Annotated in this window: 60 protein-coding genes, 1 tRNA gene and 3 pseudogenes (1 of these 64 cut by a window edge); 51 read left to right on the forward strand and 13 right to left on the reverse strand. The window is 31.9% G+C overall.

What is annotated here, in order from left to right; all coding sequences use genetic code 11:
- The coding region (locus BZ25_RS02420; RefSeq protein WP_147429935.1) for an Rpn family recombination-promoting nuclease/putative transposase at positions 1-470 on the reverse strand (470 nt) is incomplete at its 3' end.
- Positions 471-766: 296 nt separating this feature from the next.
- Positions 767-1,342, reverse strand: a complete 576-nt coding sequence (locus BZ25_RS02425; RefSeq protein WP_121515102.1) for a hypothetical protein — start codon at positions 1,340-1,342, stop codon at positions 767-769.
- 505 nt (positions 1,343-1,847) lie between these two features.
- On the opposite strand from BZ25_RS02425, the gene BZ25_RS02435 reads away from it, so the two are divergent.
- Entirely contained in the window at positions 1,848-2,990 is a 1,143-nt protein-coding gene (locus BZ25_RS02435) for an RNA-binding domain-containing protein (RefSeq protein WP_233552344.1), read from the forward strand.
- A 62-nt stretch (positions 2,991-3,052) separates the two neighbouring features.
- A complete protein-coding gene (locus tag BZ25_RS10440; protein ID WP_233552356.1) occupies positions 3,053-3,256 on the forward strand; it encodes a hypothetical protein in 204 nt (67 codons plus the stop codon).
- 182 nt (positions 3,257-3,438) lie between these two features.
- On the opposite strand, the gene BZ25_RS02440 is transcribed toward BZ25_RS10440, so the two are convergent.
- The 3 genes from BZ25_RS02440 to BZ25_RS02455 all read right to left on the reverse strand — a co-directional run bounded on the left by BZ25_RS02440 (position 3,439) and on the right by BZ25_RS02455 (position 5,557).
- The gene (locus BZ25_RS02440) at positions 3,439-4,434 is read right to left on the reverse strand and encodes an Rpn family recombination-promoting nuclease/putative transposase (RefSeq protein WP_121567261.1); all 996 of its coding nucleotides are present in this window, start codon (positions 4,432-4,434) and stop codon (positions 3,439-3,441) included.
- A gap of 499 nt (positions 4,435-4,933) precedes the next feature.
- Positions 4,934-5,176, reverse strand: coding sequence for a hypothetical protein (locus BZ25_RS10355; RefSeq protein ID WP_233552345.1), 243 nt, complete (start codon positions 5,174-5,176; stop codon positions 4,934-4,936).
- A 304-nt stretch (positions 5,177-5,480) separates the two neighbouring features.
- A tRNA-Ile gene (locus BZ25_RS02455) sits at positions 5,481-5,557 on the reverse strand.
- Between the two features lie 124 nt (positions 5,558-5,681).
- On the opposite strand from BZ25_RS02455, the gene BZ25_RS10215 reads away from it, so the two are divergent.
- The gene (locus BZ25_RS10215) at positions 5,682-5,852 is read left to right on the forward strand and encodes a hypothetical protein (RefSeq protein WP_155811074.1); all 171 of its coding nucleotides are present in this window, start codon (positions 5,682-5,684) and stop codon (positions 5,850-5,852) included.
- 44 nt (positions 5,853-5,896) lie between these two features.
- Here the strand turns inward: BZ25_RS10215 and BZ25_RS02460 are convergent.
- From BZ25_RS02460 to BZ25_RS10185, 4 genes and pseudogenes are all read right to left on the reverse strand, one after another.
- A pseudogene (locus tag BZ25_RS02460) lies at positions 5,897-6,916 on the reverse strand (alkaline phosphatase); the annotation flags it as partial.
- A 132-nt stretch (positions 6,917-7,048) separates the two neighbouring features.
- The gene (locus BZ25_RS02465) at positions 7,049-8,185 is read right to left on the reverse strand and encodes an RNA-guided endonuclease TnpB family protein (RefSeq protein WP_121515107.1); all 1,137 of its coding nucleotides are present in this window, start codon (positions 8,183-8,185) and stop codon (positions 7,049-7,051) included.
- A gap of 281 nt (positions 8,186-8,466) precedes the next feature.
- A pseudogene (gene ltrA, locus BZ25_RS02470) lies at positions 8,467-9,886 on the reverse strand (group II intron reverse transcriptase/maturase).
- A gap of 75 nt (positions 9,887-9,961) precedes the next feature.
- Positions 9,962-10,105, reverse strand: coding sequence for an arginase (locus tag BZ25_RS10185; protein ID WP_147429927.1), 144 nt, complete (start codon positions 10,103-10,105; stop codon positions 9,962-9,964).
- Positions 10,106-10,546: 441 nt separating this feature from the next.
- On the opposite strand from BZ25_RS10185, the gene BZ25_RS02480 reads away from it, so the two are divergent.
- The 3 genes from BZ25_RS02480 to BZ25_RS02490 are packed head-to-tail and all read left to right on the forward strand — an operon-like array spanning position 10,547 to position 11,936.
- On the forward strand, positions 10,547-10,945 hold the full coding sequence (locus tag BZ25_RS02480; protein WP_012209082.1) for a type II toxin-antitoxin system RelE/ParE family toxin: 399 nt from the start codon (positions 10,547-10,549) through the stop codon (positions 10,943-10,945).
- 12 nt (positions 10,946-10,957) lie between these two features.
- Positions 10,958-11,527: a hypothetical protein gene (locus tag BZ25_RS02485; protein ID WP_121567264.1), complete on the forward strand. Its 570-nt coding sequence runs from the start codon at positions 10,958-10,960 to the stop codon at positions 11,525-11,527.
- Entirely contained in the window at positions 11,496-11,936 is a 441-nt protein-coding gene (locus BZ25_RS02490) for a hypothetical protein (RefSeq protein ID WP_121567265.1), read from the forward strand. The genes BZ25_RS02485 and BZ25_RS02490 overlap by 32 nt, the downstream gene beginning before the upstream one ends.
- 93 nt (positions 11,937-12,029) lie before the next feature.
- On the opposite strand, the gene BZ25_RS02495 is transcribed toward BZ25_RS02490, so the two are convergent.
- The 3 genes from BZ25_RS02495 to BZ25_RS02505 are packed head-to-tail and all read right to left on the reverse strand — an operon-like array spanning position 12,030 to position 16,609.
- Positions 12,030-15,431 (reverse strand): N-6 DNA methylase, encoded by a 3,402-nt coding sequence (locus tag BZ25_RS02495; protein WP_121567266.1) that lies wholly within the window; start codon positions 15,429-15,431, stop codon positions 12,030-12,032.
- Positions 15,415-16,107, reverse strand: coding sequence for a hypothetical protein (locus BZ25_RS02500; protein WP_233552347.1), 693 nt, complete (start codon positions 16,105-16,107; stop codon positions 15,415-15,417). The genes BZ25_RS02495 and BZ25_RS02500 overlap by 17 nt, the downstream gene beginning before the upstream one ends.
- Complete coding sequence (locus tag BZ25_RS02505) at positions 16,091-16,609, reverse strand: GntR family transcriptional regulator (RefSeq protein ID WP_121567268.1); 519 nt, start codon at positions 16,607-16,609, stop codon at positions 16,091-16,093. Before BZ25_RS02505 ends, BZ25_RS02500 begins: the two co-directional genes overlap by 17 nt.
- Before the next feature lie 517 nt (positions 16,610-17,126).
- On the opposite strand from BZ25_RS02505, the gene BZ25_RS02510 reads away from it, so the two are divergent.
- The 42 genes and pseudogenes from BZ25_RS02510 to BZ25_RS02705 all read left to right on the forward strand — a co-directional run bounded on the left by BZ25_RS02510 (position 17,127) and on the right by BZ25_RS02705 (position 54,457).
- A complete protein-coding gene (locus BZ25_RS02510) occupies positions 17,127-17,333 on the forward strand; it encodes a hypothetical protein (protein WP_103066948.1) in 207 nt (68 codons plus the stop codon).
- Positions 17,334-17,427: 94 nt separating this feature from the next.
- Positions 17,428-17,628 carry a hypothetical protein gene (locus BZ25_RS02515; protein ID WP_121567269.1) on the forward strand — a complete coding sequence of 67 codons (201 nt, stop codon included), beginning with the start codon at positions 17,428-17,430 and terminating at the stop codon, positions 17,626-17,628.
- A gap of 17 nt (positions 17,629-17,645) precedes the next feature.
- Positions 17,646-17,855: a DUF2922 domain-containing protein gene (locus BZ25_RS02520; RefSeq protein WP_121567270.1), complete on the forward strand. Its 210-nt coding sequence runs from the start codon at positions 17,646-17,648 to the stop codon at positions 17,853-17,855.
- 722 nt (positions 17,856-18,577) lie between these two features.
- The gene (locus BZ25_RS10220) at positions 18,578-18,724 is read left to right on the forward strand and encodes a hypothetical protein (protein WP_158584824.1); all 147 of its coding nucleotides are present in this window, start codon (positions 18,578-18,580) and stop codon (positions 18,722-18,724) included.
- Between the two features lie 206 nt (positions 18,725-18,930).
- Positions 18,931-19,581 (forward strand): CpsB/CapC family capsule biosynthesis tyrosine phosphatase, encoded by a 651-nt coding sequence (locus BZ25_RS02525; protein WP_121567271.1) that lies wholly within the window; start codon positions 18,931-18,933, stop codon positions 19,579-19,581.
- A gap of 89 nt (positions 19,582-19,670) precedes the next feature.
- The gene (locus BZ25_RS02530) at positions 19,671-20,951 is read left to right on the forward strand and encodes an exopolysaccharide biosynthesis polyprenyl glycosylphosphotransferase (RefSeq protein ID WP_121567272.1); all 1,281 of its coding nucleotides are present in this window, start codon (positions 19,671-19,673) and stop codon (positions 20,949-20,951) included.
- On the forward strand, positions 20,948-21,814 hold the full coding sequence (locus BZ25_RS02535; RefSeq protein WP_121567273.1) for a polysaccharide deacetylase family protein: 867 nt from the start codon (positions 20,948-20,950) through the stop codon (positions 21,812-21,814). Before BZ25_RS02530 ends, BZ25_RS02535 begins: the two co-directional genes overlap by 4 nt.
- 1 nt (position 21,815) lies before the next feature.
- Entirely contained in the window at positions 21,816-22,787 is a 972-nt protein-coding gene (locus BZ25_RS02540; RefSeq protein ID WP_158584825.1) for a GNAT family N-acetyltransferase, read from the forward strand.
- Positions 22,777-24,000 (forward strand): glycosyltransferase family 4 protein, encoded by a 1,224-nt coding sequence (locus BZ25_RS02545; protein WP_121567275.1) that lies wholly within the window; start codon positions 22,777-22,779, stop codon positions 23,998-24,000. Before BZ25_RS02540 ends, BZ25_RS02545 begins: the two co-directional genes overlap by 11 nt.
- A 24-nt stretch (positions 24,001-24,024) precedes the next feature.
- Positions 24,025-25,077 carry a polysaccharide biosynthesis protein gene (locus BZ25_RS02550; RefSeq protein ID WP_121567276.1) on the forward strand — a complete coding sequence of 351 codons (1,053 nt, stop codon included), beginning with the start codon at positions 24,025-24,027 and terminating at the stop codon, positions 25,075-25,077.
- A 72-nt stretch (positions 25,078-25,149) separates the two neighbouring features.
- Complete coding sequence (locus BZ25_RS02555) at positions 25,150-26,094, forward strand: hypothetical protein (protein WP_121567277.1); 945 nt, start codon at positions 25,150-25,152, stop codon at positions 26,092-26,094.
- A gap of 6 nt (positions 26,095-26,100) precedes the next feature.
- Positions 26,101-26,283 carry a hypothetical protein gene (locus BZ25_RS02560; protein ID WP_233552348.1) on the forward strand — a complete coding sequence of 61 codons (183 nt, stop codon included), beginning with the start codon at positions 26,101-26,103 and terminating at the stop codon, positions 26,281-26,283.
- Positions 26,284-26,306: 23 nt separating this feature from the next.
- Positions 26,307-27,416, forward strand: a complete 1,110-nt coding sequence (locus BZ25_RS02565) for a capsular polysaccharide biosynthesis protein CapF (protein ID WP_121567278.1) — start codon at positions 26,307-26,309, stop codon at positions 27,414-27,416.
- A gap of 2 nt (positions 27,417-27,418) precedes the next feature.
- Positions 27,419-28,543, forward strand: a complete 1,125-nt coding sequence (gene wecB / locus BZ25_RS02570; protein ID WP_121567279.1) for a non-hydrolyzing UDP-N-acetylglucosamine 2-epimerase — start codon at positions 27,419-27,421, stop codon at positions 28,541-28,543.
- Between the two features lies 1 nt (position 28,544).
- On the forward strand, positions 28,545-29,795 hold the full coding sequence (locus BZ25_RS02575; RefSeq protein WP_121567280.1) for a glycosyltransferase: 1,251 nt from the start codon (positions 28,545-28,547) through the stop codon (positions 29,793-29,795).
- Between the two features lie 5 nt (positions 29,796-29,800).
- Positions 29,801-31,006: a hypothetical protein gene (locus BZ25_RS02580; protein ID WP_121567281.1), complete on the forward strand. Its 1,206-nt coding sequence runs from the start codon at positions 29,801-29,803 to the stop codon at positions 31,004-31,006.
- Positions 31,007-31,177: 171 nt separating this feature from the next.
- Positions 31,178-32,395, forward strand: a complete 1,218-nt coding sequence (locus tag BZ25_RS10225; protein ID WP_158584827.1) for a glycosyltransferase — start codon at positions 31,178-31,180, stop codon at positions 32,393-32,395.
- Between the two features lie 151 nt (positions 32,396-32,546).
- Positions 32,547-33,668, forward strand: coding sequence for a GDP-mannose 4,6-dehydratase (gene gmd, locus BZ25_RS02590; RefSeq protein WP_121567282.1), 1,122 nt, complete (start codon positions 32,547-32,549; stop codon positions 33,666-33,668).
- Between the two features lie 26 nt (positions 33,669-33,694).
- Positions 33,695-34,624 carry a GDP-L-fucose synthase gene (locus BZ25_RS02595; RefSeq protein WP_121567283.1) on the forward strand — a complete coding sequence of 310 codons (930 nt, stop codon included), beginning with the start codon at positions 33,695-33,697 and terminating at the stop codon, positions 34,622-34,624.
- Positions 34,625-35,072: 448 nt separating this feature from the next.
- Positions 35,073-35,780 carry a CatB-related O-acetyltransferase gene (locus BZ25_RS02600; RefSeq protein ID WP_121567284.1) on the forward strand — a complete coding sequence of 236 codons (708 nt, stop codon included), beginning with the start codon at positions 35,073-35,075 and terminating at the stop codon, positions 35,778-35,780.
- Positions 35,777-37,015 carry a polysialyltransferase family glycosyltransferase gene (locus BZ25_RS02605; RefSeq protein WP_121567285.1) on the forward strand — a complete coding sequence of 413 codons (1,239 nt, stop codon included), beginning with the start codon at positions 35,777-35,779 and terminating at the stop codon, positions 37,013-37,015. Before BZ25_RS02600 ends, BZ25_RS02605 begins: the two co-directional genes overlap by 4 nt.
- Before the next feature lie 115 nt (positions 37,016-37,130).
- Positions 37,131-37,691, forward strand: coding sequence for a helix-turn-helix domain-containing protein (locus tag BZ25_RS02610; RefSeq protein ID WP_121567286.1), 561 nt, complete (start codon positions 37,131-37,133; stop codon positions 37,689-37,691).
- Between the two features lie 68 nt (positions 37,692-37,759).
- On the forward strand, positions 37,760-38,275 hold the full coding sequence (locus tag BZ25_RS02615; RefSeq protein WP_121567287.1) for a DapH/DapD/GlmU-related protein: 516 nt from the start codon (positions 37,760-37,762) through the stop codon (positions 38,273-38,275).
- Positions 38,276-38,596: 321 nt separating this feature from the next.
- The gene (locus BZ25_RS02620; RefSeq protein ID WP_121567288.1) at positions 38,597-38,800 is read left to right on the forward strand and encodes a hypothetical protein; all 204 of its coding nucleotides are present in this window, start codon (positions 38,597-38,599) and stop codon (positions 38,798-38,800) included.
- A 21-nt stretch (positions 38,801-38,821) separates the two neighbouring features.
- A pseudogene (locus BZ25_RS02625) lies at positions 38,822-39,049 on the forward strand (transposase); the annotation flags it as partial.
- Positions 39,033-39,194, forward strand: a complete 162-nt coding sequence (locus BZ25_RS10230) for a hypothetical protein (protein ID WP_158584828.1) — start codon at positions 39,033-39,035, stop codon at positions 39,192-39,194. The pseudogene BZ25_RS02625 and the gene BZ25_RS10230, both read left to right, overlap by 17 nt.
- An 87-nt stretch (positions 39,195-39,281) precedes the next feature.
- On the forward strand, positions 39,282-39,806 hold the full coding sequence (locus tag BZ25_RS02630) for a winged helix-turn-helix transcriptional regulator (RefSeq protein WP_121567290.1): 525 nt from the start codon (positions 39,282-39,284) through the stop codon (positions 39,804-39,806).
- 22 nt (positions 39,807-39,828) lie between these two features.
- A complete protein-coding gene (locus tag BZ25_RS02635) occupies positions 39,829-40,707 on the forward strand; it encodes a hypothetical protein (RefSeq protein ID WP_121567291.1) in 879 nt (292 codons plus the stop codon).
- A gap of 4 nt (positions 40,708-40,711) precedes the next feature.
- Positions 40,712-41,683, forward strand: a complete 972-nt coding sequence (locus BZ25_RS02640; protein WP_121567292.1) for an NAD-dependent 4,6-dehydratase LegB — start codon at positions 40,712-40,714, stop codon at positions 41,681-41,683.
- Positions 41,622-42,716 (forward strand): LegC family aminotransferase, encoded by a 1,095-nt coding sequence (locus BZ25_RS02645; RefSeq protein ID WP_121567293.1) that lies wholly within the window; start codon positions 41,622-41,624, stop codon positions 42,714-42,716. The genes BZ25_RS02640 and BZ25_RS02645 overlap by 62 nt, the downstream gene beginning before the upstream one ends.
- Positions 42,709-43,353, forward strand: coding sequence for an acetyltransferase (locus BZ25_RS02650; RefSeq protein WP_121567294.1), 645 nt, complete (start codon positions 42,709-42,711; stop codon positions 43,351-43,353). Before BZ25_RS02645 ends, BZ25_RS02650 begins: the two co-directional genes overlap by 8 nt.
- Before the next feature lie 77 nt (positions 43,354-43,430).
- Complete coding sequence (locus tag BZ25_RS02655; protein ID WP_158584829.1) at positions 43,431-44,393, forward strand: NAD(P)-dependent oxidoreductase; 963 nt, start codon at positions 43,431-43,433, stop codon at positions 44,391-44,393.
- Between the two features lie 24 nt (positions 44,394-44,417).
- Positions 44,418-45,473, forward strand: a complete 1,056-nt coding sequence (locus BZ25_RS02660; RefSeq protein WP_121567296.1) for an Ldh family oxidoreductase — start codon at positions 44,418-44,420, stop codon at positions 45,471-45,473.
- A gap of 205 nt (positions 45,474-45,678) precedes the next feature.
- The gene (locus BZ25_RS02665; protein WP_233552350.1) at positions 45,679-47,115 is read left to right on the forward strand and encodes an HAD family hydrolase; all 1,437 of its coding nucleotides are present in this window, start codon (positions 45,679-45,681) and stop codon (positions 47,113-47,115) included.
- 155 nt (positions 47,116-47,270) lie between these two features.
- Positions 47,271-47,474, forward strand: a complete 204-nt coding sequence (locus tag BZ25_RS10640; RefSeq protein ID WP_370038172.1) for a VOC family protein — start codon at positions 47,271-47,273, stop codon at positions 47,472-47,474.
- A 172-nt stretch (positions 47,475-47,646) separates the two neighbouring features.
- A complete protein-coding gene (locus BZ25_RS02675; RefSeq protein ID WP_233552351.1) occupies positions 47,647-47,811 on the forward strand; it encodes a hypothetical protein in 165 nt (54 codons plus the stop codon).
- A gap of 5 nt (positions 47,812-47,816) precedes the next feature.
- The gene (neuC, locus tag BZ25_RS02680; protein ID WP_121567299.1) at positions 47,817-48,983 is read left to right on the forward strand and encodes a UDP-N-acetylglucosamine 2-epimerase; all 1,167 of its coding nucleotides are present in this window, start codon (positions 47,817-47,819) and stop codon (positions 48,981-48,983) included.
- A 13-nt stretch (positions 48,984-48,996) separates the two neighbouring features.
- Positions 48,997-50,025, forward strand: coding sequence for an N-acetylneuraminate synthase (gene neuB, locus BZ25_RS02685; protein WP_121567300.1), 1,029 nt, complete (start codon positions 48,997-48,999; stop codon positions 50,023-50,025).
- The gene (locus tag BZ25_RS02690; RefSeq protein ID WP_158584831.1) at positions 50,022-50,834 is read left to right on the forward strand and encodes a cytidylyltransferase domain-containing protein; all 813 of its coding nucleotides are present in this window, start codon (positions 50,022-50,024) and stop codon (positions 50,832-50,834) included. The genes neuB and BZ25_RS02690 overlap by 4 nt, the downstream gene beginning before the upstream one ends.
- Position 50,835: 1 nt before the next feature.
- Positions 50,836-51,891 carry an N-acetylneuraminate synthase family protein gene (locus BZ25_RS02695; protein ID WP_158584832.1) on the forward strand — a complete coding sequence of 352 codons (1,056 nt, stop codon included), beginning with the start codon at positions 50,836-50,838 and terminating at the stop codon, positions 51,889-51,891.
- Positions 51,884-52,906 (forward strand): sugar phosphate nucleotidyltransferase, encoded by a 1,023-nt coding sequence (locus BZ25_RS02700; protein WP_121567303.1) that lies wholly within the window; start codon positions 51,884-51,886, stop codon positions 52,904-52,906. Before BZ25_RS02695 ends, BZ25_RS02700 begins: the two co-directional genes overlap by 8 nt.
- Positions 52,907-53,050: 144 nt before the next feature.
- Positions 53,051-54,457, forward strand: a complete 1,407-nt coding sequence (locus BZ25_RS02705; protein WP_121567304.1) for a lipopolysaccharide biosynthesis protein — start codon at positions 53,051-53,053, stop codon at positions 54,455-54,457.
- 158 nt (positions 54,458-54,615) lie between these two features.
- Here the strand turns inward: BZ25_RS02705 and BZ25_RS10235 are convergent, their stop codons facing one another.
- The gene (locus tag BZ25_RS10235; protein ID WP_370038174.1) at positions 54,616-54,966 is read right to left on the reverse strand and encodes a transposase; all 351 of its coding nucleotides are present in this window, start codon (positions 54,964-54,966) and stop codon (positions 54,616-54,618) included.
- On the opposite strand from BZ25_RS10235, the gene BZ25_RS10545 reads away from it, so the two are divergent.
- The 3 genes from BZ25_RS10545 to BZ25_RS02730 form a co-directional block, all read left to right on the forward strand.
- Entirely contained in the window at positions 54,913-55,035 is a 123-nt protein-coding gene (locus BZ25_RS10545; protein ID WP_255415873.1) for a hypothetical protein, read from the forward strand. The two genes, BZ25_RS10235 and BZ25_RS10545, sit on opposite strands and share 54 nt — an antisense overlap.
- A gap of 934 nt (positions 55,036-55,969) precedes the next feature.
- On the forward strand, positions 55,970-57,292 hold the full coding sequence (locus tag BZ25_RS02725) for a hypothetical protein (RefSeq protein WP_147429928.1): 1,323 nt from the start codon (positions 55,970-55,972) through the stop codon (positions 57,290-57,292).
- 120 nt (positions 57,293-57,412) lie between these two features.
- Positions 57,413-57,671 carry the beginning of a serine protease gene (locus BZ25_RS02730; protein WP_121567308.1) on the forward strand. The gene runs 584 nt beyond the window's last position, so the window shows 259 of its 843 coding nt (coding positions 1-259); it begins with the start codon at positions 57,413-57,415; the stop codon falls past the right edge of the window.

The raw sequence follows: 57,671 nt of genomic DNA on the forward strand, positions 1-57,671 counted from the left end.
ATGTTTTTTATCTCTGTTATCTTCTCTTTTACATCCATTGGTGATGTCCACTTCGCTTTTCCATCGTAAAAGACCATCCCTATTATGACTGGTAGTTTGAATCCTTTTTGTTCTGATTCTTTTTTGTGACTATTCACATATCGTTCCCATATTCTTACCTTATATGCCAACATCCTGAATGCCATAAGTTGGTCAACTTTACTTTGATGCTCTAACAATAAGTATATGTATATATCTTGACCGTTTCCTTGAACCCCCTTCGGGGCGTTTCCTTTTTCTATCTTGTATAGTATGTCCGATCTTTTGATGGAGAAGTCTTTGCCTATTAGTTCAGTCTGTTCACGTTTTAAATCTGTCTCTTTAATTTGTTTTGTTATCTCTTTTGGTAGAAAGGCTTTTAGGAAGTCATAGAATACGGTTCTGTCTTCAAATAATTCTTTGAATATCGAATCTTTTATTGGATTAAACATAAGCTTCTCCTTTTGGTTTATTTTTTGTTTGTTTTTAGCGCCCTTCCCCCGCTCCCCGCCCACAAGGAAAAGATTCTTTTGTCCTTCACCCCGCTGACAGCCTATAAAATTGGTGAAGTGTTTTCTTTGTCAATTTAATTATACCATATGTTTTTGAAGGTGTAACCCACCCTTCTAAAGAAGTAGGAAAAGGGCTTCACCTAAAACAGCCCGCACATTTAAGGAAGAGACCTGCAGCTCCTTAGATCTCACTTCCTTACTATTAAGGAAGAGGGGAGGGTTTCGTCTACTTACAACTACTTCAATAACTCTTTTAGTTCTTCTATAGTTATTTCAAATATATTGTCGATTATTTGGTTTACTCTTCCTTCTTCAGCTTCTTTTATCTTTTCTTTCATCTCTTTTGTAAAATCTTTTTCAAATCGTTTACTTAATAACTTTATAGCCATTTCTTTTCTTTCTTCAAGTTTTCCTTTTTTAATACCTTTTCTTTCGCCTTCGATTATTCCTTGTTTAAAACCTTCTCGTAAACCATCTAATTTAGCTATTCCACTGTCCATTATAACCATTTTTTCTAATATTTCAAATACATTGGAGATCTTAATTTTTTCTACATCCTCTATTGTCATTTTTAATAAATTATCTTCTATGTAGTTTATCGTTTCTTCATCCACTTTTCTTATCTCATCTTTTAACTCTTCGGTTAATTGGTTATTTTTTAATTCTTCGGTTAAATGGTTATCTAATGTTTTTTTTAGGCTTTTCATAATGAATTCAATAAATCTTTTTCTTTCTTCAAGTATCCCTTTTCTTTCACCTTCCAATCTAGCTTCTTCTCTTTCCCTTTTTGCTATCTCTTCTAATGTGTCCATCTTGGCACCCCATTTCTTCTAACTCAAGTATAATAAGTTTTATAGCGCCCCTTTGCCACGCTCCCCACCCTTCTAAGGAAGAAACCTCCTGTCCATTTAACCCAGCAGCTCGTCCATAAGGACATACTTATATACAGATATTATAACTCAAAAAACTTTCCTTAACTAAATCTACCGTCCTTTCAATTGTTGCAGTTTGTCAACATTTTTCTCAAGCCATCCTTGGCAGCGTTAGACTGAATAGGTACCAATAATGTTGTTGCATATAAAGAAATTAATAAAAATTTAACAAAGTTATGATATTTTATTTATGTTACTTTTTTGCATTTTTGAGAAAGTTAAGCAGACACTTTTTGGTAGAGAATCGCATAAATTATTCTATTAAATTTAATGCCAGCGAACTTAATAACTTATCATGTGGTTAACACTTCTTATTCTATTCCTAGAACTTGACAAGGAATTAGAGAACACGTTTGCGAAATATTAAAAGGTGGGAAAGAAGCCTTTGAAAAAAGAGAAAAGAAATATGGATTTAGAATTAGTTGAATCTCATACAACCGAATTCAAGTCCTCATGGCGGGACGAATATATAAAATCGATTTGTGCCTTTGCAAACACCGACGGTGGAAGATTGCTCATCGGAGTTGATGATAATGGTAAGCCTGTTGGCGTTAAAGACTCTAAGAAATTACTTGAGGATTTACCTAATAAATTAAGGGATATCCTTGGCATTATACCAAGTGTCCGATTAGAAAAGAAAAACGGTAAGGAAATAATTGTAATAGAAGTTGAGCATTCCTATGCACCAATTTCTTATAATGGGAGATTTTATGTTAGAAGCGGAAGCACAATTCAGGAACTAAAAGGCAAGGACCTGACCAGGTTTCTAATATCCAATTCAGGTAAGCACTGGGAAGAGTATACTGAGGGAAACGCTTCTATTGAGGATATAAATTATGAAACAATTGAAAAATTCAAACAAATCGCGATAAAAAGAATTCCATTTGTAAAAGATGAAAATGAGCCAATAAAGGTACTTGAAAAATTAAATTTGATTAAAAATGGTAAATTAACAAGGGCTGCCCTTTTGTTATTCGGTAAAAATCCAAAAAAAATCTGGACAAGCTCCTACATAAAAGTGGGTAAATTCTTGACGGATACAGATATTATAAGTTCTGATGATATTGAAGGAAATCTCTTTGAGCAGGTAGAAAAAACAATGGAGTTGTTGCGAACAAAATATCTTATATCTGAAATAAGATTTGAAGGAATTTATCGTAAAGAAGAACTTGAATATCCAGAAGAAGCATTGAGAGAAGCCATAATTAATTCGGTTATACATAGAGATTATATTGGTCCACATACTCAGTTAAAAATTTATCCTGATAAAATAATTCTCTGGAATGTTGGTACACTTCCAAAAGAAATTAACGTTGAGGAATTAAAGAAAAACCATTCATCTTATCCAAGAAATGAGTTATTGGCAGATGTGTTTTTCAAAGCTGGATTAATAGAGGCCTGGGGTAGAGGAACCATAAAAATTATTGATGAATGTAAAAAGCAGGATTACCTGAACCAGAATTTAAAGAGGAGTTTGGCGGTTTTGCAGTTTATTTCTATAAAGACATTTATACAGAAGATAATTTAAGAAAAATTGGGTTAAATGAAAGGCAAATCAAGGCAGTAAAGTATGTAAAAGAAAAGGGAAAGATTACTAATAAGGAATATCAGGAGTTAAATAAAACATCAAAACCAACAGCGACAAGGGATCTTCGCAATCTTGTTGATAAAGGAATAGTTATAATGCAAGGGGAAGCTAAAAGAGAAATATATTATCAATTGAGCCAAAAAAGAGCCAAAAAAGAGCCAATAATGAGCCAATTGAGCCAAAAAAGAGCCAATAGGCAAATTTAACAGTTACAAAAACGTAAGAATTCTAAAACAGGCATGAATAAATGTTCTGTTCCGGCAATCAACGACAGGACATAAAAAAATATCACTCCTCATTGAAACAATCACAACTAAGGAGTGATATTTTTTAAAAGCAGAATTATATCTCAAATTCTTGAGATTGGTATAGAATTACCTTTCTACGACTACTTTACTAAATCTTTTAGTTCTTCTATGGTTATCTCTAACAAGTTATCTCCTATATAATCTATCGTTTTTTCGTCTGCTTCTCTTATCCTATCTTTTATTTCTTCAGTTAGTTGGTTACCAAATCTTTTGCTTAATATTCTAATTGCGAACTCTCTTTCTCCTTCAAGTTTTCCTTTCCTTTCACCTTCAATTTTCCCTTTTTCCATTCCTTCGTTTCTCAACTTTTCAGCTATCGTCATAACTATTTCACCCCTTCCAGGCATTATTTCTTTTTGTACTTTTAATATCTCCTCTATCGTTACATCTTCCCTTACGTTTAGTAAGTAGATCATACACTCTTCAAACCATTCATGTACCTCTTCTTCTGGTAGTTGTTTTATGTATTCAAATACCCTTCTTAATCTTTCTTTAAATTCTTCTTTGGTCATTGCCGTTCCTGCTCTCATTGCTTCTATTGCAACTTTCATCGCTGTTAATCCTATTATCCTTTTTTTCCTTTTGATCGAGAAATCACATATTTCATATCGGTATGTAGGTAAGTATGTTTTTAGTTCATTTGGTAAATCTTCTATCCCTTGCACCATATTTAATAAATTCGTTTCTACGTTCCAGATTTCTCTTCCATGGTATATTACCATCGGTATTATTATTGGTACCTTTTTTGTTTTGGGATCGTATTTTTCTTCCCAGATGCTCGTAATATATCTCAACAGTTGAAAGATTACTTTCCCTTCAATGTAGCTTTTGTGTTCCATCAGAATGTATATATAGCCATCTTGTCCTTTTATCTTTGTTTTATACAACATATCCGAGAGGCTTTCTCTTAGGTTTTCATCAACATGACTGTTGTTTTCAGGAATTAAATAATCCAGGTCTACTATTTCTACAGCTTCTTGAGGGAGATAGTTCCATAAGAAATCTCGAGCTATCCTTATGTCACTGAAAATTAGTTTGAAGAATCGATCGTGAGGATTGTGCACTAATTCATTCATGTCTGGCCTCTCTTTTTTGTTAGATTTTGTTTGTCAATTTAATTATACCATATCTTTTTGAAGGTGTGTTATCTCAACATATAACTCTTGTATAATGAATTTTATAGCGTCCCTTTGCCTCGCAGTCCGTCCGCGTCCGTATCAAGAGTTAAATAAAACATCAAAACCAACAGCGACAAGAGCTCTTCGCAATCTTGTTGATAAAGGAATAGTTATAATGCAGCGGGAAGCTAAAAGACAAATATATTATCAATTGAGCCAAAAAAGAGCCAATAATGAGTCAATTGAGCCAAAAAAGAGCCGATAGGCAAATTTGACAGTTACAAAAACGTAAGAATTCTAAAACAGGCATGAATAAATGTTCTGTCATAACAGCCAATGTCAGGAGGCAAAAAAATATCACTCCTCATTGAAACAATCACAACAAAGGAGTGATATTTTTTAAAAGCAGAATTATATCTCAAATTCTTGAGATTGGTATAGAATTACCTTTCTACGACTACTTTACTAAATCTTTTAGTTCTTCTATGGTTATTTCTAATAAATTGTCTCCTATGTAATCTATCGTTTTTTCATCCGTTTTTCTTATCTTATCTTTTATCTCTTCGGTTAATTGGTCACCAAATCTTTTGCTTAGGTTTTTTATGATGAATTCTATAAATCTTTCCCTTTCTTCAAGTTTTCCTTCCAATTTAGCTTTTTCTCTTTCTCTTTTTGCTATCTCTTCTAATGTGTTAAACATTTTTTGGCACCTCCATTTCTTTTAGCTCAAGTATAATGAATTTTATAGCGCCCTTCCCCCGCTGCCCGCCCACAAGGAAGAGGGACCTGCGGTCCTTTCCCAGCTTTTCAACCATAAGGAAAAGATTTTTTTGTCCTTTACCCCTGCAGCTAGCCTATAAGATTGGTGAAGAGTTTTCTCTGTTAATCTAATTATACCATTTCTTTTGGAAGATAAGTTTGTGAAAAAAGTTGACAAAAGCTGTTAAAAATAGTAAAATTGAAGTGTATAAAAAAATAAAAGCCAAGGAACCCTTGGCTTTTATTGGTGGGCTCGGGTGGATTCGAACCACCGACCACCCGGTTATGAGCCGGAAGCTCTAACCAACTGAGCTACGAGCCCATTTACGTAGATTATTATAGCATTTAAAAAAACATTTGTCAATACTTTTTCTAACAAAGACAATTTTCATCTGTTATTGTGGTTTTTGGAGGGATAAATACTTCTTAAAGGAGCAATTTATGAAATGAGCAACAACGTTGAAAGCCTAAAAAACCAAGATGACCCTGTTAAAACGCTAATACAAAAATACCCAAGAATTATAGTACTAAAGGCGGTCTTCAATCTCTTAGACAACGAAGAAAATATAGATCTCGAAAGTTTAGAAAACGAAGTCATCAAGCTATTAAAAAATTAAAGGGCTGATCATATCAGCCCTTTAATTTTAATTATTAGGCACGTTTAATTATTTGGTACATTCTCTACAGGGTAAGAAAGTTCAACCCCCAACAAACAAGCTATTTTTCGAGGAAGGTCTGTGTTATCCATAACACCAACGAACTCCTCAGCACCAGGTCCATAAGCTAATACAGGTACCAACGCACCAGTATGATCATGTGTTGTCCAGCCAATACTTGCTCTTGCGCTTGTAATCTCTCCTAAAGCATCCACTTTGTTTTTAGCGGATTCCAAATAAGCGACTTCTTCTTCTGACAAATCAAATCCATAATACTCTTTCACGTTGGATTTTAGTTCTTCCATATCTTGAGAATTAGCTACAACCCAATCCGTAGTTTTTTGATAATCTCTAACCATTTCCAAATCCATCGTGTATCCACCTGATGACAAACCCAAACCTCCGGTTTCGTGGTCAGCAGTGACAATTACCAAGGTATCAGGATTTTCTTTGGCAAAATCTAGAGCAACCTTCACTGCTTCATCAAATTCAACCGTTTCTTTCCAAATTCCAAAAACATCGTTATCGTGAGCTTCCCAATCGATTTGAGAACCTTCAATCATCACAAAGAAAGGAGCATCATCTTTTGATAAAATCTCTAAGGCTTTGGCGGTCATCTCGGGTAACAATGGCTCAGCAGGTGTTCTTTCTGTAACGCTATTCATATGACTTGAAGAGAATAATCCCAAAACTTTATCTCCAGAGTATGCCATCAATTCTTGCTTAGTTGTAATATAATCGAACCCATTTTCCTTTGCAACAGAGATAAGATCTTTTCCATCGGCTCTTTGTGTAGGATCAAAATATCTCCAACCGCCTCCTAAAGCAACGGTGAGGTTACTATTAACCAACTGTTCAGCTAATACTTGTTCGGCATCTCTATCGTTCGTATGTCCATAATAAGCTGCTGGTGTGGCGTGAGTTATTCTTGAAGTTGCAATTACGCCCGTTTTGTAGCCTTGCTCAGATAAAACTTCAGCTATTGTTGGTACTATTTCACCTTCTGGAAGCATTCCGATAAACCCGTTGTCCGTTTTGTGAACTACTCACCGCTAAAGAGGTAAGCTTCCTAATTCATAGACCATTGCAGCAACGAATGCCCGTCTTACACAGTCTCCAAAGGCTTTACTTCCCCCAGTTCCTGGGGTAGAGTCAGTTTATACAGCGACTAGCTGTTTTATCCCACACTGCCTAATATTAACGGCAGCATTTACATCTCTATCATGTTTAGTTCCACATTCAGGACATACCCATTCCCTATCAGAGAGTTTTAAACCTTCATTCTTATACCCACATACACTACAAACCTTAGACGAAGGTTCGAACATTCCTATCTCAATTACTTTCTTACCTAGTCTCTCTGCTTTGTATTTTAGGAACGTTTTGAATTGATACCATCCTGAATCTGAGATACTTTTAGCTAAGTGGTGATTCTTTAACATGCCTCTTATATTGAGAGTTTCTACAACAAAGAGATCAGCTTGGTTCTCGCTGATTTCTTTCGTTAGTTTATGTAAAAAACCCTCTCGTGTATTCTTAATTTTCTCATGTACTTTAGCAACTTCTAATTTTGCCTTGTCCCAATTCTTAGAACCTTGTTCTTTGCTTGAAAACTTTTTATATGCGTGTTTTAATTTCCTTTCGTACTTAGACAAAACTTTAGGAGCTGGATACTTTGTTCCATCGGATAATACAACAGAATCTTTCAATCCCATATCCATACCAATTGAGTTCTCATAGTCTATATATCTTTCGGGGTAAGATCCTTCTACTTCAAATGTTATAGACACAAAGTATTTGCCTGTTGGAGTTTTAATGAAAATACAATTTTTTATCTTTGCATTTGGATCTATTTTCCGATGAACTCTTACTTTGATACCTTCTTTAAACTTTGGTACGAATAGAATACTATATTTATCGTTATTTTCATTTTCATATAGTTGTATATGTTGAGGGACTCTAAAAGATTGTCTACTTGATTTCTTTTTAAATTTAGGATGCTTAGCTTGTTTCTTGAAGAAACGTTTATAACTAGTCTCCAAATCCTTTATGGACTGTTGTAATGATTGAGAGTTAGCATCGTTTAACCAATGATATTTTTCAGATCTTTTAAGAACTGTCAATATTTTACACCATGTGTTGTAGTTAACCATAGACGTTTTAGTATTTTTATATGCATTACTGGAGAATTCTAGGAATAAATTGTATATAAATCGAGTATGTCCGAAATGTTGGCTAAATTTCTCAACTTGTTCGTTTGTTAGATATAACCTAAACTTGTATGTTTTTAACATCCTAAATTCTCCTTTGTTAGATAATTGTATACTATAATTATATCACACAACGAATTAATATAGTCTCTATGTATATAATTTTTGCACATCGAATTCATCTCGTGTTTGAAAACACAAAATTTTGGGTTTGTTCCTCCAATATATCTTCCTATGTTGAACATTAATGAGCTAGTAGAAAAAGAATTAGAAAAAGCTAAAATAACTAATCGGGTAGGAGGTAGATAATTAATTTATCTACCGTCCTCCCACACCACCGTACGTACCTTTCGGAATACGGCGGTTCAACAGAATTGATGTTTTAGGTTATACGTTTCCAGGATCGAAGTTAACCCTATTTCCTTAAGGTGTTTATTAGTTAGTGTCATTGAAAGTATCGGGCTGTTGGAGATCCTCCAATAGCCTTTTCTTGTGTTTGCATATTCCCATGCTTTGTATGTGTTTAGTCCTAATTTGACTAAGTTTTTATACCTTGTTTTGATTTTCTTCCATTCCTTCCAGATACACATCCTAATTCTCCTTCTAAGCCATCCATCAAGACTTTCCGCTGCCGATTTCATGTTTGCTATTCCATAGTAGTTTATCCATCCTGTTATTATTTGTTTTATCTTTGACAGCCTGTATGTCATGCTCCTTCCACTGCTTCTTTTCGTTTCTTCTTTTAACTTCTTTTTAAATTCTTTGATGGATTTCTCATGCACTCTGATTTCGTATTGCTCTTCTTTCACGTAGAAGGAGAACCCTAAGTATTTGAGGTCCAAAGGCTTGACTACTTTGCTTTTCTTCCTGTTCACTTTTAACTTTAATTTCTTCTCTATGTATTTTGTTATACTTTCCATCACCCTATATGCGGATTTCTCGCTTTTCACGTATATGTTGCAATCGTCTGCATACCTGCAAAACTTGTGTCCCCTTTTAGTTAGTTCTACGTCAAGTTCGTGGAGCATTATGTTGCTTAGTAATGGGGATAGCGGTCCCCCTTGCGGAGTCCCTTCTTCTGTTTCTATTACTACCCCATTTACCATTACCCCACTCTTGAGGTATTTCCTTATCAGGGATATCACTCTGCCATCTTTTACGTCTTTTGATATTATCCTCATCAGTTTGTCATGGTTGACTGTGTCAAAGTAGCGTTCTAAGTCTATGTCCACTATCCATGTGTGCCCTTCGTTTAGGTATTCTTTGCTTTTCCGTATGGCTTGTTTTGCATCTCGTAATGGCCTGAATCCATAGCTGTTATCTACAAATTTCTTTTCATAAATCGGTATCAGTTCCTGCGCTATGGATTGCTGGATTACTCTGTCTATTGCCGTTGGTATGCCTAGTAGTCTTTTCCCTCCATCCGGTTTCGGTATCTCTTTCCTCCTTACTGGGTTCGGGGTGTACCTTCCTTCAAGGAGCTCTTGCCTTAATTCTTCTCCCATGTTGTCTGAGATATCCAAAGAGTTCTTCTACTTTCATCCCATCTATTCCGGGGGCTCCTTTGTTGGACTTTACCTTCTTGTATGCTTTATTCATATTATCCTTGGATAATATCTTTTCAAGCATCCCTTCACTGCATCCTTTATCATCGTTTCTTCCTCTTTCAGACGTAGAAGTTATACTCGACGCTTCTACATTATTTTCAGGCTCTCCCCTATCTTCATGTAGGAAACCTTCTAATCGAAGTTGTATGCTTTTTCCGTGTCCCTTCGCATCTTTCATGATTCAAAACCTCCTGTTGTTCAGTCCTTCCCCATCTTTCAATGAGTACTATGACCTCTGCTGACTTCTCAAGATTCAGCCATACATTGCTGCATGGGTTTCCTTATCAGCATGTTCTTGAGATCTCCCCAGGTAAGTGCAATAACTTTCATCCCATCTATCCGCCAGATTTACTCTGTGAAGTTCTGGATAGCTGTTGGACTTCGTTTTGTAATGCAAACTCGTCCACTCCACTTAGCCTTGTATCTGGTTCTTGTTCATCGGACCGAGACTTTGCCTTGGGCTTCCTTCAGATTCCACCTCACGATGGACACCCTTGCCTTCGACTAGTGGTTCCCGCTACCTGGCCCACAACGGGCTTTCACCGCTTAGCTATTGCCCATGCTGGGCGCACCAAATAAAAGCTGTTGAAAAACAGCTTTTTTTAAAAGATTTTCAAAAATAAGATTTCGATTTTAAAAGGGTAAAAGGCGCTTAAAATATATAAAGAATTACTAAAAAATTTCTCTATTTTTCAATACCCTAAGAAACTAAAAAACCACTTTGCATCTATTATATGGTAAAATAGACTGTAAGGATAGGTATAATAACGACAAAAAACGACAAGTTGTAAAAATTAATAGAATTTTAATAATAAAATGATATAATGAGGTGTAGAGAATGGGAGAAAGAGAAGAAAATTTGCAAGAATTATCCCCAAAACAGCTAAAGGAGGAAATAATAAAAGCTCTTGAAAATCAACCCTTCCCAATCTTCAAACGCTCATTGAAAAACATAAACAATAGGAACCTTCTATTAAAAATATTGGAATCAGTCTTGGAAATAAATTATGATTACACAATAGGTGAAATGAAAACAGGAAATTTAAGAGGAATCAGGGCGTACAAATTCATACATGATAGCGTATCTTACCGGTTATCGTATTACGTAGTAAATGATGGGAAAATAATAATAACTTATATAGATATAATGAAAAGAGAAGATAGTTATGATAATTTAAAAAAATACTTTCAATCAAGAAAATCTGTATTAAAACAAATAAATGAAAAAGGGATATAAGGAGGGAAAACAATGCTTAAAATACATGAATTATTAAATATTTTCTCTGATTTAAAGCCAAAAAATAAAGAAGTTTTGTATAATTTCTTAGCAAATCCTAAAACATATGAAGACAAAGAAGAAATTGAAGAGTTTATACAGATATTGAAAGAAATGAAAGAAGACTTGTTATATTATGATGAAGAATTTGACGACATTGAAGAAAAAGAACAAAAATTATATTTCACACAAAAAGATTTAGCAACAATGACAGGACAATCAATAAGAAATATCCAAAGAATTATCACAGAAAACAATATAAGCCCAATTAATCCTGGAAGAAAACCATTATATTATGACCTAAAAGAATTTAATAACTATTATTTTATACAAAAAAAACTAACCCCCTCTTTGAAAAATCAAGAAATCAATACAATAAGAATATTTGGAGATAAAAGAGAAGTAAAAGAAGAAATAGCCATGCAACGAAATTTATACCAATTTTTAGAATCGATGCCACACAGGAATCAAAGCATAACCTTATCATTGCCTAACAAAGGATGTGAAAAAGATGAAAATGAGCAATATTCAAATGTGCTATGACATAATTAAAAAATTAAATTATGAATTAAAAGACGAAAGTCTAAACAACAAAAAACTAACACCAAATATAGACATTTCGGTTACACAAAATTTCCAACCAAAAGAAAAAGAATACTTTGGGACATTAGGATTAAAAATAAAATTTCATTTGAAAGAATCAAAAAAAATAGTATTAAAATTAGAACTTGAAACAGAAGCAGGATTTTATGGCAACCCCAAAATAAAGGAAAACGAATTCAAAGAACTAGTAATAAAATCTGGAATAATGAGCTTATTGCAGATATCAAGAGCAAAAATAATATCAATATCCGCAAATTTTGGGTTTGTTCCTCCAATATATCTTCCGATGTTGAACATTAACGAACTAGTAGAAAAAGAATTAGAAAAAGCTAAAATAACAAACCAATAAAAGCTGTTGAAAAACAGCTTTTTTTAAAAGATTTTCAAAAATAAGATTTCGATTTTAAAAGGGTTAAAGGTGCATAAGAATTATAAAGAATTACTAAAAAATTTCTCTATTTTTCAATACTCCATCGTCTATATTCACCTCAAAATTCTTCGACTCTATCATCTTCATTAAATCCCTGAAACTTTTGTTCTCATTCCTCATTTGCCGTGAGGCTGTTTCTCTTATCCTCTTTCTCAAATATCCCAAGATATTATTCTTCGTTTTTTCGTTCAAGTTATGATAATGAACTAAAAAGCCTCTATCTCTATTTCCCAACTTCCAAACGATAGGCCTATCTTTATAAAACTTCTCATGAAGTTTTAGGTAATCTTTAAAGACATAATCTCTCAAATCTTTCTTCACAATACTCTCTAATTCAGAACGCTCCTTATTTGCCGTGAGGCTGTTTTCTTCGAATATTGAGGATAACAGTTTATTTTCTTCTTCAACTGAAAACCCAAAGGGGATAAAACCATCTTCGCAATTCAAAAGATACCTTTGGATCCCATTATCTATTCTTACAAAAGCTAATTTTGCTAAAATCTGATCTTGGTTACTCATACTGTTGTAGACGGAAATAGGACTTTGAAAACTTTCTTCTGCTTTTCTTTCCACATAGTTATCGTATGGCTCTCTTCGATGATAGTTGGTTACACCTTCATCAAAAGGCATAATGGAAATTAAAGACCTGATTTTATTATTATAAGCCTCTTTAATAAAATTTTCTATTTTGGTAAGTTGAGCTTCATTCAAACCAAATTCGTAAAGATACTGGCTTTTCAACAGTTCTTTCAATGGGGGCAAACCCTTTACACCTTTACCGTTAGAAAAAGGGAAAAAGGCAGTAGGAATCCCCACTGTTTTATAAATCTCCTCAAAATTTCTTTCTTTCAAACTGTACAACTCCATTATGAGCACATCTATCAAACCTTCAGAAAGAAGCATATACGTATCAAGAGCGTTTTTACGCTCTATGAAACCATAAAACTTAGAAACACCATCGATACTCTCCTCGTTGAAATGCAGTTCGTTTGGATATATCTCGGTATTCTGCTTTTTAATCGCCACGTTCAATCTAGCAAGCGTTTCTAACGCCTGAGTCTCAGAAGAACCCTCAAACAAACCTTGTGGAACGGGAAGCTTTTTCAAATCCCCAACCTCCAAATCCACACTTCCTGCAATAAAACTCTCCAAATAAGAAAACAAACTACTATTGAGCAAGCCTAAAAACCTAAAGATATCTTCATCTTTTGAAAAGAACAAACTACTACCTTTACAATCGAACAAGAAACCTGAAGGAAGGTACCTAAAAGTTGCCCCTTTCGATGTTGTCATCGTGTAAGTTATACCCTTTTTGAAATAGTACTTTCTATTTGGAAGATAATTCCCCATTTTCGACAGTAGATTGTAATTCTGTTCATCGAAGGCTATAACCCACCACAAATTGCCATACCATTTATTGTAAGGTCCACCTTTGGCATATGGGACCCATTTCTTTCCATCTTTAATATCCTCTCTTCTAACTTCCCAAAAGTACCTCAAAAACCTTTTGTTATCTCCCGTAGCTATCCCCTGTCGTGCATCGGCGAACTTTTCTAAGGGTTCGTTTTCAAAGGTACGAACAACGTCTGAATCCACCCAATAGATGAAAGGAAACCTCGGAACCTTTTTAAAAAGCCTTTTATCAACCCTAAAAACATACTTAGAAAGATAATCCTCTCTCTTCTCTTCCTTACCTGCCGTGAGGCTGTCTTCCCAAATAGAAAATAAAGCCCTCTTCTTAGCATCTTTCCCATTAAAAGAGGTCAAGTTTATGTATTCACCCAAACTCCCCTCATCATCTGCCGTGAGGCTGTCTTTCCTTGAACCCCCTTCGGGGTGCTTGAGGCTGTCTTCACTTCTCCTCAAAACAAACATCGCTGTGTCCACTAAAGCGTTATCAAACACCCCTCCAAGGCCAAAGTGAACCAAACTTTCTATCTGAAAGTTATCTAATATGAACCTTCTTGTCTTCTCATAACTCCCAATGAACATAAAGGTTTGAGGAGTAATCATACCAATAAATCCATCTGTTTTCACTAATTCGTAACTCTTTTTAATAAAGCAGGCGTAAAGATTCTTCTTAAACTCACTATAATCCTCGTTTATATATCTCTTCAACTCAAAATCATAATCAGAGGAATCTAAATAAGGAGGGTTGGTTAAAACAATATCGTATTTCAAAGAAAGAATATCTAAAGCTTTCTTCAATCGTTCATCGTTTATACTTGACTCCTTTAAACTTAAAACATCCTCTCTTCTCATTAAGCTTCCTATCTTTTCAAACTTCTTCAAATACTCATTCTGCCCTTCCTCATTTGCCGTGAGGCTGTCTTTCCTTGAACCCCCTTCGGGGCGCTTGAGGCTGCTCTCCTCATTTGCTGCGAGGCTGTTCTCTTTCGGAACAGCTACTATATTTGTTTCAAACTTCTCATATGCTCCATCTTCTAAAGCCTTCAATCTCAACAACAAATTCGTAATTTCAACAGCGTTCTCATCGATATCTATACCGTATAAATTCTTAGTAATTATAAGTTTTGGAATCAAAGCATCATCGTAACTCCTATTTTGATACATCTCTCTCAACTTATCGTAAACCCCTATAACAAAGTTTCCACATCCACAAGCCGGGTCTATAACCTTAACATCCTCAAGGTCTACTCCCTTCTCATCACCTGCCGTGAGGCTGTCTTTCCTTGAACCCCCTTCGGGGCGTTTGAGGCTGTCTTCCTCATTTGCCGTGAGGCTGTCTTCCTTGTGTGCCGTGAGGCCGTTTTCTCCGTAATATTTCCCCAACGTATTTTCCACCAAATAATCCACTATCCATTTTGGTGTATAAAACTGTGAAATGACACCATTTTTACCCTTTAAATCCTTACTCGCCGTGAGGCTGTCTTTCCTTGAACCCCCTTCGGGGCGCTTGAGGCTGGCTTCATTGAAGTACTCGTAAGACCAAGAAATAATCTCCTCTTTCTTCCAATCTTCATCTTTCACACTCTGAAACAAATCTCTGATCTTTTCTATCGTTTGGTGAGTAATTCTGCTTTTAATATCATCGACTAAATAACAACAATCAAAATTTCTATTCAGAAATTGCACCCCAGAAAGATAATCACCTAAAAGATTCGAATCTGAACCACTCTTTCCAAAAAGTTGTAAATCTCCCTCCATATTTGCCGTAAGGCTGTCTTTCCTTGAACCCCCTTCGGGGCGTTTGAGGCTGTTTCTCTTTGCTTGTAATACTCTTAGAATAATAAAACTCAAAAAAACATCCAACAAAACTCTCTCCTCACCTGCCGTGAGGCTGTCTTTCCTTGAACCCCTTTCGGGGTGCTTGAGGCTGTCTTCCTCATTTATGACCTCTCTTTGCAGGATACGCTTAAGCCCCAAAGCCATTTTCTTAACGGATCTGTTCAAAATAAGCCACCTTCTCTTCTCTCTTTTTCACCCTAAAATCCTCTTCGCCCAAATAAATCAAACCTTCTTTTGGAACGATCTCTATCAACCTTGAAACGGTTCTATCATCCAAAAAATTAACCAGCTCTTTTGGATTCAAGTTCGTAGAAATTATAACGCTTTTTTGGTTTCTATTCACCTCGTCTATAACGATTCTTATCTTCTGACCTATCCAATCATAACTCTTGGCACCAAGATCGTCTATAAAAATCAAATCAGATTCAAACGCTCTCTCAATAGCGGCATCGGCACCTTCAAAATTCTCAAAATCCCTCAATATATCCAAGACACCAATAGTACAACCCATAACAGCGGCCTCTTTCAACACAGTAAAACCTAACCTACTCTTCCCCGTACCGTACCCTCCGTACAGTATCAAACCAACGCCCTTTTCCCACAACTTCTCCTCAACAAAGTAACGGCATTTTAGCAAACCCTTCTTCAAATGCTCATTCAGTGCAAGAAAATTATCAAACGATGCATCAAGATAAATCTTTGGAGAAATATCCCTGTAATTTCTACTCCCATTCAAATAATTCATAAAAATCGAACACATATATTTATTATCTAAAATGCCGCGACTCGGGCAATTTTCAGGATCCTTACAAAAACAACGCTTCTCAGAAGAATTTGGCATACTTGCTACCTCCCTTATCATAAACCTCTTTTTTCTCCTCCCTCATTTGCTGTGAGGCAGTCTTTCCTTGAACCCCTTTCGGGGCGCTTGAGGCTGGCTTCCTTAATTGCACTTCAGGAAACCAAAAAGTACTAGAAAAAGCCTCTTTGCCCTCCACATTTGCCGTAAGGCTGTCTCTCTTGTTCCCCGTGATGCCGTCTTTCCTTGAACCCCTTTCGGGGCGCTTGAGGCTGTCTTCCTCTTTTGCCATGAGGCCGTTTCCCTTTCGCGGATAGCACGTAATCAATCCCCTATCCTCAAGCTCACTCAAAGACTTAGACACCGTATTCTTGCTAAAAGAAAGAAGTGAAGAAAGCTTTCGCTCAGAAAACATCAAAGGTCCCTCCCAATAACTCTTATTAGCCTCATAAATCAAAAAGAAATAAAGCTTTGTGGCAGAAGAAGAAACCTTCTCCCTCTCATTTTCCCTGAAAAAAACGTTCAAAAGGCTAAAAACATTCACAAAATCACCTCAGCATTCCAAAAATTTTTTCTTCCCAATAGTAATATCTGCAAAAAAAATAAAAAAATAATTTTTTAAAAAATAAAAGAAATCCTTAAGGGGTGGGGGGCGGGAATAGATAATAAAAAATCGACTCACCTTTGTTTTCTCCCTACAAAATGAGAAAAAAATATATTATATATTTTTAAATATATTTATATTAATAACATAAAACCTTATAGGCTGTCCCAAAAATTGACCCACAACTGGGTCAAAATTTGACCCAAAACTGTCCCATTTTTTGACCCAGGTGGATCAAAAATTTATCCTCTGAGGGTGGTGGGTGGGAATAGATAATAAATCTTAAAGTCAAAGCCTTTAAAAAAGAGATCATAAGGGACTCCTTAGCCTTTAAACAGGGATCGTAAGGGGCGAAGCCCCTTCCACAAGGGGCGGTGGGCGGGAATAGATAAAACAGTAAACAATTATTTACCACAATTTAAGTATTCTTACGGATACTATTAGTGGAGGTGAGAAAATGAAAGAAATAGTAGGACTAATCCCTGACCTTGTAAAAATGGTGGAAGTACCTGGTAACGGCAAAAAGAAAAAAGAAATCGTTCTAAACGCGGTGAGAGAATTCCTAAAATCCATAGGCAAATACTCACCGATTATGGATCTAATAATCTCCATACTCATCGACGGAGTAGTAGCGATACTATTCCCAAAACCTGAAAAAGCATAAAAATGATTTCTCCCCGGGGAAGTAAAGCAAGGCAAACCAGGAAACACCCCAGAAGGGGTCTAAGGAAACAAAAACACTCAGGAGGTGGTAACACATGGCAATGAACTTAGAATCAAGAAAGGGAAAGATCGTCTGGATAAGCATAGTAGACGGAAAAGAAGAAAAAAAGTATAAAACCTATGATTTATTCACCGACGTAGAAGCAGACATAAAAACCGCCTTACAAGGATTAGTCTCACTCTGTGAAAACACCAACGCGGTTTATTACTTCGACGAAAGCTACGAAATAATCTAAAAAGGAGGAAATAGCGAATGAGAAGATTAAGAATGAAATTCTATGACTCAGCAGAAGGAAAAAGCAAAACCCTATCAGTAGACGGAGTATTAGAAACACTAACCCAAGCAGAAATAGAACCAATAATGCAAAGCTTGGTAGGGGTATTAGTACCAACAACTGCACAAGTAGACGAAGCACAAATCGTTGAAACAACGACAAATGAAGTATTTAACCTCATTCAATAAAGAAACACACTCATGCCTCTTGACGGGGCATGAGTTTTTTTGATATATTAGTATACGCACGTATAATATACTTAAAAAATGCCACACAACTACCCATCCTCAAGGTCTTCGTTAGCCTTCAAACAGGGATCATAAGGGGCGAAACCCCTTAATCCTCTGAGGGTGGTGGGTGGGAAAAGATTAATAAAAAAATATGAAAAAACTTCCAACTTTTAATATTACTGAAGATTTTAGAATAAAAGCTTCCTTAGCTTTTAAAAAAGGATCTCAAAAAGCATATCTATTCATAGCCCTCTAACAGGGGTTACAAAGAGTGCAGTCCCTTATTCCTCAATCTTTAAACAAGTTCCCTAAGAGAGACATAGCTCCTTAACCCGCAAAGGCCTCTCAGGACTTTAAACAGGGATCATAAGGGGCGAAGCCCCTTTATCCTCTGAGGGTGGAGGGCGGGAATAGATAATCAATTAAAAAAGGGGGAAACCACCATAAAACATCAAAACTACACCAAACTAACGGACCACGAACTAATAGCACTCTCCAAAAAGGGCGACAAAAAATCAAAAGAAACCCTATTCACCAAATACAAAGGCTTCCTTGTCAACGAAGCAAACAAACTCACCAAAAGTTGCGGCATAGACTTTGAAGACAGCTTTGGAAGTTTAACTTACCTCTTCCTATGTGCGATTGACAATTTCAATCTCAAAGGAAACTTCACAGGATACATGAAAAAATTCATACTAATAAAAATTAAAAGCGACATTGGAAAAAGAAAAGCAAAAATGCCCTACGTACCAAAAGAATACCCCTTTTACCTAAGAAACTTAGAAGAAGTAATGATTGTGGAAGAAGACTTAGCCCACTACGAATAAATTTCCCTAAAAAGTTCACAGGGCGGAGCCCTTTCTAAGAAGGGTGGGCAGCAGGGCTAAGAGGGCTATATATAATAATAACATCCTCAATCAAAATGTAATCAAAATATAATAAAATATTTGACTTTTTAAAAAATTATGTTATAATAATAACAATGAAAACGTTTTTTCATTTAAACAAAATGTCTCAGGGGAGGGGTTTCCCTATGTATATCGACATCAATACCCATCTTCTACCCAATGTTGATAACGGCTCACAAACTCTTGAAGAAACATTACGAGAATTAAATAATTACAAACAATACGATATAACTCATGTTATCTTCACCCCACACATAAACCATCCAACCATAAAAACAGATATAACAAAAATAAAGGAAAAATACGCCGAAGTTAAAAAGACAATAGAATACAACACCGGTGTAAAAACCTATTTAGCATCTGAATTATACCTATCACCACAATATAACGAATTCATTCCATTCAACGATCACTTTGTTTTTATAACCCTACCAACAGAAGCTTTCCCAATATTTCTCCTTGACTCAATCTTTCAATTACAGTTGGATGGATACGATATCGTACTACTACAAGTTGAAAAATACGATTGGCTACTCGAAATGAAAGACGTCCTTCACAGACTAAAAGAAATGGACGTTTATTTTTGTTTGAGCTTTAATGGCTTAAACTCAAAAGCAGCAAAATTTTATCGAGACAAACATTGTTTAGATTTTTTGGCAACGAACAACAAAGCCAACAACAACGAAAAAGAAATCGACTTGAGTCTGTTCAAAAAATACTCACCAATAACTGAAAAAGCCTTTGACATATTGAACATAAGCAATGTACCAGAATAAAACAATTTTTAATATTCGTTTAATATTTAAACATTAAGATAATGTTATAATAAATCTCGAAAAACAAATTGGGGGGGTTAGACTCGAAGATGCGAAAAGCAGCGGTTCACTTATTAGACATAGCGCTCATATTCATTATGAACGCCTTCTTAATGAACCTACCAATAACAATCTCAATAATCTCATCTCTAATAATATACCTCGGGATATACTCCTTCAGAACATACGACACAGAAACAATGAAAAGTTACACAGAATCTCTAATTAAAACCACCGTTGGAACTCTTGTGAGTTTCATCGTCATACTAATTATCTACTTCTTCCTAAGTAAGTACTTCAACAGATACTTTTTCCTTACCAACCTATTGTACACAATAGCCCTCTTGCCAATAATACACAAAATAGAATACAATATCTACGAAAAACACATGCCTGTAAAAAATTACCTCGTAATAGGCAGAAAAGAAGAAATAGGCAACATAATGAAAGAAATCTCAGAAAAATCGCTCAACAAAATAAAGTTCACCCAATACATAAACCCAAACCCAGTAACACTTGATGAAATAATAAAACAAAACACACAAAAAACATTAACCCAAACAATACACGGCATAGTAATAACAGACCCAGAACTAGAAGAAAGGGTAAAACCACAAATACAAAACTACAAAGCAGAAGGTTTAGAGATTGAATACTTACCGAACATGGTAGAAAAATACCTAAAACGCATACCAATAGAAGTCGCTCAAAAATTCAAAGAATATTACGAAGTGGTGTTTCAAAACGTTCAACCATCTCCATCACAAAAGATAATAGACAAGTTCTTTGGAACTTTACTTTTAATACTATTCTCCCCGTTTATGTTGATAATAAGCCTAGCTATACTGATCGAAGACGGCAAACCCATTATTTACAAACAAAAAAGAATGGGAAAAGACGAACAAATATTTATTATAAACAAATTTAGATCTTTGAAAGAAGCGGAAATAGACCCAAACGACCCAAACAAAGATATAGAAAAACGTGTTTTAAAAAGTGGGAAAATAATAAGAAAGTTAAGGCTTGACGAACTACCCCAATTTTGGAATATAATAAAAGGGAGTATGTCTATTGTAGGTCCCAGGCCAGAAATGCTGGAGTTTCATAACATGATGTCAAACCAAATTCCTTTCTACAATTACAGACTTAAACTAAACCCAGGAATAACAGGCTGGGCACAGATACACTACAAACACACATCAACCCTTGAAGACTATATGAAAAAAACAGAATACGATCTGTATTACATAAAAAACAGAAACATATTTCTGGACATTAAAATAATGCTCAAAACACTTGAAACAATGGTAGGAATGAGGGGCACAAGGTGAATCAAATAAATTATATAGATATTCCCTATACATTTATAACGGTAGATGTGGAAGACTGGTTCCACATATTGAATACCAACATTCCCCCGTACGATCAATGGGATGATTTACCATCAATAGTCGAGAAAGGCACCCACAAAATTTTAGATTTATTAGATGAAAATAATAGCAAAGCTACTTTTTTTGTCCTTGGTTGGATTGCTGAAAAGCATCCTTCGCTCATAAAAGAAATTGACAGAAGGGGACATGAAATAGGGTGTCACGGATATTATCATAAAGAATTAAACAAGTTAAATGACGAAGAAATATCCCACGACATACTCAAAAGTAAAACTCTTCTAGAACAAATAATAGGCAAAGAAGTAATCGGTTATAGGGCGCCTGGATTTTCATCTCATGATTATTTACATTTAATAGATATTTTATCCGAAATAGGTTTTAACTATGATGCAAGTGTTTTCCCCGCAAAAAGAGAAACAGGAGGTAATTCTCAATTCACTTCGTGCCCTTTTAGCATAGAATCTAAAAACAAAAAGTTTTATGAGTTTCCTATCTCTGTATACAAAAACAGATTTTTTCGAATACCAATAGGCGGGGGATTTTCAAGAATTATCCCATTATTTGTACAAAAACATCTAATAAATCAAACGAAAAAGAAAAACAATAATTACTTCATGTTTTATTTCCATCCAAGAGAAGTGATAGGGGATCATCCAAGATTGCATAATTTGAAGGTTAATAAGTATATAAAAACATACATAGGCGTAAGAAATTTTCATAAAAAGGTTCGTAAAATTGTTAAAATTGATAAAAGCAGAACAATATCCGAAGTAATATATAATTACGAAGGAAGGTCCATTTAAATTGGTCATAAGAGAATATACTGAACAAGATATTGATCAAATAATATATTTAAATCAGACTGTCTTTTCACAACAAGAACACTTTGCTCTAAATAGAGATAGAAATTGGTTTGAATGGAAAAATTTAAAAAATCCTTTTGGAAAATCCATAATAACTGTAGCTGAAAATGAAGACAAAGAAATAGTTGGTTCAAGAATTTTTTGGGCATGGAAGTTCAAAATTAGAATGAATGAATTTTTAGCTTATCAACCAATAGATACGGTTGTTAATCCAAAATACCAAGGAAAAGGATTATTCTATAAAATGACAAAAGAGGCTCTCAATATTGCTATTCAAAAAAATGCTTCCTTTATTTTCAATTTTCCCAACCAAAATAGTATAAGAGGTTATTTAAATCTGGGATGGAATTACGTTAGTCAATTGATATGGTATGTGAAATTAAGAAAAGTGGGATATTTTTTTCATCGAAATGAAAAGGCTGAAAATCTGTATGAACTGGAAGATTACGAAATAACTGAAGAAAAAATTAAGAATATAAAATTTACAGAAAATTATGATGGTTATATAAAAGCTATAAAATCACATGACTTTTTAAAATGGAGATATATAGAACATCCTTTTTTTAAGTACGGAATAATGTACTATGAAAACAATAAAAAACAAATTTGGGGCATTTTTTCTATAAACAACATTGGTAAGCATAGAGAAATGTTTGTGGTTGATATTATAGGAGCCTATAGCTTAATAGGTGGTTTATTAAAAGAGATAAAAAAGGCTTCTAAAGAATTCGATGTTTCAATTATTTACATATTAAGTAATCCTTATATTGAAAATTCACGGATGTTCAAAAATGGCTATCTTAAACTTAAAAACAAGAATCTTGTTTGCCTGCCATTAAATCTTCAAATTGAAGAAAAATTGCTAAATTATAATAATTGGGAAATGTTTGGAGGATTGCACGATGCGTTATGAAGAAGAATATGACTTGGTTTTATTTCCGCAAACTTTTTATCCTGATGCTGATGCAACAGCAAAACTAATGACAGACTTAGCTGAATTTATGGTAAAAAAAGGTAAAAAAGTTCTGATTGTTACACCTAACAGGTCTTATGAACGACCTAACATAAAATATCCAGAATTCGAGATAATAGAAAATATACATGTACATAGAATAAAGATTCCTAAACTCAACAAAAATAATTCACTTCAAAAAGTTTTACTTTATTACTTTTTTTCTACGAAAGCAAAGAAAACATTGAAAAAATTAAATTACAAAGTTGCAATGGCTATTTTACCTCCTTTTTTCGTAGCATATAATACATTAAAAGTTACCAAGAAAAAAGGAAAGAAATTTATTTTCTTACTTCACGATCTACATCCGGATACACTGGTAAGGCGGAAACAGGTTTCGCCTAACAATCCATTAGTAATATTATTGAAAAAACACAATAAATACATCTTTCAAAATTCAGATAAAACAATTTTTCTGGGTAGAGATCAGATAGAATATGTAAAAGAAAACTATGGCATCAGCAATGATAAAATTGAATTTATACCTAATTGGGCAAAAGATTTAAAAGAAAATTTTATAAAAAAAGATTCTATACAAGAAAAATATTATAAACCAGGTTTCAATGTTCTTTATGCAGGGAACATGGGAGAAGCACAAGTAAAAAGCTTAGAAAAAGTTATTAAATTGATGAAAAATGAAAGATTATTCGCGAATTCTGTTAATTTAATACTTGTAGGACATGGAAGAAGAAAGGATTATTTAATGAATATTGCAAAAGACACAAATAATGTATATTTTTTTGATTATGTACACGATTTTGCTGATTATCAAAATTTAATATATTTTGCAGATTCTTATCTTGTAACAATGAGAAACGAGTCTAAAGGGATGTCTGTTCCAAGCAAAACTTATTATTATTTAAGTGGAGGGAAACCGATTTTAGCTGATGTCCCAGTAAATTCAGAAGTTGATATTTTGCTACGAGAAAGCAATGCTGGAATTAATTTAAACAAATTAAATCAGGAAGAGGCGATTGAAAACATATTAATGCTAAAAAATAATAAAGAATATTACGAAGAATTATCCAAAAATGCCCGAAAAGCTTTTGAAGATAAATATTCAAAAGAAGTAGCTTTAGAAAGTTATTTACGAGTTGTTGAAACTTTACTTTGATTAGTTATAGAAAGGGGCTTTAAAATGTTCAAAGATAAAACTTTATTAGTTACAGGAGGAACAGGCACTTTTGGTAACGCAGTAGTTAGAAGGTTTTTGAACACAGATATTAAAGAAATACGTATATTTTCTCGCGATGAAAAAAAGCAAGATGATATGAGAAGGTTCTATAAAAACGATAAATTAAAGTTTTTCATAGGCGATGTACGTGACATTCAAAGCGTTCGAAACGCCATGTATGGGGTAGATTACGTCTTTCAAGCTGCTGCACTGAAACAAGTACCCTCATGTGAGTTCTTCCCATTGGAAGCTGTTAAAACGAATATCTTAGGAACAGAAAATGTTCTCTCAGCTGCCATTGAATTTGGCGTTAAAAAAGTCGTTTGTTTATCAACGGATAAAGCGGTTTATCCTATAAACGCAATGGGGATGTCGAAAGCTTTAATGGAGAAGATATTCGTTGCAAAGTCTCGAACTGTCGAACCAGAGAAAACGTTGATTTGTGGCACAAGATACGGTAATGTAATGGCTTCTAGAGGTTCAGTTATCCCGTTGTTTGTGCAACAAATTAAAAATGGCAAACCCCTTACAGTAACGAATCCTGACATGACGAGATTTTTAATGAGCATTGAAGAAGCTGTTGATTTGGTTTTATACGCTTTTCAAAATGGTAATCAAGGAGATAGATTTGTTAAAAAATCACCTTCTGCAAAAATTGGAGACTTAGCCCAAGCGATGAAAGAAATCTTTGAAGTGGAAAACGAAATAAAAATAATTGGCACACGGCATGGAGAAAAGATGCATGAAACACTTCTTACAAAAGAAGAGCATCTTGTTTCTGAAGATTTAGGAGATTTCTACAGAATTCCAGCTGACACAAGAGATTTAAATTACGAAAAATACTTTGAAGAAGGAACATATGACTTATCAAAGTATGTTGATTATAGGTCTGATAACACAACTATTTTAAGCGTTGAACAAACTAAAGAGAAGCTCCTTTCATTAGATTATGTACAAAAAGAACTTGAGGACTACAAAAACGGTGGGACTAAGCCAATAGTGAGCGAAGGGTTTTAAAATTCAAGATGTCTTTTAATTCATAATAATCATAAGAACGAAGAACTATTGCTTTTTATGGAGGTAAATATTTTGAAAGTATATTATCAAATGTACTATAACCATTATCTATATGCAAGTAAGGGTAATAAAATTTTACGTAAAACTATAAATGGAAATAACTGGGAATTATACATGAAAATAGATGATTTAAACATTTTAAACTATATTGAACTATATAAGCGTGCTTTGAGAGAAGGAATACATAATTTCTATAAAATTAACGATGAAATTGATGCTGTAGTTTTAAAAGGAGAAATACTTTTTTTCAGAAATAAGAAATTACTAAATAGATTAATTATCGAAAAAGGTTCAAAACCTTTAAGGAATGAGATTATTTTTAAAGATGATAAAATAATATATAGTGAATACTTTGGGAATAAAGATCGAGAGCCCGTTTATGTATATGAATACGATTTTTTTAATAACAAAAGGAATATACTTTATACTTTTAATAAAATCAGACATATCCATTTTATTCAACAGGATAGTAAAAATAACGATATTGCGTACATAGGCACAGGAGATTTGGATGACGAATGTGGGATTTTTCGATTTAATATAAGTACAAAGACAATTGAAAAAATTGGTGGCAATTCTCAATTATGGCGGGCAGTTTCCATGCTGCAAAAAGATAATTATTTAATTTGGGGTATGGATTCTCCTGAAATACAGCCTTATATAGTAAGATATAATTTAAAAGATAAAAATGTGGAAAAGTTAAAAAAAATAGGAGGTCCTGCTTATTACTCTACCATCAATAAAGAAGGTAATATGTATATTGCTACAACAGTAGAAAACAGAAAAAAGCATAAAGCTGTAGTATATAAATCCATTGATGGTACAATATGGAAGGAATATAAAGAATATAAAAAGGATGTTTTTCATTTAAAATATTTCGGCTTTGGTAAAATAGAATTTATGAACAACCAAGACAAAGTTAAAGAATTATATATCAATCTCAAAGGATTGAAATAAAAATAATTGGTACACGGTGAAGAAGGAACTTCCGTTTTATCAAAGTATGTTGATTATAGGTCAGATAACACAACTATTTTAAGCGTTGAACAAACTAAAGAGAAGCTCCTTTCATTAGATTATATACAAAAAGAACTTGAGGACTACAAAAACGGTGGGACTAAGCCAATAGTGAGCGAAGGGTTTTAAAAAAGTGAAAGGTTGGTTGTCACATGAAAATATTAGTTACAGGTTCAAAAGGATTTGTAGGGAAGAACTTAGTTTTAGAACTTAAAAACTCTGGATATGAAGAAATTTATGAATACGATATAGATACACCCAAAGAAAAATTAGATGAATATACCAAAAATTGTGAATTCATCTTTCATTTGGCAGGAGTGAACAGACCTAAAGACCCTAATGATTTTATGAAAGGCAATTATGGTTTCGCTCTTGAACTTTTAGAAAAACTCAAAAAAAACCATAATAAAAGTCCAATACTTTTAACTTCTTCCATTCAAGCTGAATTAGACAACCCTTATGGTAAAAGCAAAAAAGCAGGAGAAGAGTTATTATTTCAATATTCAAAAGAAAATAATACAAATGTATACATATACAGGCTTCCCAATCTTTTTGGAAAATGGAGTAAACCCAATTACAATAGTGTGGTATCCACTTTCTGTTATAATATAGCAAGAGATTTAGATATAAAGATAAATAATCCAGAAGCAGAAATAACTCTATGCTACATTGATGATGTAATAAACGAATTTAAAAGAGCGTTAGCTGGTAATCCAACAAAAAAAGGTGATTACTGTTATGTCCCTACTACCCATAAAATAACGGTGGGAGAACTAGCAGAAACTATAAAGAACTTTAAAGAAACCAGAAAAACGTTGGAAGTACCTAACATGAAAGATCCATTAATTAAAAAATTGTATAGCACTTATTTGAGCTATTTACCCGAAGATAAGTTCAGTTACGAGCTTAAAATGAATGTAGATAATAGAGGATTTTTCACTGAATTTATTAAAACTTTTGATAGAGGTCAAGTCTCTATCAATATTTCTAAACCTGGAATCACTAAAGGAAATCACTGGCATCACACAAAAAATGAAAAATTTTTGGTAGTGTATGGTGAAGGAATCATTCGATTCAGAAAAATAGATTTAAAAGAAGTCATAGAATACAACGTAAGTGGGGCTAAATTAGAAGTAGTAGATATTCCTCCTGGATACACACACAACATACAAAACATCGGGGATACGGACATGGTTACAGTTATGTGGGCAAACGAACCTTTTGATCCAGATAATCCTGATACCCACTATTTGGAGGTTTAGTTGTGAAAAAACTCAAAGTGCTGACAGTTGTCGGAACAAGACCAGAAATAATAAGACTTTCTCAAGTGATCAAGAAACTAGAGGAATCAGAAGCTATAGACCATTATTTAGTACACACAGGTCAAAACTATGACTATGAATTAAACGAAGTTTTTTTCGAGGACTTAGAATTAAAAAAGCCTGATTACTTTTTAAATGCCGCTACTGAGAATGCAGTAGAAACTATAGGAAATATTTTGATGAAGATAGATCCTGTTTTAGAAGAAGTTAAACCAGATGCTTTTTTAGTCTTAGGAGACACAAACAGCTGTCTATCTGCCTATGCAGCAAAAAGAAGACATATTCCTGTATTTCATATGGAAGCGGGTAATAGATGTTTCGATCAAAGGGTCCCTGAAGAATTGAACAGAAGAATAGTAGATCAAATTGCAGATATAAACTTAGTGTACAGTGATTTAGCAAGGGAACACCTAATTCGAGAAGGTTTCCCTTCCGATAGAGTTATAAAAACTGGAAGCCCAATGTATGAAGTAATTCAAAGTAAAACAAAAGAGATTGAAAAATCACAGATATTGAGCAAATTGGATTTAAAGGAAAACGAGTATTTTGTAATTTCTGCTCATAGGGAAGAAAACATAAATTCAGATAAAAATTTTAACGGCTTAGTTGAAAGTATAAATGCAATTGCCGAAAAATATCAACTCCCGATAATATTTAGCACTCATCCAAGAACAAGAAAAAAGATTGAATCAAAAGGAATAAAACTTCATCCATTAATTCAAACTGAAAAACCTTTTGGATTCATAGATTATATTAAACTACAATTAAATGCGAAAGCCGTTTTAAGTGACAGTGGGACTATGAGCGAAGAAACTTCGATATTAAAATTGAAAGCTCTTAACATTAGAGAAGCTCATGAAAGACCTGAAGCGATGGAAGAAGCCACAGTAATGATGGTAGGACTTAACAAAGAAAGGATATTTCAAGGATTAGAAATATTAGAAAAACAAAATAAAGAAACAATAAAGCCTGTGTCGGATTACTTAGTACCCAATGTATCTGAAAAGGTTTTAAGAATAATTGTTTCCTATACAGATTATGTCAATAGGGTTATCTGGGGGAAATAGGATGAAAGTATTACAAATAAACACAGCTTGTGGAATAGGAAGTATAGGAAGGATCGCTTCAGACATTCATAAAATGCTTATAGAACAAGGTCATGAGAGCATCATTGCATATGGGAGAGGAACTGCTCACAATTGTGATAATACCATAAAAATAGGAAACAATTTAGATTTTTATACACATGCTTTAAAAACGAGAATATTAGACAAACATGGATTTGGTTCAAAAAATGCGACTCGTAAATTCTTAGAAAGAGTAAAAAATTATAACCCAGATATAATTCATCTGCATAACGTACACGGGTATTACATAAATATAGATCTTTTATTCAACTTTTTAAAAGAATACAATAAACCTATCGTATGGACTTTGCACGACTGCTGGGCATTTACAGGGCATTGTGCACATTTCGATTATGCTAATTGTTATAAATGGGAAACTCACTGTCAAAAGTGTCCTGAAAAGAAAAGTTACCCTAAGAGTATTTTTCTTGATAATTCTTATGATAATTTTGAAAAAAAGAAAGAGTTATTCATCGGTTTAAAAAATATGACTTTAGTTACTCCGTCGCAATGGTTGGCAAATTTAGTAAAAAGATCTTTTTTAAAGGAATATCCTGTAAAGGTTATAAACAATGGAATTGATTTGAACGCTTTCAAGCCGGCTCCAAGTGATTTTAGAAAAAAATACGATTTAGAAAATAAGTTTATTATTCTAGGTGTTGCAAGTCCATGGACAAGAAGAAAAGGGTTTGAATATTTTATAGAGCTTTCTAAAATGCTTAGTGTCAAAGAAGCCGTTGTTTTAGTAGGATTATCTAAAAAACAAATACAAGGTTTACCTAAAAATGTTATAGGCATAAACAGAACGAATTCAACCAAAGAATTGGCAGAAATATATACCACAAGTGATGTATTCTTTAACCCTACATTGGAAGAGGTTCTGGGATTAACTAATATTGAAGCTCAAGCTTGTGGAACCCCGGTTATCACTTTTAACACAGGTGGTTCAATTGAAACGATAGATAATTCAACTGGTTATATAGTTGAAAAAGGGGATTTGCAAGAGGTAAAACAAATAATCCAAAGAATGAAGAAAGAAGGTAAAGAAAAATATTCAAACTATTGCATTGCAAGAGCAAATAATTATTATGATAAAAACAAGAAATTTCAGGAATATATTGAATTGTATAACATTTCAATGACTATGAATATAAGAGAAGACACAGGGAATTATTTTTTAAGAAAGGATTAAATTATATGGAATTGAAGAAAACTCTTTTAATATTACTACCTTTGATAACACCCTATATTATAGTAGATTTTAGACTTGATCAATTTCTCTATCCCTTAATTTTTATGTTTATATTTGTATTTGGTTGGAAGGATAAATTTATTGTTGATTTTTTTGTTCTAGGAACTGTACTTTCCTTCATTCCGGTTTTTATAGGTACCATAAGTAGCAATTATCTCCCACCTATAGACAATGTTTATATAGTTAAAAATACTTATAATATTTTAAAATTATTCATATTTGTTTATATTGGATATTATTTTTCTAAAAAATGGCATTACGAAAATAAAGATATAATATTTGTTATAAAAATGATTATTATTATATCTTTTGCTGTTAGTTTTTCCCATTTCATTTCAGTAGCATTTTTGAGCTCTGATAATGCTATAACTGAATTTCTAATTAAAAATTATCATCTTCTTCCCCAATCTACTTTAAATTTTAGATTTCCTGGGTTATTTATGCAACCAGCCACTTACGGCATTTATTTTATATTTCTTTCTTTTTTTGTGATTTCTTTAAATATGCCTAAAGTATACTTGCTACTACTATTTCTAAACGGACTTTTAGCTAATACCAAGGTGTTTTTATTTTCTATACCAGTTGTTATATTGATGATGATAAATTTTAAAAAAGTTAAAATAAGTTTCGATTTTAAAACTATAGCAATTTGGTCGATATTAATAATCGCTATATTTGCTTTTTTTAACATTTTTTCTGAAGAAATTCTCAGAGTTATCGATCGCTGGGAAATCTTTTTCGAGGATCCTCTTGCAGGGCGTGGTGAAAACGTAATAGCGGAAAACATTAATTATATTCTAAAAACGGCACCTCTCTTTGGTAATGGTTTTACTAAAAATCCAGTTATTAGCGAAATATATGGAATTTGGGATTCAATGTATAATGAAGAACTGACTTTCGGAGGAATAACATTTTTAACTATTAGATTTCTCATTATTTTTTATTTATTTAATTTAGCCTTTTCAAGCATTTCTAGTAAAAAAAATATACTTCTTCTTGTATTTATTCTTTATACAGCTGGAATAGGAATTCATCCTTTTTTTCAACAAAGAATCATCGAAATAGTATCTTTAATCATTGGTATTTTACTGTACAAGAAAAGATATTGCGACAATAATTACAGTAAAGAAATCAACAAATACACTCACTAAAATTTAAGTAGTACTTTCCACGTACGGCGTGTTAGATCATAATTAATTATCAACGAAAATGGGATAATGGTTAGAAAGTATTTATGTCTTTGAAATTGGTTTGCTTTTTTTTGTTGAAGGTAGTATAATCTTTTTGCATTGTTCAAAAATTGAACGAAGGTGTTGAATATTATGCAAGATAATGAGATACTCATTTTAGAAGAATTGGAAAAGAATTCTAATATAACTCAAAGAGATCTTTCAGAAAAAACAGGGTTATCCTTGGGGATGGTGAATTTACTTTTAAAAAAGTTCATCAAAAAAGGGTTTGTCAAATTAGAAAGGTTAAACAGCAAGAGTTTCAGGTACATATTAACCCCAGAAGGATTCAAAGAAAAGAGTAAAAAGACAATAGAGTATATGAAAATATACTATAGAAGAACATTGCTGATAAAACAAAACATAGAAAGAATAACACAAAGATATGGAAGAAATAGAACTTACGTTCTATTTGGAAAAGATAAAGAGATGAAGGAAATAATACAAGACAATAAACTTAATAAAAACAGGAGGGCACCAATGAATCCTCTAATTACTATTGTTACTGTCACTTTGAACAATAAAAACGGTGTAAAAAAGACTCTTGATTCTATCTTAAAACAAAAATATAATAATATAGAGCTAATTATTGTCGATGGTAAATCAGAAGATGGTACGGAAGAATATATAAAAACCAATAAAAATTTAATAGAGAATAAATTAAAACGATTTTTGTATATCTATGAAAAAGACAACGGTATATATGATGCAATGAATAAGGGGATAAAAGCTTCAACCGGAGACTGGATCATTTTTATGAATGCAGGGGATTCTTTTTTCGATGGAGAAGTTATTTCTAAAATATTTGAAGATGATTCTATTTTTAAGGAAGCGGACATTATCTATGGAAAGACTAATTTAATAACTAATGAGAAACTAAAGATGATCCTCGCACCCAAAAGTTTGCATAATATAAGTTATAGAATGATTTTTTCACACCAATCTGTTTTCGTAAGAGCCAATCTATTAAAAAATAATTTATTTTCAAATAATTATAAAATATGTTCAGATTTTGATTTCCTTCTGCATATGTACCAACAAAAAAGGAAATTTAAAGAAGTAGATCTGATTATATCAAATTTTGAAGAATCAGGTGTTTCATCAAATAACAAACTAGAGGTATGTTATGAAACAAAAGAAATATCACTAAAATATGCCTCAAAAAAAATGCAAAAGATAAAGATATATATAAGATTTTATACCACTATTATAAAAATCTTTATAAAAAAATTTCTTCCTCTTTCATTAATTTTCAAGATTAGAAAGCTGAAGAATTCTATATATTCCAAAATGAATGAAAGGGATGCTTAGCTAAAAATTGGAATAATTTGTCATAGATGTGAAAAAAGTACAAAAATAAAAACCTCTTTAAAATCTTAAGACAAACGCAACCTCTGTAATCTTTGTTTTTTAATTATATTTTTGATATTGCTATAGTGAAGGGAAAAAAGGAGGAGCCCAAATGAAAACCGCACTTATCACAGGAATAACCGGACAAGATGGAAGCTATTTAGCAGAATATCTCCTTGAAAAAGGATATACAGTTCACGGAATAATAAGAAGATCTTCTTCATTCAACACAAAAAGAATAGATAACATATACCAAGATCCCCATGAAAAAAACAGAAGATTGATCCTGCACTATGGGGATTCAACTGATTCCACAAACTTAATAAGAATCATGAAAGAAGTTGAACCTGATGAAGTATACAATTTAGCTGCTCAAAGTCACGTTAAGGTATCTTTTGAATCGCCCGAATACACAGCTGAAACGGTAGCTTTAGGTACGCTAAAGATTCTTGAAGCTATCAAACTATTAGGATTGGAAAAAAAGACAAAGTTCTATCAAGCAAGTACATCTGAATTATATGGAGAAGTGCAAGAAATACCTCAAACAGAGAAAACACCTTTCTATCCACGAAGCCCATACGCTGCTGCAAAATTATACGCCTATTGGATAACCATAAATTACAGGGAAGCATATGGATTACACGCCTCAAACGGCATACTATTTAACCACGAATCACCAAGAAGAGGAGAAACTTTCGTCACAAGAAAAATCACAAGGGCAGCAACAAGAATACTTGTTGGAAGGCAACAAAAGTTATACTTAGGAAATTTATCAGCCAAAAGGGATTGGGGATACGCACCTGATTACATAAAAGCCATGTGGCTGATGCTCCAACAAGATGAACCAGATGACTATGTAATAGCAACGGGAGAAACACACAGTGTAAGGGAATTCTGTGAAGAAACCTTTAGTAACATAGGAGTTAGCATAAAATGGAAAGGCAAAGGAAGTAATGAAAAAGGAATAGTAGACAGTTTAGATAAAGAAAAACTCGAAGAAGTGCTTGACGATATAAAAACACCGCTAAAACTAGGGGATACAATAATAGAAGTTGATCCAGTATATTTCAGACCTACAGAAGTTAATTTGTTAGTTGGAGACTCAACAAAGGCAAAAGAAAAACTAAACTGGGAACCACAAGTGAAATTCAAAGAACTTGTAAAAATAATGGTAGAAAACGATCTAAAACTTGCCTTGAAAGAAAATCAAAGAAACGAATGGATAAAAGAGTAGAAAATATTTGAAAGGGGTTCTTTTTAATGAACAAAAACAGCAAAATATATTTAGCTGGACACACAGGGTTAGTAGGATCAGCCATATACAGAAAATTAAAAAATGAAGGATATACAAATATAGTAACAAGAACACACAAAGAGTTAGACTTAACAAACCAACAACAAACACAAGAGTTCTTTCAAAAAGAAAAGCCAGAGTATGTATTTTTAGCTGCGGCAAAAGTTGGAGGAATAAAAGCAAACGACACATATCCAGCAGATTTTGCTTACATCAACATAATGATAGAAAGTAATGTAATCAAAGCATCATATGACAACGGAGTAAAGAAATTACTTTTCCTAGGAAGTTCATGTATATATCCAAAACTATGTCCACAACCAATAAAGGAAGATTATCTACTCACAGGACCTTTAGAACCAACAAACGAGGCGTATGCAATAGCAAAGATAGCAGGATTAAAAATGTGCCAATACTTCAACAAACAATATGGGACTAACTTCATAAGTGTAATGCCAACAAACTTGTATGGTCCAAACGACAACTTTGATTTGGAAACATCCCACGCATTAGCAGCTATACTAAGAAAATTCCATGAAGCAAGAACATACAACAAACCATACGTTGAGGTATGGGGAACAGGCAATCCAAGAAGGGAGTTCCTGCATGTAGACGATTTGGCAGACGCTGTCTTACATCTTATGAACAACTACGATGGAAATGAGCCAATAAACATAGGGACAGGGGAAGATTTAACGATAAAAGAACTCGCACAATTGATAAAAGAAGTTGTAGGATACGAAGGAGAAATAAGATTCGACACAACCAAACCCGATGGAACGCCAAGAAAGCTTTTAGATGTAACAAGATTGCACAACACTGGATGGAGACATAAGATAGAATTGAAGGAAGGATTAGAATTCACATACCAGTGGTTTAAGGAGAATTGGAAGTGAATTTAAGTTTGTTATGAAATTTCATGTGTCTTCATTAATAGTTCCTTCTCATTAAGCGTGGAAAGAAAAAGGAAATATAAACAATTGATTAAATAATCTGGTATCTTTAGAAGAATACAAAATGTACGAAGAATGATACCAGATAAGCTAAGAGCTAGGTCACGTATAGAAGGGTAGCCTTGTTGTACGTCAAAAAATATCTCCAGAGGCGAAATAGAATGTATAAAATCCAAACTTGGAGGAGTTACTAAATCTTTTTGACTTAAAAACATTAAAGAATTTAAAAATCAGTATTTTTATTCTTTCGGATAGGCTTAATTTAACTCCAGCTTAATTATTAGCAATTTTCGTTAGAGAAATCATTTCTATACTTCTTTATAAGTTTGGATAGGATTTAAAAATAAGTTGGAAAAAACAGGTTTGAATAGCTATAGTAGGAGGGGAAAAAATGAAAATTGATATAACGAAATTTATTCCATCATCAATTAAAATAGTGATATTTAATATATTTAATAAAATACGCTTTTTTAAAAAACACGTTAAAATTCATATCTTTTCTATAACAAATCCAAATACATATTTTGAAGGCTACTCAAAAATAAATAAAAAGGTTAATGTCAGTAATTCATACATTGGGCAAGGTACATATATAGCAGCTAATTCTACTTTGCCAAAGTGTAAAATAGGCAAATTTTGTTCAATATCTTCTGAAGTAAAAATCATTGCAGGTAGGCACCCTACTGAAAGGTTCGTATCGACACACCCCTCTTTTTTTTCTACCTTAAAACAAGCTAGTTTCACATTTGTCAGTGAACAATTATTTAAAGAATATAAATATGTTGATAAGAATGAGAATTACTTAGTAGAAATAGGAAATGACGTTTGGATTGGCTATGGTGTTAAAATCATGGATGGAATAAAGATTGGTGATGGGGCAATAATTGGAGCAGGGGCAGTAGTAACAAAAGATATAGAACCTTACAGTATAAATGTTGGAGTTCCTTCAAAGAAAATAAAAAATCGGTTTAGCCCAACGATTTCTAAACGTTTACAACAAATTAAATGGTGGAATATGGACTTCAAATTTCTAAAACAAAATTATATTATTTTCACTGATGTAGATAAGTTTTTGGACTTTTTGGAGGATGAAAAATGAGAAATGTAATATTTATGATATCAGCATATTATCATAATTTATTAGCAGAATCATTAGCTTTTGTATTATCTAAGAAAGGCGTAGTATGTTACTCTGTTTATTTCGAGGTACCACGATACAGATTTAAGGAGAGTAGAGTTTTTAAGAAAAGTTATAGGTTGGAAAGGACTAATGATAGGGATTTTAAGAAACTTTTCAGTTTAGAGATAAAGGATTTTATTAAGGACCATGTTGATTCAATAAAAAAAATTTTGAACAATTTTTCTTCCGAAAATACTGTTATCATTACTTTTACTGAATACGACATAAGCAATTTTCTGTTCTTAAAGGAAGCATATAATAAAGATTTTAAGATATTGTTAATTGAAGAAGGAATTGGAACTTATTTAGTAAAAAATAATTATTATAAAAATATTTATTCGATTTTTGCTGAACAAAAATACAGAGAAATATTAAATACAAAAGATTTAATTGTGAGTTCTCCCTGGGCAAGGAGTTTCCTGGACGTAAAAAAAGACTTATTTTTTCATTTTAACTCTAAATTTTTTAAAAAATTTATATTAAATGAAAACATAGCTATTATTGAAAATCATGAGATTTGTGATTACCGTGGCAAGATAGTAAGGAAAAAATTATTTAATGAAAATGAAATATCAGATGTAAAAAACTATTATTTAACTGAATATTCTCTTTATAAGACGGATAGGTTTCAAGCTATTATATATTTAAACGCTTTCCGGAATAAAAAAATTTTTTATAATATCTACAGAAGTGTTTTGGAAATTTTAAAATTCAAGGGACTTTCACCTGTTATCCTAAAGCCACACCCATTAAATGATAAAGTAGACCATCAAATTATAAAGGAAATTAGTCAAGAGATAAATATATCAATATATTATTTTCAAGAGAATATTCCTGGGGAGGTTCTTGCCTTTCTAAATGAAGAAGTGAGATATATTTTTTCTTATGGTTCAACTACAAGCTGGTTTTTAAAAAATTTTGATCAATTTAATGTATTTATGTTGTTTAGAATGTTTAAAAGAAATAACCTATATAGTTCATTCCAGTTTTTAGAAAAATATATTGATTTCGATAAAACAACTTTATTATTGCCAAGGAATGCCTTTGAATTAGCTGATTTGTTGGAAAATAAAAACACTGAAAAAGAAAATACAAATAATGAAACACTATCTTCAGTTTCAGAAACGATAATAAAAATGTTGCCCTCGTATTAAAATAAATTCTGGTTCTCTTCCAAAAAGTGTGGGTAGAAAAAATGAAATATGAACAAATGATTAAATAATCTGGTATCATGTATGGAAACACAAAACAGATAAGGAGTGATGCCAGATGAGAAAAGAGTTACCCAAATTCTTTGAACAGATACTGAATATAACAGAGCCATGGTACATAGAAAAGATAGAACAACAAGGAAATACAATCAACATATATGTAGATTTCAAAAAAGGTGCAAAGTTCGAATACAACGGTAAATATTACGGTGCATACGATACTGTTCGAAGGAGTTGGAGACACTTAAACCTATTCCAATATGAAACATACATACATGCGAGGGTAGCTAGGATAAAAACAGATGATGGGACAAAGACTGTAGAGGTTCCTTGGGCTCGAAAAAACTCTGGATTCACCTTATTGTTTGAAGTGTTTATCCTTGAGTTGTACAATCATATGACGGTTGCTGAGATAGCTAAAAAGTATAATACAACCCAAAATAGGTTTTGGAGAATATTAGACTTTTACGTTTCAAAGGATATGTCGGTACCTTTCAAAGCTGGAGCAAAGAAACATTTCCCAAAAGCAAAGATAATATTTGACAAATTCCATGTGCTTAATGTATTAATTGGGCAACTGTACCTTTTTTCTTTATTGCCGATGGTAAACTTAATTTAACTCCAGCATAATTACCCACTATTTTCATGATAGAACCAAAAAAATTCTTGAAGAAGGTGATTTAAATAATGAAAAAAATATTTCTCTTACTAAAAAAAATATATATTAAAAGAACCTTTCAAAGGGTTAATTGTAATTTTTCTAAAATAAAAATAGGTGCAGAAGTTAGTAAAAATTTTCATATATCTTTTCCTACAAATATTACTATTAAAGATAATACGGTCATTAGTGGAAATCTTCATTTAAATGCTGAAGGAGGAATATTTATCGGGGAATATTGTCATATTGCACAGGGATTAACCATTTACACTTCTAATCACAATTACAACTCTGACAAATTAATCCCTTATGATGAAAAAGTAATAAAAAAACCAGTCATAATAAAAGATTTTGTATGGATTGGCGCCAATGTTTCTATAACGCCAGGAGTTACTATAGGCGAAGGTGCAATTGTAGGTATGGGGGCAGTAGTAACAAAAGATATTCCCAATTATGCAATTGTTGGAGGTAATCCAGCCAAGGTTATTAAATATAGAAATATAGAAAAGTTTAAGGAATTAAAAGAACAAAAAAAATTTTTTTGATTATTATTTAAATTGAGGAGTTTTGTGAAATAAAATATGAACAAATGATTAAAGAATCTGGTATTGTATAGAATAACTAAAATATATAAGCTAATTGGTGACAAGTCAAGAGGTAAAAATCAAAAAAATGTCAAAAATTAGCGTAGCTGACAATACCCCCATACTATCAGAAAAACCCAGAACAGGCTTCTGCACTTACTAAACGAAAAAAAGTGGTTCTTCTCGTCAACGGTTGACCAGATTAATCTTTGGTGATACACAGAATAAAAATCACTTATAAAAATGATGAGAGGGATGGAAGAAATAGTTAAGTTGTAGGATGTGAACTTAGAATACGTTAAGAATGAAGTGGTAGGAAACAGAATAACGATTTGGGTGAAATCAGCTAAAAAAGAAGTAATCTGTCCGTATTGTGGGAAGCCATCCAAAAAAGGACATTGGTTGTGGAATTGGAACATTCAAAGATACTCATTCGTTGAAAGTATAATAAACTTAGTAAATGAATTTAAACAGATGTTGAAATAAAAGAACGTTGAAAAACTTGAAGAATGGATAGAAAAAGCTAATAATCTAAAAATCAGAAAGATAGATAAATTTGTGAACGGGTTAAAAAGGGATATTCAAGCGGTTAAAAATGCCATTATATATGAATACAACAATGGACTGGCAGAAGATTCTGTGAATAAATTGAAAGTTATTAAACGGATAATGTACGGAAGAAACAAATTTGAGATGCTGAGACAGAAAGTTCTTTTACTTGAGAATAATGGATAGGATTCAACAATCAGTGGAAGGAATCACTTTTCGTTTAGTTAGCGAACCTGATGAAATCAAAAATAAGATGGATCATATAATAAGCAATGAAATATCTTCAAACGTAGAAAATATATATAAAGACAGAAAAGCAAAGGAGAGATAGTAAAATTACTAAATATTTGACAAATACCAAAATAATTGCTATAATCTTTTTACATTGTTCAAAAATTGAACGAAGGTGTTGAATATTATGCAAGATAATGAGATACTCATATTAGAAGAATTGGAAAAGAATTCCAATATAACTCAAAGAGGCCTTTCAGAAAAAACAGGGTTATCCTTGGGAATGGTAAACATACTCTTAAAAAAGTTCATCAAAAAAGGATTTGTCAAAATAGAAAGGTTGAACAGCAAGAGTTTCAGGTACATATTAACCCCAGAGGGGTTCAAAGAAAAGAGTAAAAAAACAATAGAGTATATGAAAATATACTATAGAAGAACCTTGTTGATAAAACAAAACATAGAAAGAATAATACAAACATATGGAAGAAATAGAACTTACGTTCTATTTGGGAAAGATAAGGAAATGAAGGAAATAATAGAAGGGATATTGAAAGAGTTGAGAGTTAACTACATAACAGAAAACGATGTTGAAAAAATAGAAAGTACAAACGTTGTACTATACTGGAATGTGGAAGATAAAGCAAAGCTTGAAGGTTTGAAGTGTGAGTTTTTGATGGAGTATTATAGTAATTATTTCCAAGAGAAACACTGAAAGAAAAAGGTATTTTCTAAAATTGCTCGACAAAATTAAACCAAAAGTATTATTATTGAATACTGCTCATTACGGAGGAGAAAGTTACATAATTAAATGGGCTAAAGAAAGGGGAATAATAACTGCCGAATTTCAACATGGGGTTGTTTCAAAGATGCATCCAGCTTATAATTATGGAGATGGAATATTGAATTCTGAGGAGTACAGGAAGTACACACCAGATTATTTCTTGACTTATGGAGAATATTGGAACAAGCAGATAAAAATACCTGGCAATACTTACGTTGTAGGTAATCCTCATTTTCATGAGAGCATAAAAAGATATAAAGACATTAAAGAAGAAGAAAATACAATTTTGATTGTCTCTCAATGGACCTTGACTAAAGAATTTGTTGAAATAGCCAAATATTTAGCAAGCGAATTCAAAGAAAAAAAGATAATTTTCAAAATGCATCCTGGAGAAATGAAAAATTATAATCTGATAAAACCTCTAGAAGCATTTAGAAATATTGAAATTCAAAAAGATGGCGATATTTACGAACTATTAGCAAAATACGAAAGTATAGTTGCGTGTTATTCTACGACAGTATTTGAAACTTTGGCATTTAACAAAAGAATATACCTATTGGATAACAGTTATTCTAAAAATTATATTCCCAAAGAAATTGGAATAAGATTCAAAAATTTTACTGCGTTGAAAGATTTAATAAAAAATAAGGTTAAAAATGAAAACAAACAAGATATTGAATATTATTTCAATAGTAATTGGCAAGAAAATTATAAGAAGTTTATAGAGCAAGAAATAGGTATTACTATCAATAATAAAAATGAAAAAATCTTTTTTAAAATTAGTCAACAGAAACAAAAAGATAGTAAATATTTTGAACAAACGGAGGATTGAATTAATGAAAGTATTAGTTACAGGGTCAGAAGGATTTATCGGCTCACACTTAACTGAACTCTTAGTTGAAAAAGGCTTTGAAGTTAAAGGTTTTGTGCGGTATAATTTTAAAAACGATTGGGGTTGGCTCGAAGATTCCAAATATAAAAATGAGATAGAAATCTACACTGGAGACATAAGGGATTATGATTCTGTGTATGATGCTATGAAAGGCGTTGATGTTGTATTTCATTTGGCTGCTTTAATTGGGATTCCTTATTCATATATCTCTCCTCTTGCATATATAAAAACAAACACAGAAGGAACATACAATGTATTGGAAGCTGGTAAAAAATTGAATATAGAAAGAATCATCCACACATCAACGAGTGAAATATACGGGACCGCACAATACATATCAATAGATGAAAAACATCCGTACAATCCACAATCTCCATATGCAGCCAGTAAAGCCGGAGCAGATCACTTGGCATTATCTTACTATAGATCCTTCGGAACCCCTGTTACTATTATAAGACCATTCAACACATTTGGTCCCAGACAGTCCGCTAGAGCGGTTATTCCAACGATAATAAGTCAAATTTTGGCAGGGAAGGAACGAATAAAACTTGGTAATTTAACCCCTACAAGAGATTTAAATTATGTGAAAGACATAGCAAATGGGTTTATAACTGTTGGTTTGCATGAAAAAACAATAGGGGATGTGTACAACCTTGGCACGGGGGAAGAAATATCAATAGGAAATTTAGCCCAAAAGATCCTTGAATTAATTGGAAAAGACGTTGAAATAATCGAAGATACTCAAAGAGTAAGACCAGAAAAATCCGAAGTTGAAAGGTTATTATCCAACCCAGAAAAAGCCAAAAAAATTGCAGGATGGGAACCAAAAAAATATGACAACGAGGTGAATATTATTGAACCCAATTCTCTTGGATGCACCGAACGTGGGCGAATTAGAGAAAAGATTTTTGAATGAATGTATAGATTCAACATTTGTTTCGACAGCAGGGCAGAATATAGGTATTTTTGAAGAAAGATTCGCTGAATATTTAAAAGCGAAAAAAGCGGTATCAACCCAAAGTGGAACCGCTGCGATTCACCTTGCTTTGTATGAATTAGGAATTGGCCCAGGTGATGAAGTCATCGTACCCGTACTTACGTTTGTAGCAACAGTAAATCCCATAAAATACGTTGGGGCAACACCAGTTTTTGTAGATGTTGATCCTGAAACTTGGAATATAGATCCAAATGAAATAGAAAAATATATAACAAAAAAAACAAAGGCTATAATACCCGTTCATTTATACGGTAACCCCTGTGATATGGACAAAATAATGGAAATATCAAAAAAATATAATATACCAGTTATCGAAGATGCAACAGAGAGTTTGGGAGCAACATATAAAGATAAATTCACAGGAACTTTTGGGGAAATAAACGCATTTAGTTTCAACGGAAATAAGATCATGACGACTGGTGGTGGAGGCATGATTGTAACAAACGACGAAGAAAAAGCCGATCATCTTAAGTTTTTAGTCAATCAGGCAAAAGATAATAACACAGATCATTATTTTCATCCAGAAATAGGATTTAATTACAGGATGACAAACTTAGAAGCAAGCTTAGGCTTAGCTCAATTTGAAAGATTGCCAGACTTTCTAAACAAAAAAAGAAGGTTTGCAGAAATATACAAGAAAGGTTTTGAAAACAACGAAAAAATAACTTTTCAAAAGTCTTATGAAGGTGCTGTAAGCTCATATTGGTTACCTTCAATAAAAGTTGAATCCCATAAAACTATATCAGAAATTCAAAAAGAACTGAAAGAAAAAGGGATACCAACACGAAGAATTTTCCCCCCAATTGTAGAATTCCCACCATATAAAGAATATAAGAAAGAAGAGTACAAAAATGCTTATGAAATATTTGAAAAAGGATTAAATTTACCAGGTTCAACGATGAATGATTTTGAACAGATTGAATATATAGTAAAGGTAATGAATAATGTCTAATAGCATTGTGCTGGTTGGTGGAGGCGGACATTGTAAAGTAGTCCTTGATGTTATTAAAGAAAATAATTATTACGATGAAATCTGTATAAGTGATTTAAAAGAAAATATTGGTAAAGAGATATTAGATATAAGAATAGAATACACTGATGACCAACTAGAAGCTTTATTCAAAAAAGGAATTAGCTTTGCATTTGTTTCAATGGGGAAGATCAATATTAACGATCAGAGAATGAAATTATACAATAAAATCAAAAATATCGGTTTTAATATTCCAACAATAATTTCAAAGTCTTCCAACGTTTCTATTTATTCAGACATAAGTGAGGGAACATTTATTGGGAAAAACGCCGTTATTAATCCAGGGGTTAAAATTGACAAAAACTGTATAATAAACACAGGAGCAATTGTGGAACATGACTGTATAATTGGGGATAATGTCCACATAGGGCCAGGCGCCGTGTTGAGTGGAGGAGTAACAGTGGGAGAAAACTCATTTATAGGAACAGGGGCTATGATAACTCAATATTTAAACATAACAAGTAACACATTGATAGGTGCTGGAGCAGTAGTCGTAAGAGATATCAATGAACCTGGGGTATATGTAGGGAATCCTGCCAAATTCTTAAAAAAGGGATAAACGTATTGAAGTTTAAGACACTACAGTTATAATTAATATAATTATAATAATAACAATCGAAATAGGAGGGAATGCAAATGAAAGTTCTAATCACTGGTGCAGCTGGATATATTGGATCTATGTTGAGCTATTATCTTATTTATAAAGGATATAAGGTTATTGGTGTAGATAAATTGAAGTACGGCGGTAGATCGTTATTAGGTTTAAAGAACAACGAAAATTATAATTTGATAGTTGATGATATGGGAAACACAGATAGTTATGAAAAATACATCGATGAAGAAACAGCAATCATTAATTTAGCAGCTATTGTTGGAGAACCTGCAAGCAAAAAATTCCCTGAAGATACAAAGGAAACAAATGTTATATCTACCAAGAAATTAATTGATCTCGCGAAAGAAAAAAAAGTTAAAAAATTCATTTTTGTTTCTACCTGTAGCAATTATGGAATGGTTGAATCGGGAGAATACGCCGATGAAAACGCTGTATTAAAACCTTTATCTTTATACGCAGAAACAAAGGTAGAAATGGAAAAATATTTGATTAATCAAATAAAATCCAGCTTGAATTGGACAATACTACGGCTAGCAACTGTTTATGGCATTTCGCCTAGATTGCGTTTTGATCTTACCGTAAATGATTTCACTATGACCGCTTTTAAAGACAAAAAGTTGGAAGTATTTTTACCTTACTCAAACAGGCCATATGTACATGTTTTTGATGTTGCTAGGGCAATGGAGACAGTACTCAGTAACTTCGAAAAAACGAAAAGTGAAATCTACAATGTGGGCGACACAAAAGAAAATTATCAAAAAGTTCAGATAGTTGATGAAGTTAAAAAATTGATTCCTGACCTTCAAGTCGAGTTTGTCAATAAAGGGAACGATTTAAGGGATTATAGGGTTAATTTCGATAAAATAAAAAATGAATTAGGATTCAACATAACAAAAACAGTCCCTGAAGGCGTTAACGAAGTTTATCAAACAATAAAATCAGGTGTTGTAAAGGATTTTGACAATAGAGAGTATTACAACGCTTGAAATAAGCAAAGGAAGACAAAATAAATGTTTGAGAAAAATAAAAGAATAAATTATACAGAATTAAAAGAATTTTCAAGAAAAGTCATGAGAAAAGCTGGTTGCTCTGAGGAAGAAGCTGAAATAGTTGCTGATGTACTAGTAGAAGCAGATTTAAGAGGTATACATTCCCACGGAGTTTCAAGGTTGAAAAGATATGTGCAACACATAAAAGAAGGAATAATAGAACCTAACAAAGATCCTGATATAATATTAGAAACAGATCTTTCTTTGGTAGTAGATGGAAAGAACGGGGTCGGACAGTATATTGCAAATAAAGTTATAGATATGGTTAGCAAAAAAGCCAAAACATCAGGGGTATGTATTGCAACAGTAAGAAATGCAAACCACTATGGTATTGCAGGATACTATGCAGAGAAAATTGCTAAAAATAAAATGATCGGAATTGCTTTGACAAATACAGCGCCGTTGGTTGTACCTACCTTCTCTAAGCACATGTTGCTTGGAACAAATCCAATAGCTTTTGCGATTCCTGCAAATTCTAAAATAATTTTAGTTGATATGGCAACAAGTATAGTGTCAAGGGGTAAATTGGAGCTATATTCTAGGCAAAGAGAAAAAATTCCTCTTGGTTGGGCTGTAAACCAAAAAGGAAAAGGTACGGATGACCCCGATTTAGTCTTGGAGAACATGAAAAACAGAAGCAGAGGGGGATTATTACCTTTAGGCGGAGAAGGAGAATTATTTGGTGGGCATAAGGGTTATGGCTTAAGTTTGTTAGTTGAGCTATTAACAGGGGGATTGAGTTTGGGAAATTTCAGTTACGAAACATACAATAAACAAGGCGGAATATCTTTCTTCTTTATGGCGATAGATTTAAATATCTTCGGAAATGCTGAATCAATAAAAAAACATATTGACGAATTATTAGTTAAAATTAGAAATTCTGAAAAAGCTGAAAATTGTGAAAGAATTTATATTCATGGAGAAAAAGAATATGAAAAAAGAGACGAGAACATTCTAAAAGGGATTATGTTAGACAATCCAACTATAGAATCTTTAAACGAGCTAGATAGATTGTAGGGAAGCTTTGTTGTAAAATACATTTTTATAATATATAAACATGATAAATTATTCATATTATATAAGTATTTGATAAAATAACGAAATAGGAGTAGCAGTATGTTGACAAACATGAGCCTTTTTAAAAAAGCATTCAGAAGAGTTTTATTTAAAATTGGTTATGGAAAATTATTTACTGAGGTGCTTTTCTGGATTACCCCTCTGGGTGGAAAAGGAATTAAGCAACTATATAGATATAATTGAAAAAGCAGTTAAAGATAATTCAGATAAAAAATTTTTTGTATCAACTATTGATGTACACGAAGACAGTATACATGCGATTAAAGATTTCAATATAAAAGATAAAGAAATTGAAAATAATTGGTTAAAACACTTATACAAACTAAATAACGATTATCCTAATTTTTTTATTTTCGATTTAAAAGAATTAATTACCAACGTAGGTAGGAAAAATTTTTATTCTAAAAAATTGTGGTATTTAGGTGGTATGAAATTTAGTAATTATGGGGAAAATATAATAGTTGAAGAGATTACTAATATCATTAATGCTCTGGAAAAATCAAGAAAGAAATGTCTTGTTTTAGACTTGGACAATACCCTTTGGGGAGGAGTAGTAGGAGATATAGGAATTGAAAATATTGAACTTTCTGAATTTAAGGAAGGTGCAAGATATAAAGACTTTCAAAAAAGGATAAAAGAATTAAAAGAATTAGGAGTTTTATTAGCAATATGTTCAAAAAATGAAGAGAATTATGCAATGGACGTTTTTGAAAAAAACAAAGAAATGGTTTTAAAAAGTGATGATTTCATCATAAAAAAAATCAATTGGCAGCCAAAATCAAAAAATATTTCTGAAATCGCAGACGAACTTAATATTGGTCTTGATTCAATTGTTTTTATAGATGATAGTCGTTTCGAAAGAGAAGAAGTTAAATCGAATTTACCCCAAGTGATTGTCCCTGAATTTCCAGAAGACACTTCGAATTTAGAGAATTTCATAATTGATGTTTATAAAAATTACTTTTATACAATAAATCAGACGGAAGAAGACAAAAAGAAAACTAAGATGTACGTTGACAATATTAAAAGAGAAACAGAAAAAAAGAAAAGCGCATCGATTGATGAGTTTTTGGAAAAACTAAATACAAAAATATACCTATGGAAACTAAAACCAGAAAATTTACAAAGAGCCCATCAATTGATTCACAAAACTAATCAGTTTAATTTAACCACCAAACGTTACTCTGAAAAGCAATTACAAGAGTTCATGAATGATCCTTATTATGAAATCTATGTATCAAGAGTTGAGGATAAATTTGGAGATAATGGCATAGTTTTTCTGTTGATTGCCAAAAAAGACGATAACAAAATATTAATCGATTCATTAATAATGAGTTGTAGGGTAATGGAAAGATTCATAGAGGATAGGATCATATCTTATTTAGAAGACCAGTGGTTTAAAGATGGCTTTCAAGAAATTGAAAGTACCTATCTAAAAACTGAAAGGAACAAGCCAGTTGAAAATTTATTTGAAAGACTAGGTTATGAAGTTACATACAAAGATGAAAATAAAAAGATATATAGATTAAATAAAAAAATTAAACCAAATAGAAAAAAAATTGGTGAGTTGATCGTTGAATGAGGATACATCATATTGGATATGCCGTAAAAAATATTGAGGAGGCTTTTAAACTTTTTAAAATACTAGGCTTTGAAAAAGTGAATGAAAAAGTGGTAGATTAAGAAAGAAAAGTAAAAATATTATTTGTAAAAAACAACGAATATTTAGTTGAACTTATAGAACCTTACGGGAACAATTCTCCCATAGATAATATTCTAAAAAATAGGGGAAGTACTCCTTACCATATATGCTATGAATCAAAAGATATTCTAAAAGATATTGAAATGTTAAAAAGCGAAGGATTTGTTTTAATCAGTAAATTATCTGAAGCACCTGCAATTAATCAAAAAAACTTTGCTTTTTGTATAATAGAAAAGTAGGAATAATAGAAATTTTAGCAGAATAAACTCACTGTTTTAATCAGACGGAGGTTTAAATCATGAAAGGCATAATTCTTGCAGGGGGAAATGTTTGTAATCTTTAAGAAATCGACAAAGCCATGAAAACAGGAGCGGGTTGCCCAGGGAACCGTGTATAGTTTTGAGTGGAGGAGTGAAAATTGGAGAAAATTCATTTATTGGAACAGGGGTTACAATAATACAAAATACAAATATTGTAGGGAATACTTTAATCGGAGCAGGAGCGGTGGTAATAAAAAATATAGCAAGGTCAGGAGTCTATGTTGGAAATCCGGCTAAAGAAATAAGGAAGGAATAAAACACATGAAAAAAATATGTTTTTTTACAGGAACTCGAGCTGAGTACGGGCTATTATATCCTTTAATGAAATTAATAAAAGAAAAAAATGAGTACGAACTTCAAATAATTGCATCTGGAATGCATCTTTCACCCGAATTTGGATTAACTTATAAAGAAATAGAAAAAGATGGCTTTAAAATAAATGAAAAAATAGAGATACTTATGTCAAGCGATTCAGACATAGGAATTAATAAAGCAATAGGTCTTGGTTTAATAAGTTTTTCTGAGACGTTAAAACGTTTAGAGCCTGATATATTAATCATACTTGGAGATAGATTTGAAGCACTTTCAATGGCTATCTCTTCTTATATAATGAAAATACCTATTGCTCACATTCATGGAGGAGAAAGAACTGAAGGAGCTATCGATGAAGGGATTAGACATTCTATTACAAAAATGAGCTATTTGCATTTTACCTCTACGGCAGAATATAGGAAAAGGGTTATTCAATTGGGGGAAATTCCTGAAAGGGTTTTTAATGTAGGGGCAATTGGATTAGACAATATTAAAAATTTAAAATTATTATCTAAAGAACAAATAGAAGAAACGCTTAATTTTAAATTTGGCGATAAAAATATTTTGTTTACTTATCATCCCACCACATTAAACACCGATCAGTTGGAAGAAGAAATAGAAGAAATCTTCAAAGCGTTAGAAAAATTAATTAAAATAGGATACAAAATTATAATAACAAAAAGTAATGCAGATGAAGGTGGAAGATTTATAAATCAATTTATTGATAAATTTTCTGTAAAGCAAAAAGATAAAGTATTTGTATCTACGAATTTTGGAACGTTAAAATATTTATCTATTATGAGTTATGTAGATTTCGTTTTGGGAAATTCTTCAAGTGGAATTGTAGAAGCTCCATCATTAAAAGTCCCAACAATAAATATCGGAGAAAGACAAAAAGGGAGAGTTAGAGGAAATAGTATAATTGACGTGAGCCCATCGGAAGAAGAAATACTTAGAGCGGTAAGTATTGCGCAAAATATGGATAGAAAAAAAATCAATAATCCGTATGACCAAGGTGGGGCAACTCAGAAAATTTATGATATTTTAAAAGATTATCTTGAAAATAATAAAATAAATATAAAAAAAGAATTTTATGATATAAAATTTTCTATATGAAAGGAGAATTCCTATGCTAAAAAGAGGAGTTTTTATTATTGCAGAAGCTGGAGTTAATCACAATGGTGATATAAACTTAGCATATAAACTAATCGATGAAGCAAAAGAAGCTGGGGCAGACGCGGTTAAATTCCAAACATTTAAAGCGGAAAAAGGCATTTCCAAATATACAAAAATGGCCAGTTATCAAAGAAAGAATTTAGGAGAAGAAATGTCACAAATTGATATGGTAAAAAGGTTGGAATTATCATACAATGATTTTGAAAAATTGAAAAATTATTCCGATGAGAAAGGCGTAATTTTTTTGTCTTCGCCTTTTGATGAAGAAAGCGTGGATTTTTTGGACAAATTAGTACCATATTACAAAATCCCTTCAGGGGAAATTGTGAATTATCCGTATCTAAAGCATATTGCAAGTAAAAATAAACCAATAATAATGTCCACGGGAATGGCCAACTTGTCGAATGTAGAAAAGGCTTTAGATACAATATATTCAGTGAATAACACCGTAGAAATTTATTTACTTCATTGTACTACTAACTATCCCTGTCCATATGATGAAGTTAATCTAAAAGCTATGTTGACGTTAAAAGACGCTTTTAAGCTCCCTGTAGGATACTCTGATCATACACTTGGAATAGAAGTACCTATTTCGGCGGTTGCTTTAGGAGCTCAAGTAATAGAAAAACATTTCACTTTAGATAAAGACATGCCGGGACCTGATCATAAAGCTTCTTTAAATGCCGCCGAATTAAAAAGCATGGTAAAAGCAATTAGAAATATTGAAATTGCCTTAGGAACTGGAATAAAAAAACCCAATAAAAGTGAAGAAGAAATAGAAAATGTCGTTAGAAAAAAATTAGTAGCTTCAAGAGATATAGAAGCTGGAAAAATCATATCAGAAAAAGATATTGCTATAAAAAGATCTAATGAAGGACTAGCTCCTGAGTTTTTAGACATCATAGTTGGTAAGAAAATAATCAAAGAAATAAAAGAAGATGAAGGTTATACTTGGCAGCATTTTATGGAGGAATCAAATTGAAAATAGGTTTTATAATTCCAGCGAGATTGAAATCAGAAAGGCTTCCAAAGAAAATATTATTAAGATTAAAAGGCAAAACTATTTTAGAGTGGACAATAGAAAGAGCTAAAATGATAGATTATATTGATGAAGTAGTAGTAGCAACTACTAATTTAAAATCGGATTCTGAAATAACAAAAATTTGTATAGAAAACAACGTTAGATATTACCAAGGGGATCCAGATGATGTTTTAAAAAGAATTAAAGATACTATGGAATTTTTTGATTTTGATTATGCTTTAAATATTACTCCAGATAACCCATTATTCTCTTATTATCTTGGAAATATTTTAGCAGATATTATAAAAAATTCAAATCAAAATTATGATTTCTTAAAATTTGACAATGTACCTTTAGGGACTATGATTTATGGGTTAAATAGAAATTGTGTGAGGACAATATGTGAATTTAAAGATATAATCGATACAGAAGTATGGGGTCCTTTAATTAAAGAAGAGTATTTTAATGTATTAAAAATTAAAGCTCCTGACATGTTTGATAGAGAATATAGATTAACCTTAGATACTTTTCAAGATTTTGAAATGATTAGAAAAATATTTAACAGTATTCAAAAAGAAAATAAAAAACCTGTTGATTTTTCTACAGTAATAGATTTTTTAGATAAAAACAAAACAATCGCTGATATCAATAAAAATATTATACAAAAACCGGTAAATCCTGAACTTTTGAAAAAAGTTGATGAATTGTTTCAAGACAATTTTAACGAATTTTTAGAATTGAAAAAAAAATATTATGAGGAGAGGGGTTAAATTGAAATTAAGAAAATCATTAAGGAGCAATGAGCCATATTTAATTGCAGAAACAGCTTATTCTCATGAAGGAGATTTTAATTATTTAGAAAAACAAATTTTAGATATCATAAAAACTAATGTTGATGCTGTAAAGTTTCATGTTATGTTTGATAAAAATGATTATTTTATAGAACAACATGAATTGTTTGCAAAATGGGATGAGTTTTTGTTTAGTGAAGAACAATGGTTATATTTAATGAAAAGATTGAAAAATAACAATAAAGAAATTATAGTTTTAGCTGATGATGTTAAGGCAGTAGAATTTTTATATAAAAATCCTGATTTGGTAGATGGTGTAGAGATACATGCAGCTTGTATAAATGATCCAATACTACTAAAAGAAATATTAAAATTCACAAAAAAATTTCATAAAATATTTATTGCGGGTATAAGTGGGTTAGAAATAGATGAAATATTTACTTTGAATGACATATTGGCAAATGAAGAAATTGAGGATGTGCTTTTTATGTATGGATTTCAAAATTATCCAACAGATTATAAAAAGATAAAAATGAGTAATATTAATCATATGAGCAGAATATTTAATAGAAAAATAGGTTATGCTGACCATACTGAAACAAATGATAAATATAAGAAAGACATAATCATTTTAGCTATTGGAGTTGGTGCTAATATTATCGAAGTTCACTATAAACTTAATAATGAAGACGAAAGAATAGATGGAATTACTGCATTAAATTCAAAAAAATTACATGAAATAAAAAATGATATGGTTTTATTGAGTAAAGTGTTAGGAAATCCTGATTTTAGAATGAATGAAGATGAGAAAAAATACTCAAAATATAGAAAATCATGTATGTATAAAAATAATTTTGAAAAAGGACATGTTATTAAAGAAGAAGATTTAGTTTTTAAAAGAATAAATAATCCAGAAAATATTATGAAGATCAATGAATATAAACAGTTTTTAGGTAGAAAATTATCTCAAAATGTTAAAAAATATACTATCATTAATAAAAATCACTTTATGAAAAAAGGTGAAGAAAATGATTAGAAAGATTTATGATTATAAAACATTATATGCGAATGAAAAAATAGAAAAAGTTATTGATATCATCAATAATTCTGAGTATAAAATAGTTTTTATCCTCGATGATAAAGATAGGCTCATTGGTTCTGTAACAGACGGAGATATAAGAAGAAATCTGGAAAAGTTTAATTTAAAAGATGCTGTTTATAAAATAATGAATGATAATCCGAAAAAAATCTATGAAAAAGATAACTGTTCTGATGAAGATATTTATAATTTTAAAGTAAATTATTTACCTTTGGTGAACGAAGAGAATAAAATTAAAACTGTTTATTATATAGATGTCAATTTCCAAAAATACAACAAATTAAAAACAAAAGTCTTGATAATGGCTGGGGGGAAAGGTACAAGGCTTTACCCTTTAACTAAAGTTGTTCCTAAGCCTTTGGTACCTTTTAGAGATAAAACAATAATAGAACAAATAATGGAACAATTCATTAATTCTGGATTCGATGAATTTATTTTAAGCGTTAATTACAAAAAAGAGCTTATTAAAAATTATTTTATGGACTTAAAGTATGACATTAAATACATTGAAGAAAAAGATTTTCTTGGAACAGCGGGGAGCATATCTTATCTAAGGTTTTACGATACAACAAAACCTTTTTTTGTTGCAAATTGTGATGTTTTATTGAATATAGATTTTTCCGAAGTCCTTGAATATCATTTAAAGGAAAATGCTGATATTACCATTGTTTCTTCAAAAGAAAATATCGATGTTGCTTACGGAGTAATAAGATTTGACGAAAAGAACAATTTTTTGCAAATAGATGAAAAGCCTAATTACGAATTTTTTGTAAATACAGGTATATACGTCCTAAATCCAGAAATAATTGAGTTAATCGAGCTAGAAGAAAAGATAGATATGCCTGAATTATTAAAAAGGGCAAGGTCTGCTAATAAAACCATAAAAGTCTATCAATCAAAATCAAAAATGACTGACATTGGTCAATGGGAATATTATAAAAGGTTTTTGTAGTTGAAACAGTACAATAGTTTGCGAATTAAAAGTTCGTTTTTAAAACTGAGCAAAATTATGGGAAATTTAGTTTTTTCACTTTTTAACAGGTTAAAAATATAGAAATTTTTCAGGAAAAAGAAAGTAATATGAAGAAGGTAGAAAATGATAGATTCAATTAAAAAGATAATGAACAACAGGGTAGTTAAAGCAGGTAGTTGGTATACTTTTACTAATTTTTTTACAAAAGGTGTGGCTTTTCTAACTATCCCTATCTTCACAAGATTATTAACCCCTGCTGATTATGGTGTTACTTCATTGTATGCCTCATGGTTATCGATCCTAACTATAATTATGAGTTTAGACTTATTGGGAAGTATAGGAAGAGGTAAGTTTGACTTTAAAGAGGATTATGATGGTTTCGCCTCATCTGTTGTTTTTTTGGGTTTTTTGATTTTTTTAATCTTTTCAATTATTTTGTTTATATTTAGAAATACATTTAGTGCTTTCATGGGGTTGGACCTTTCATTATTTTATATCTTAATTTTCCATTCTTTTTTCGCTTTTATTCTCAGTTTTACAAATGCAAAATTTAGATTTGAATATAAATACAAGATAGTGTCGTTAGTTACAATTTTGACTTCTTTAGTGGGAGTAGCATTATCAATCTATTTTATTTTAAATATTTTTGAAACGAATAGAGCTCTTGGAAAAATAAGTGGTCAATTTGTTCCTATAAGTATTATAGGTTCTTTTTATTTCATCTTTTTATTATCAAAAGGGAAAAAATTCATTAATTTAAAGTATTGGAAATATGCCTTATTATTGTCAATACCTTTAATACCTCATAATTTATCAGGGATGATTAATGAACAGTTCGATAGAATAATTATTGACAAATTTTTAGGTAGCACTCCCACAGGAATTTATAGTTTTGCCTATAATGTAGGGATGATTGTCACCGTCATATTAGTAGCGGGTAATACTGCGTGGATTCCTTGGTTTTATGAAAAAATGGAAAACAATGAATATTTAAAAATAAAAAAAAGAGGCAATTTGTATCGAGACCTTTTCACCATGGCTTATGGAGCTATTTTGATGTTTAGCCCAGAACTAATAAAAATAATGGCTGATGAAAGTTATTGGGAAGGTCTTATAATAATTCCTTATGTTTTTGGAGCGTATTATTTTCAATTTTTATACGCCTTTGAAGCGAATGTAGAATTTTTTCTAAAAAAACCTGGATTAATTTCAATTGGGACGATACTTTCTGCCGCGATAAATGTAGTTTTAAATATTTGGCTAATTCCTATTTTTGGGTATATTGCTGCTGCAGTTACCACTTTAATATCTTATATTTTTTTATTTATTTTCCATTATCTTATGACCAACAAGATTATCAAGAAAACTGTATATGGAATAAGGTTCCATTTGATATCAATTCTTTATGTTACAATAATAACTCTTTATTTCATGCTTTTTCAGGGGATGATTTTACCACGATTGATAGGTCTTCTAGGAATATTAGGTTACTTTTATTTTTCTTCGTTCAGAAAATATTTGAAAGATTAAATCAATTAGCTTCGTTGCTATATCTTGCATAATACTGCTTTTTCAACCAAATTAAGACATAATCACTCCCGGCTTAATATAATCATTGAAAAAATTATTTACTAACTGCATTTGCACTTACTAACCGAATACGGGTTCTTTCCACTGATTGTTGAATCTTATCCATTATTCTCAAGTAAAAGAACTTTCTGTCTCAACATCTCAAATTTGTTTCTTCCATACATTATTCTTTTAATAACTTTCAGTTTATTCACAGAACCTTCTGCTAATCCATTGTCGTATTCATATACGATAGCATTTCTTACCGCATGCATATCTCTTTTTAACCCATTCACAAATTTATCTATCTTTCTAATTTTTAAGTTACTAGCTTTTTCTCGAAAAGTGTACCACCCTATCACACAAATCCTGTATAATGAATTTGGATAAAAAAAATGTACAGGAGGAAAAGAAAGGTGATAGAGATGGTACAATACAATTATATAAGATTTTTGTATTTTAACAAACACAAAAGTCAAAGAGCGATAGCAAAAGAAATGTGGATACACAGAGCAACGGTTAAAAGAGCTATCAAGTAAGGAAGATAGAAGAGAAACTTGGTATCAATCAAAAAGAAGGATAAAGGAAACAAGGGTAGACACATAAGTATAGCGATGAAGAGTCTTTTGAACTGAGCCATATTATTTGAACTCTTCTTTTAATTTTTGTTATTAACTTTTAAAAAGTTAGCAGCCCTATAAGCTATAATTTAAATGTGTTGATAAAAAATAAAGAATGAGGAAAAACTAAATGAAAGAGATTTTTTTAGAATTAGTTATTTGATTAATAGGAGTTATTATAAAGATTTATTTGCGCTAAAAAGTTTTTCAAATCACAATACAATTTGTACGGGTGATTCTATTGCTGATAAAGATGTTCTCGAAAGTTTGTTTAGTTATGGCTTTATAGAAAATAGAGGAATCGATGGGGGTAATTCAAATCTAAATAGTGGAGGAACTATTTATAGTATTAATAGATATGGAATTATCGTAAGGGATATCCTTTAGTTTTATGAAAATGTATAGAAATGATGAATGGATTGAAATAATAATTGAAGATTATAAAAATATGAAGCAAAATTAAAAGACATCGAATTATGATCTAACCAATCTTTTTCTTTTTAATATTTTTTGCTGTATAATTGCTGTGAACTCTCAGTTCTTGATTTTGTAATCTGTAATGATAATTAGGATCATACTTTTTCACTTCGCTTTAGTGTTGTTTAAGGATCTGCCTTCATCCTTAGACCTCTTCTAAGGCGTTTCCCTACTAATACGGTCTTGAAAGGTCAATCAAGTATCGGGTTTATGGACGGAAGATGGGTAGCGAACAAGCTTTAGAACGAAATTAAAAGTGAAGATAGTATAAGCGTACCACTACCCACTCGTTTTTTAAAGAAAATAGTTGTTTATGCTTATATTGTATTATTAAATATCATAGAAGAGAGGAAACTGTCAAACTCAGGAGGTGAAAATGATGGCTGTTTGTTTGCCTGAATTGCCAAAAGGAAAGGAGTTTGAAGAATACATTTCTGCATTTTTTCAATCAGGCGGAAATTACATTGAAAGAAATATCATTGAAAAAGAAAGTAAAGGTAAAGAGGTTTTGGAATTGGATATTATTGCAACAGATTATTCCTTACCTCCACCTGAGATCAAGCTTCTTGAAGTAAAATCTGGTGATTGGGGATTTCCCGATGTATTTAAAGTGCGTGGTTGGATGGATTATCTAAATATTGATAATGGAATAATTATTGCTAGTAAGGGGAAGGAAAATGTAGATTTTTACAAAGAGAAAGCTAAAGGACTAAATATAGATTTAGTAGTAATTCCCAATTTAAGCGAGTCTAAAAAAGAGTTGTCTGAACTTATAAACAATCCAACTATTGAAGATGTAGATATTTCAACTTGGAGATGCTCCTATTGGGTTGAACGTAATTTATTGAAACGCTTAAACCATAAGAAAAAATCCAATGAAGACATAAAAAGGTTTAAAGTGTTATCAGATTATTATTTTGAAGTAAACAGCGGGATATTCTTTACTAAAAATATTATTCAAAAAGTAGATACATTATACACCACCTTTCAAAAATTTCCACGTATTTCAGCAAAATGTGGAAACGAACTTATAGGTAACACTTTTGATAATGAATATGATGGAATACCGAAGGAAATCTTTGATGATACTTACTGTAAATGCAGTTACAATGATATTCAGATATCCACCTTTATCGAACATCGTGCAAGATTAGCTATATTAAAAAACGCGATAGATTATAAACTTTACAAAGATGCTGGAGATCTGTGTAAAACCGAGAATACCTATGAAAAGATATTAGGTTTTAATATTTCATCATTGGATTTGTTGCCTTCCTCATTTAAAGAAGGCTTAAACAAAATTTCTAAACATAAATATTTTCATAAGTATCCTGTCTTCTGGCAATGGTTTATGTGGATATTTGGAGGGTTCATTTTAAAAGATTATGAAGATAAAGAATACGAAGTGTTATCTCAAAAAACAGGAATCCCTATTGAAGAGATACCAAATGCTCTGGACGCTTACCAAATATTATTTCCTCGGGATGGTGGATGGTTTAGAGATTTATCCCCAAATTCAAACATAAAAATAATGAAAATGTTCCCAGTTCCTTTTATGGGAATCGGCGCATTCTACCGAAAGTTAATTCACACCAAATCAAGAAAACTTGAACATCTCAACCTCTCTGGAATCTATACCTTACATGATTTGATTAAATGGTATAATTTAACAAAAAAGGTGTTGCAACATAAGAATTAAGTTACTTCAGATAACACGGCATATACGCTATTGTTATACCTTAAGGATATTGCCTACTGGAAGTTAGCTTATGCAGGGAATGTTATACGAAAGCGCGGCAAATAAGAGGAGGAACATACGATGATTAAACCAGAATCAATATTTGAAAATATACTGTTTACAACAGTAAGAATCGAAGCAAGCCTTCCTGATAATTCAACAAGCACTGGTACAGGGTTTGTGTTTAATTATGAAAAAAATGATAAACAATATTTGTTTGTAGTGACAAACAAACACGTTATTAAAAATTCTATCAAAGGAAAACTGGCCTTTAACCTAAGCGATGGTGAAAAACCGATCTTAGGTAAGGTTTTTACAATTAATTATTCTAATTTTGAAA

The sequence above is a fragment of the Petrotoga sp. Shatin.DS.tank11.9.2.9.3 genome, from assembly GCF_003665005.1.
Classification (GTDB): Bacteria; Thermotogota; Thermotogae; order Petrotogales; family Petrotogaceae; genus Petrotoga; species Petrotoga mobilis.

Coding starts and splice junctions, on each gene's coding strand:
- BZ25_RS10355 (WP_233552345.1), bottom strand. CDS start 5,176: ATGTTTAACACATTAGAAGAGATAGCAAAAAGAGAAAGAGAAAAAGCT.
- BZ25_RS10225 (WP_158584827.1), top strand. CDS start 31,178: ATGCAAGATAATGAGATACTCATTTTAGAAGAATTGGAAAAGAATTCT.
- BZ25_RS02600 (WP_121567284.1), top strand. CDS start 35,073: ATGAAAATTGATATAACGAAATTTATTCCATCATCAATTAAAATAGTG.
- BZ25_RS02605 (WP_121567285.1), top strand. CDS start 35,777: ATGAGAAATGTAATATTTATGATATCAGCATATTATCATAATTTATTA.
- BZ25_RS02640 (WP_121567292.1), top strand. CDS start 40,712: ATGAAAGTATTAGTTACAGGGTCAGAAGGATTTATCGGCTCACACTTA.
- BZ25_RS02660 (WP_121567296.1), top strand. CDS start 44,418: ATGTTTGAGAAAAATAAAAGAATAAATTATACAGAATTAAAAGAATTT.
- BZ25_RS02480 (WP_012209082.1), top strand. CDS start 10,547: ATGGGAGAAAGAGAAGAAAATTTGCAAGAATTATCCCCAAAACAGCTA.
- BZ25_RS10215 (WP_155811074.1), top strand. CDS start 5,682: ATGAGCAACAACGTTGAAAGCCTAAAAAACCAAGATGACCCTGTTAAA.
- BZ25_RS02595 (WP_121567283.1), top strand. CDS start 33,695: ATGAACAAAAACAGCAAAATATATTTAGCTGGACACACAGGGTTAGTA.
- BZ25_RS02630 (WP_121567290.1), top strand. CDS start 39,282: ATGCAAGATAATGAGATACTCATATTAGAAGAATTGGAAAAGAATTCC.
- BZ25_RS02465 (WP_121515107.1), bottom strand. CDS start 8,185: ATGTTAAAAACATACAAGTTTAGGTTATATCTAACAAACGAACAAGTT.
- BZ25_RS02440 (WP_121567261.1), bottom strand. CDS start 4,434: ATGAATGAATTAGTGCACAATCCTCACGATCGATTCTTCAAACTAATT.
- neuC (WP_121567299.1), top strand. CDS start 47,817: ATGAAAAAAATATGTTTTTTTACAGGAACTCGAGCTGAGTACGGGCTA.
- BZ25_RS02510 (WP_103066948.1), top strand. CDS start 17,127: ATGAAAGAAATAGTAGGACTAATCCCTGACCTTGTAAAAATGGTGGAA.
- BZ25_RS02545 (WP_121567275.1), top strand. CDS start 22,777: ATGCGTTATGAAGAAGAATATGACTTGGTTTTATTTCCGCAAACTTTT.
- BZ25_RS10220 (WP_158584824.1), top strand. CDS start 18,578: ATGAAAAAATTCATACTAATAAAAATTAAAAGCGACATTGGAAAAAGA.
- BZ25_RS02520 (WP_121567270.1), top strand. CDS start 17,646: ATGAGAAGATTAAGAATGAAATTCTATGACTCAGCAGAAGGAAAAAGC.
- BZ25_RS02500 (WP_233552347.1), bottom strand. CDS start 16,107: ATGCCAAATTCTTCTGAGAAGCGTTGTTTTTGTAAGGATCCTGAAAAT.
- BZ25_RS02615 (WP_121567287.1), top strand. CDS start 37,760: ATGAAAAAAATATTTCTCTTACTAAAAAAAATATATATTAAAAGAACC.
- BZ25_RS02650 (WP_121567294.1), top strand. CDS start 42,709: ATGTCTAATAGCATTGTGCTGGTTGGTGGAGGCGGACATTGTAAAGTA.
- BZ25_RS02515 (WP_121567269.1), top strand. CDS start 17,428: ATGGCAATGAACTTAGAATCAAGAAAGGGAAAGATCGTCTGGATAAGC.
- BZ25_RS02565 (WP_121567278.1), top strand. CDS start 26,307: ATGAAAATATTAGTTACAGGTTCAAAAGGATTTGTAGGGAAGAACTTA.
- neuB (WP_121567300.1), top strand. CDS start 48,997: ATGCTAAAAAGAGGAGTTTTTATTATTGCAGAAGCTGGAGTTAATCAC.
- BZ25_RS02655 (WP_158584829.1), top strand. CDS start 43,431: ATGAAAGTTCTAATCACTGGTGCAGCTGGATATATTGGATCTATGTTG.
- BZ25_RS02490 (WP_121567265.1), top strand. CDS start 11,496: ATGAAAATGAGCAATATTCAAATGTGCTATGACATAATTAAAAAATTA.
- BZ25_RS02425 (WP_121515102.1), bottom strand. CDS start 1,342: ATGGACACATTAGAAGAGATAGCAAAAAGGGAAAGAGAAGAAGCTAGA.
- BZ25_RS02700 (WP_121567303.1), top strand. CDS start 51,884: ATGATTAGAAAGATTTATGATTATAAAACATTATATGCGAATGAAAAA.
- BZ25_RS02525 (WP_121567271.1), top strand. CDS start 18,931: ATGTATATCGACATCAATACCCATCTTCTACCCAATGTTGATAACGGC.
- gmd (WP_121567282.1), top strand. CDS start 32,547: ATGAAAACCGCACTTATCACAGGAATAACCGGACAAGATGGAAGCTAT.
- BZ25_RS02610 (WP_121567286.1), top strand. CDS start 37,131: ATGAGAAAAGAGTTACCCAAATTCTTTGAACAGATACTGAATATAACA.
- BZ25_RS02705 (WP_121567304.1), top strand. CDS start 53,051: ATGATAGATTCAATTAAAAAGATAATGAACAACAGGGTAGTTAAAGCA.
- BZ25_RS02575 (WP_121567280.1), top strand. CDS start 28,545: ATGAAAGTATTACAAATAAACACAGCTTGTGGAATAGGAAGTATAGGA.
- BZ25_RS02485 (WP_121567264.1), top strand. CDS start 10,958: ATGCTTAAAATACATGAATTATTAAATATTTTCTCTGATTTAAAGCCA.
- BZ25_RS02580 (WP_121567281.1), top strand. CDS start 29,801: ATGGAATTGAAGAAAACTCTTTTAATATTACTACCTTTGATAACACCC.
- BZ25_RS02530 (WP_121567272.1), top strand. CDS start 19,671: ATGCGAAAAGCAGCGGTTCACTTATTAGACATAGCGCTCATATTCATT.
- BZ25_RS02550 (WP_121567276.1), top strand. CDS start 24,025: ATGTTCAAAGATAAAACTTTATTAGTTACAGGAGGAACAGGCACTTTT.
- BZ25_RS02725 (WP_147429928.1), top strand. CDS start 55,970: ATGATGGCTGTTTGTTTGCCTGAATTGCCAAAAGGAAAGGAGTTTGAA.